The following is a 57,280-nucleotide window of genomic DNA, read 5'->3' as shown; positions in this document are numbered from 1 at the left end:
GCCCTCGGCGACGATCCAGTCCGCCAGCTCCGCGATGAGATCGATGCCCTTCTGCCATGTCAGGCGGCTGACCACGCAGAAGATCGGCCCGTCATCGTCGTCAAGGCCGAAGCGTTCGACGAGGGCCTGGCGGTTCACCGCCCGGTGCCGGAGCGTCGACCTCGTATAGGGCCGGGCGATATGCCGGTCGTTCGCCGGATCCCAGATCGTGGTGTCGATACCGTTGACGATGCCGACGAGGTCGGCAGCGCGGTCGTTGACCAGCCCGTCGAGCCCCATTCCGTAATCCGGCGTCGTGATTTCGCGGGCGTAGGTCGGGCTGACGGTGGTGACGGCCCAGGCCGTGCGCAGCCCGCCCTTGAGAAAGCCGACATCGCCGTAATATTCGAACCCTTCCATGCTGAAGGCTTCGGGCGGCAGGCCGAGTTGCGGCACGATGTCCGCCCCGAACTGGCCCTGGAAGGCGAGATTGTGGACCGTCACCAGGGAGGGGACGTGTTGCAGGCCGGTATAGCGCAGATAGACGGCCGTCATCGCCGCCTGCCAGTCATGGGCATGCACGATATCCGGCCGCCAGTCCGCAAGTCGGCCGCGGGCGATTTCTGCGCCGGCGCGCGATAGCGCGGCAAAGCGCCGCCAGTTGTCGGGATAATCCTTGCCGGTGGCGTCGGTATAGGGGCCGCCGGTCCGCTCGAAGAGTTCGGGAGCGTCGAGGACCAGAAGATCCAGGTCGGCGTAGCGTGCGGCCAGAAGGCGTGCCGGCGTGCCGAGGAGGTCGTCGAAGTCCGCCGCCACCCGGGCGTCGCCGAGCTTCTGCATCACGGCCGGATAACCGGGGACGAGGGTCCGCATCGGCATGTGGTGGCCCGCCAGCGCGAGGGGAAGCGCGCCGACGACATCGGCGAGCCCCCCGGTCTTGATCAGCGGAAAGATTTCCGATGCCACCGAAAGGATGTTCATGAGGACGTCTAGAGCTCCAGCTTGTCGATCATGGACTGGGTGATGAGGCAGATGCCGTTCTCGGAGCGGCGGAAACGCCGGGCATCGAGTTCGGGATCCTCGCCGACGATCAGCCCCTCGGGAATGCTCACGCCGCCATCGATGACGACGTTGCGCAGTTGCGCATGGCGTCCGATCATCACGTCGGGCAAAACCACGGCGCCCTCCAGACGGGCGTAGGAGTTGGCGCGCACGCCGGTGAACAGCAGGCTGCGATGAAGCGCCGAGCCGGAGATGATGCAGTCGCCGGAAACGAGCGAGGAGACGGCCGAGCCGCGCCGGTTCTCGTCGTCATGCACGAATTTCGCCGGCGGGCGGATCTCCGCAAAGGTCCAGATCGGCCAGGAACGGTCATAGAGGTCGAGTTCGGGCGTGACGTCGGTGAGGTCGATATTGGCCTGCCAGTAGGCGTCGATCGTGCCGACGTCGCGCCAATAGGCCACCCGCTCGAACTCCGAGCGCACGCAGGACGCGGTGAAGCGATGGGCGACGGCTTTGCCATGCTGCACGATGTAGGGGATGATATCCTTGCCGAAGTCCCGGCTGGACGCCGGATCGGCGGCGTCGCGGCGCAGCATCTCCATCAGGAATTTCGTGCGGAACACGTAGATGCCCATCGAGGCGAGCGCCATTGCGGGATTTCCGGGTATGCCGGGCGGATCGGCGGGCTTTTCCACGAACTCGATGATCTGGTCCTTTTCGTCGACATGCATCACACCGAAGCCGGTCGCGTCGATGCGCGGCACTTCCAGGCAGCCGATAGTGGCGTCCGCGCCGGAATCGACATGCTGCTGGAGCATCAGCTCATAGTCCATCTTGTAGATATGGTCTCCCGCCAGGATGACCATATATTCGACGCCGTAATCCTCGATGATGTCGATGTTCTGGAAGACCGCGTCGGCGGTGCCCTCGTACCATTGCGTTTCGGAGACGCGCTGGCTCGCCGGCAGGATGTCGAAGCTTTCGTTGCGTTCCGGGCGGAAGAAATTCCAGCCGCGTTGCAGGTGGCGGATCAGCGAATGCGCCTTGTACTGGGTTGCGACGCCGATGCGGCGGATGCCGGAATTCAGCGCATTGGACAGGGCGAAATCGATGATGCGCGCCTTTCCGCCGAAATAGACCGCCGGTTTCGCCCTCCGGTCGGTGAGTTCCTTGAGGCGGCTGCCGCGGCCTCCCGCCAGGACATAGGCCATCGCATCGCGTGCGAGGGGTTGGTTGCGCTTTTGCTCCATGACGTCCTCCCGACAGTCGATTTACGCGTCCAGTTCCAGCAGCAGCGTTGCCAGCGGCGGCAGGGTGATGGCGGCCGAAATCCTTCCCCCTTGCCCCGCCACGGCCCGAACGGCCCCGCCATTGCCCTTGCCGCTGCCTCCATAGATTTCCGCATCCGTGTTGAGGATTTCCCGCCACCGCCCCTCCGCCGGCAGCGGGATCCCGTAATTCTCGCGATAGACGGGCGTGAAATTCGTGATGACGGCGATCGGCTTTTCGCCCGGCGCCTTGCGCAGCCAGGCGAAGACGGAATTGTCGCGATCATCGGCGATCAGCCATTCGAAACCGTCGCTCTCGCAATCGCGGGCGTGCAGCGCCGGCTTGACGCGATAGGTGCCGTTGAGGTCGCGTATCAACCGGCGCATGCCTTCGTGCTGCGGATAGCCGAGCAGGTTCCAGTCGAGCGCGCGCGCCTCGCTCCATTCCTGCCATTGGGCGAACTCCTGACCCATGAACAGCAGTTTCTTGCCGGGATAGCCCCACATGAAGCCGTAATAGGCGCGCAGGTTGGCGAATTTCTGCCAGTCGTCCCCGGCCATCTTCGCGATGAGCGAGCCCTTGCCGTGCACAACCTCGTCGTGGGAAAGCGCCAGCACGAAGTTCTCCGTGAAGGCGTAAAGAAGGCCGAAGGTCATGTCGTTGTGATGGAATTTCCGATGTGCCGGGTCGCGTGACAGATATTGCAGCGTATCGTGCATGAAGCCCATGTTCCATTTGAAGCCGAAACCGAGGCCGCCGGCATGGACCGGGTGGGAGACCTTGGGCCAGGAGGTGGATTCCTCGGCGATCGTCAGAATGCCCGGATGGGCAGCATAGGCATGGGTGTTCAGCGACTGGAGGAAACGTACGGCCTCCAGGTTCTCGTTGCCGCCGTATTCGTTCGGCACCCACTCTCCGTCATTTCGCGAATAGTCGAGATAGAGCATCGAGGCGACGGCGTCGACGCGCAGGCCGTCGATATGGAATTTCTCGGCCCAGTAGAGGGCGTTGTTGAGGAGAAAGGTCAGGACCTCCAGCCGGCCGAAATTGTAGATGGCGGTGTTCCAGTCGGGGTGGAAGCCCTGTCGCGGGTCTTCATGCTCGTAGAGCGCGGTGCCGTCGAAGAAGCTAAGGCCGTGCTCGTCGGTCGGAAAATGCGCCGGCACCCAGTCGAGGATCACCCCGAGCCCGGCCTTGTGGCAGCCGTTGACGAACCGGGCGAAGCCCTCCGGCTCGCCGAAGCGGGCTGTCGGGGCGTAAAGGCCGGTCGTCTGGTAGCCCCAGGAAGGATCGTAGGGATATTCGGATATCGGCAGGAACTCGATATGGGTGAAGCCCATCTCGACGCAATAGGGGATCAGCCGGTCGGCAAGTTCGTCCCAGCTCAACAGGCCGCCGTCCTCGCGGCGTCGCCAGGAGGCGGCGTGCACCTCATAAATGGAGATGGGCTGGCGGCGGGCGTCGACGGAAGCCCAATGCGCCAGATGCGCCGCATCCTCCCAGTCCTGTTCGATCGGTCCTGCGGTTATGGAGGCGTTGTCGGGCCGCAGTTGTGAGCGGCGGGCAAAGGGATCGGCCTTGAGCGGCAGCAGCACACCCTCCGCGCCGACGATCTCGTATTTATAGGCCTGACCGGCCGTGACGCCCGGCAGGAAGATTTCCCAGATGCCCGTGTCGCCGCGCAGGCGCATCGGATGACGGCGGCCGTCCCACTGGTTGAAATCGCCGACGACCGAGACGCGCCGGGCGTTCGGCGCCCATACGGCGAAATGGAACCCGTCCACGCCTTCAAGGGAAATCGGATGCGCGCCCATCCGGTCGAACAGCCGCAGATGCGAGCCCTCGCGGATATAGTAATCGTCCATCGGGCCGAGCACCGGTCCGAAACTATAGGGATCGATCACGGTCCATTCGCCGCCGGCGTTGCGGGCGCGATAGCGGATCGGCTGCTGCTTGCGCACCGATACGGGGCCGGCGAAGACGCCTGCGGCGTCAAGCTGCGCAAGCGTGCCGATCTCCCGGCCGGAAAGGGTTTCCGCCACGACCGCCTCGGCGCCGGGAAGAAGGCAGCGCGCGACATACCCCCCCTCCGTCTCGTGCAGACCGAGCACGGAAAACGGATCGGGATGCCGGGCCTCCAGAATTGCGTCTATGTCCGTTCTCGCCAGATGCTCGGACGGCGGTTCCGTCGGGCTTGTCTTCGGCGATCCGGTCATCAGATCCTCCAGATTTCCGTGGCGTATTGACGGATGGTCCTGTCGGAGGAGAACCAGCCCATCCGGGCCGTGTTGTGGATCGTTTTCCGACGCCATTCGGCCTTGTTGTTCCACAGGGCGTCGATGTCCCGCTGTGCCCGGGCATAAGCGTCGAAATCGGCGGCGACCATGAACCAGTCGTGGTTGTAGATGCCGTCGATGAGGCCGGCGAAACGGTTCGGATCGTCGGGCGAGAAGACGCCGGAGGAGATCGCCGACAGGGCCTGCGAAAGTTCGCGCGAACCCTCGATGATGGCGCGCGGATTATGCCCCTCGGCGCGGATCCGTGCGACCTCTTCGGCGGTCAGGCCGAAAATCGCCATATTGTCCTCGCCCACCCAGTCGCGCATCTCGACATTCGCGCCGTCCAGCGTGCCGATGGTCAAGGCGCCGTTCAGCGCGAACTTCATGTTGCCGGTGCCGGAGGCCTCCATGCCGGCGGTCGAGATCTGTTCCGAGAGATCTGCGGCCGGCACCATGATCTCGGCAAGCGAAACGTTGTAATTCGGTATGAAGACGATTTTCAGCAGGCCGCGCACCGCCGGATCGTTGTTGATCACCCTGGCCACGTCGTTGGCGAGCTTGATGATCAGCTTGGCGTTGTGATAGCTCGGCGCCGCCTTGCCGGCGAAGAGTTTTACGCGAGGCACCCAGTCCTGCTCGGGATGCGAGCGGATCTGGTCGTAAAGCGCCACCGCCTCGATGATATTGAGCAGTTGCCGCTTGTATTCGTGAATGCGCTTGATCTGGATGTCGAAGATCGCGTCGGGGTCGATCCGGATACCCATGCGGCCGCTGACCAGATTGGAAAGACGTTCCTTGTTCTGCCGTTTGACGGCGGCGAAGCGGGCCTGGAAAGCCGCGTCGCCCGCAAAGGCGTCCAGCGCCTGCAAGGCCTCCAGATCGTCGGTGAAACCATCGCCGATGGAATCGCGGACGAGGTTGAAAAGTCCCGGGTTGCACTGCATCAGCCAGCGGCGCGGCGTGATGCCGTTGGTCTTGTTGTTGATGCGTTGCGGATAGAGCCTGTGCAGATCGGAGAAGACCGTTTCCTTCATCAGCTCCGTGTGCAGCGCCGAGACGCCGTTGACGGAATGGGAGCCGACGAAGGCGAGGTTGCCCATGCGCACGCGTCGCTCCCCGGTTTCCTCGATGAGCGAGATATTGCGGATCGCCTGGTCCTCGAATGTGTTCTCCTTGCGAGCTTCCAGCAGGATCTTCGCGTTGATCGCATAGACGATCTGCATGTGCCGCGGCAGCAGCCGCTCGAAGAGCGGCACGGGCCAGCTTTCCAGCGCCTCGGGCAGCAAGGTGTGATTGGTGTAGGAGAATGTCCGGCGCGACAGATCCCAGGCGGTGTCGAAGTCCAGCCCGTGCGCATCGGTCAGGAGCCGCACCAGTTCGGCGACGGACACGGCCGGATGCGTATCGTTCAGCTGGATGGCGACGGCGTCGGGCAGGGAGGAGAAGTCGGGATACTGTTGCAGATGCCGGCGCAGGATGTCCTGGAGCGACGCCGAAGAGAAGAAGAACTCCTGGCGCAGGCGTAATTCCTGTCCGGCGGGCGTCGCATCGGCGGGATAGAGCACGCGCGTCAGCGTTTCCGCCTTGTTGCTTTCGCGCAGCGCCCCGATGTGGTCTCCGGCGTTGAAGGCGTCGAGCAGGATCGGGTCGATCGGATTGGCGGCCCAAAGGCGCAGGGTGTTGACGCGCTCGGCGCGCCAGCCGACGACCGGCGTGTCATAGGCGGTGGCGATCACCCGTTCGGCCGGCTTCCAGACGAAGCGCTGCCGGTCGCCCTCCTGGGCGATGGTCTCGACGGCGCCGCCGAAGCCGATCTCATAGGAGCTTTCGCGCCGCTCGAATTCCCAGGGGTTGCCGTGGGCAAGCCAGGTTTCCGGCAATTCCACCTGCCAGCCGTCGGCCATCTGCTGGCGGAAGAGGCCGTGGACATAGCGGATGCCGTAGCCATAGGCCGGCACGTCGACGGTCGCCATGCTCTCGATGAAGCAGGCGGCGAGGCGGCCGAGGCCGCCATTGCCCAGTGCGGCATCCGGTTCGATCTCGGCGATCACGTCGAAATCCACGCCGAGCGAAGCGAGTGCCTCGCGCATATCGTCCATGATGCCGGTATTGGTCGTCGCGTCGCGCATCAGGCGGCCGATGAGGAATTCCAGCGAAAGGTAATAGACGCGCTTGGAGCCGCTTGCGTAGGTGCGGCGGGTGGAGTCCATCCACTTGTCGGTGATGCGGTCCCGCACCACCAGGATGGCCGCGGTCAGCCAGTCGTGCGGCTTGGCCACTTTCGGGTCCTTGCCGATGCGGTATTTGAGCCGTTCGAGGATTTCTGTGGCGAGTTGTTCGCGATCGGTTGAGCGCAGTGCCGGGGCCAGATCGTTGGTGGATGCCTGACGTGTCATTAGCGAACGTCGTCCCTCGTTTTTTTACTGGATCGCCTGCGCGAAACCCGGATTTAAATCAATTAATGCATCTATCCGGAGCGCTTGCAATATCCTTTCGACAAGCCGCCGGCCTGAGCGGGAGGGAGCGGAAGCGGTATCGGATACGGCAAGACCCGCCGGCGTCGCGTCGCGGCGGGTCTCGTCGGATACGCGGGAAGCGGTGGGCGGCCTGCGTGTCAGTGCGTGAGGCGGGAAACGACGGCCGACGTGCGTTCGCCGATCGTCTTGAAGGCGTCGATCAGATCGTCCATCTTCTCGGCGGAGAAATAGTTCTCCGGCGACGTCACACAGTCCTGAAGCAGCCGCTGGCCGCGGCTCGGCGCCATGAAGGCGACGCCGAATATTTCCATGCCGGCGGCTTTCGCGGTGGCGCAAACCTTTTTCGTCTTGGTGTCGTCGCTGGTGTCGTTATTGTCGCCGTCGGTCATCAGGACGATATATTTCGTCGGGACCTGGCCGTTCTTCTTCTTGTGCTCGTTGTTTTCCGTGTCGGCGGACAGCTTGTTATAAGCCTCGTTCATCGCGCCGGTGGAACTGGTGCCGCCGCCGGCCGACAGGTTGTTCACCTGCCGCAGGGGGTCGGTGGTCCCCCAGGTGAGCTGATAGGCGGTCGACATCGAGCTGTTGTAGGAGACCGTGCCGAGGCGTACGAACTGGGTGTTCGGGTCGGCGATGTTCAGTTGCGTGAACAGATTGGCCGATGCCAGCTTCAGGGCTTCGATCTTCTTGATATAGCAGGGGCTGATCGCCTTCTTGCCGATCTGGCGGCCGCTGGTGTCATATTGGATGCAACTGCTGGCGGACCGGTTTCTCTCGTTCGTGTTGGCGAGCATCGAGCCGGACTTGTCGAGCACCAGATACATGGAAAGGGCGTTTTTCGATTCCGTCGCGCTTTCGGCGGAACTCGTGGCGTTCAGCGTTGTCGATTCCTGCCCCAGCAACCGGGTGAAGGCATTGAACTGGACGGTCCGCTCCATGGAGATGCGGATCTGGAAGGACTTGCCGGTTCCCACCGTCGCGATCTCCTGGATATCGATGACCGGTTGGGTGGAATTCAGGTCGTTCTCATCCTTTTCCTTGCCGTCGGCGGCCGGCGCGATGCTGCCGCCCATCTGCGTCCTCAGGAAGCTCAGGGCCACCAGTTTCGCCTCGGCCGCGGTGAAGCCGTCGTTGGCCATGGCTGATGCGGCTGCAAGCGCTGCCGAATCGGTCGCGTCCTGCAGCTCCGCTTTCGTCATCACCATGTTGGAAAGATCGATCGCGACGCCGCCGGCGGCCAGCATGACCGGAAAGACGATGGCCGTCATCATCGCGAAATTGCCGCCACGGTCGCCAAGGAAACGGGCAGCCGGCTTGCGCCCCTGTGTCTTCGTCATGAGAGTTCACCCACCATCGAGATCGTTGCGGGTGACGCTAGCAGGGAAATGTTATCGGTCGGTTTGGATGCGTCGTATAATTTTCGTAAAATCCGACCGACCCCGCAATTCCGGGGTTCCGGCCTGTTCCCGAACGGGATTCCGGGAAACGGAACCGGGCGCGCGCGACCGTCGCGCCCGGCTCGTCTGCGCTCTTACTCCGGCAGGATGCGCACGGCGCCCTTGTCGGCGCTGGAAGCGAAGGCGGCATAAGCCTTGAGCGCGGTCGTCACATTGCGCTTGCGGGGGGCTGCGGGCTTCCAGCCGAGCTTGTCCTGCTCGGCGCGGCGGGCCGCCAGTTCCTCGTCGGAAACGGCAAGATTGATGGTGCGGTTCGGAATATCGATTTCGATCAGGTCGCCCTGACGGACGAGGCCGATCGCGCCGCCCTGGGCGGCTTCCGGCGAGGCATGGCCGATCGACAGGCCGGAGGTGCCGCCCGAAAAGCGCCCGTCGGTGATGAGCGCGCAGGCGGCCCCGAGACCCTTCGATTTCAGGTAGCTCGTCGGATAAAGCATTTCCTGCATGCCGGGGCCGCCCTTCGGGCCTTCGTAGCGGATGACGACGACGTCGCCGGCCTTCACCTCGTTGCCGAGGATGCCCTTCACGGCGGCGTCCTGGCTTTCGAAGACGACGGCGGGTCCGGAGAATTTCAGGATCGATTCATCGACGCCGGCCGTCTTCACGATGCAGCCGTCGAGCGCGATATTGCCGGACAGCACGGCAAGGCCGCCGTCCTTGGAGAAGGGATGCTCGACGGAGCGGATGATGCCGGTCTCGCCGTCGGTATCCAGCTCGTGCCAGCGGGATTCCTGGCTGAAGGCGACCTGGGTCGGGATACCGCCCGGCGCGGCCTTGAAGAAGGTGCGCACCGTCTCGCTGTGGGTGCGGGTGATGTCCCAGCGGTCGATGGCGTCGCCCAGCGTCTCGGCATGCACGGTCGGGCTGTCGCGGTGGATGAGGCCGCCGCGATCGAGTTCGCCGAGAATGCGCATGATGCCGCCGGCGCGATGGACGTCTTCCATATGCACGTCGGCCTTGGCCGGCGCGACCTTCGAGAGGCACGGCACCTTGCGTGACAGCCTGTCGATATCCTCCAGCGTGAAGTCGATGCCGCCTTCATGGGCGGCGGCCAGGATATGCAGCACCGTGTTCGTCGAGCCGCCCATGGCGATGTCGAGCGACATGGCGTTTTCGAAAGCCTGTTTGTTGGCTACCGAGCGCGGCAGGACGCTGTCGTCGTCCTGCTCGTAGTAGCGGCGGGCGATATCGACGATGAGATGGCCGGCCTCGACGAAGAGACGCTTGCGGTCGAGATGGGTGGCGAGCGTCGAACCGTTGCCCGGAAGCGACAGGCCGAGGGCTTCGGTCAGGCAGTTCATCGAGTTGGCGGTGAACATGCCGGAGCAGGAGCCGCAGGTCGGACAGGCGGAGCGTTCGATGGCCTGAACGTCCTCGTCGGACATCGTGTCGTCGGCGGCCGCGACCATGGCGTCGACGAGGTCGAGGGCCTGCGTCTTGCCGTTGAGAACGACTTTTCCGGCCTCCATCGGGCCGCCGGAGACGAAGACGGCCGGGATATTGAGACGCATTGCCGCGTTCAGCATGCCGGGGGTGATCTTGTCGCAGTTGGAGATGCAGACCATGGCGTCGGCGCAATGGGCATTGACCATATATTCGACGCTGTCGGCGATGATCTCGCGCGAGGGCAGCGAATAGAGCATGCCGTCATGGCCCATGGCGATGCCGTCGTCGACGGCGATCGTGTTGAATTCCTTGGCGACGCCGCCGGCTTTCTCGATCTCGCGCGCGACGAGCTGGCCGAGGTCCTTCAGATGGACATGGCCGGGCACGAACTGCGTGAAGGAATTGACCACCGCGATGATCGGCTTGCCGAAATCCGAGTCCTTCATGCCTGTCGCCCGCCAGAGGCCTCGGGCGCCGGCCATGTTGCGGCCGTGGGTGGTGGTTCGGGAGCGATATGCGGGCATCGTCGGGATTCCTTGAACGTCAACACGGCTCGCCGGATGGTGCCTGGCGGCGGATTGCGAGCCTTCCGGGAGGCTTCCCTAGCCCAAAAAGTCCGCCGCGTCACGAAGGAATGGCGGTTTTAGATGATTTCGGAGGTAATCTCCTTGACATCGCGAGGGCGTAAACATGACCGTTGTCGGCAGAATGCATTTATGAGAGGGCCATCCGATGACCGGACGGGTACAGGACAGGACGGCGGAAGGCTCCGGAAGCGGCGAGGCGGAGCCCGGCACCGGCCCGCTTTATCTGCGCGTGCGCGACCGGCTGGCGCAGGCGATCGCCGAGGGAAGGCTGCCCCGGGGAGCCTTGCTGCTGGAAGGGCCGGTCGCTCGCCTGTTCTCCTCCACCCGCACCCCGGTCCGTCAGGCTTTCGCGCTTCTGGAGGAGGCGCGGCTCATTCGCCGCTTCGACGGCCGCGGCTACGTCGTGGGGCAGGGACGCGGCGCGCCGAAACGGCTTTCGCTTACGCCCGGCATGCTCGGCTTCGACGATGACGGGCAGGGCCTGCGCAAGGCGCCGGGCTGGGAGGCGATCTATGAAAGCCTCGAACGGGAGATGGTTCACATATCCGTCTTCGGCCGTCATCGCGTCAACGAGGTGGAGCTTTCGCGCGACCGTGGCGTCGGCCGGCAGGTGGCGCGCGACGCGCTGACCCGGCTGGAGGGGCTCGGCATCGTCGAGAAGGACGAGCGGATGCGCTGGACGCTGGTGCCGCTCGACGAAAAGCGCATGCACGACCTGCACGACATCCGCATCGCGCTGGAGCCGATGGCGCTGGTCCGCGCGGCCCCGTTCCTTCCGCCTGCCGAGCGCAGGGCGATGACGGAGCGGCTGGAGCAGGCGCTGGCGGTCTATCCGGACCTTTCCATCGAGGTGATGGACGGTCTTGAAACGGATCTGCACATCACCTGCCTCGGCTATTGCCCGAACCCGGAACTGCTGATCGCGCTACGCCGCGCCCGCTTCATGCTGAACGTGAGCAAGCATGTGATCGGCGTCTCGCATCGCATGCCGGCCGACGAACCGTTCATCGCCGAGCATCTGGCGGTCTTCCGCGCGCTTGATGCGGGCGACAGCGCCCGGGCCGCCGCGACGCTGCGTCATCATATCGCCGTATCGCTACCCAAGGTCATCGGGCGTGTCGCGGAACTGCGGGCGGCGCACCGGCCGGACATGCCGGTCTATGCCACGCCCGTCGCGTGATGAGGAGGTCGCCATGACGGTCAGGTGATCGCGCCGACCTGCCAGGGCACGAACTCGTTGTCGCCGTAGTCGTAGCCTTCGCTTGCCGTCTTGCGGCCGGAGGCGGTCTCGATGACGAATTCGAAGATCCGGCGCCCCGCCTCCTCGATGGTTTCCGTCCCATCGATGATGGTGCCGCAGTTGATGTCCATGTCTTCCCGGATATGCTCGTACATCGGCGTGTTGGTGGCGATCTTGATGCACGGGGCCGGCTTGTAGCCGGACACCGAGCCGCGTCCGGTGGTGAAGGCGACGAGATTGCAGCCGCCGGCGATCTGGCCGGTCACCGCCGCGGGATCGTAGCCGGGCGTATCCATGAAGACGAAGCCGGTCTCCTTCACCTCCTCCGCATATTCGTAGACGGCGTTGAGCGGCATCGAGCCGCCCTTGGCGACGGCGCCGAGCGACTTTTCGAGGATGGTGGTCAGTCCGCCGGCCTTGTTGCCATGGGATGGATTGTTGTTCAGCTCGGCGTCGTTCCTTGCCGTATAATCGCGCCACCAGTCGATGCGCGACAGCAGCTTTTCCGCGACATCGGGCCGGACGGCGCGGCGGGTGAGCAGATGCTCCGCGCCGTAGATTTCCGGCGTTTCGGAAAGAACCGTCGTCGCCCCTTCCTTCACCAGCATGTCAGAGGCGACGCCGAGCGCCGGATTGGCCGAAATGCCGGAATAGCCGTCCGATCCGCCGCATTCGAGCGCCAGCCTAATGCCCGAAAGCGGCTGCGGTGTGCGCCGGATGCGTCCCACTTCCGGCAGCATTTCGTCGATCACCGCGCAGGCCGCCTCGATGGTCTTGCGGGTGCCGCCCTGGTTCTGGATCATCATGGTGCGGAAGGTCCTGCCTTCCTCCAGCCCCGCTTCCTCGACCAGCGGGCCGTATTGGAAGCTCTCGCAGCCGAGGCCGATCATCAGGATGCCGCCGAAATTCGGGTTGCGGGCATAGCCCTTGAAGGTGCGGGTCAGGATTTGCCCGGCTTCCGACTTCATGTTGATCGCGCAGCCGCCGCCGTAGGTCAGCGCCACCACGCCGTCGATATTGTCGTGGCCGTTCTCGCGGAACGTGCGGGCGTAATGCTCCGCCACATAGCGCGAGACGGTGGCGGAACAGTTCACGGTGGACAGGATGCCGATGAAGTTGCGGGTCCCGATGCGACCGTTGCCGCGGTCATAGCCGTCGAAAGTATGCCGCTCCGCCTCCGGCACCATCGCGGGCGGCGCGGCGTCGACGCAGAATTCGTGTTGCAGCGCCACTTCGAGAATGGCGAGATTGTGCAGATGGACATGCTCGCCGGGGTGGATCGCCCGCGTCGCATAGCCGATGATCTGGCCGTATTTCAGAACGGGCTCGCCCTCGGCGATGGGAGCGATCGCCACCTTGTGGCCGCGCGGAATGCGTTCGAAGGCGGCGACATTGCCGACAAGCGGGCGGCCGGCATCGACATTGGCGGGCACGACCCCGACATTGTCCCGGGCGTTCAGAACGAGGATGGCGGGGATCTCGGCGGACATGGCGTTTCCTGTGCGGGGTTTATCGCCGCATTAATGCACTTTGTCGGCAAAAGTCAATGTAGGGCCGGATCATGCGTAGGGGTCAGATGTGGCCTCCTATCCTTTGCGCGCCTTGGCGATCGCCGCCCGCAGGCCCTTTTCGTCCAGCACGCCGGGATAGAGCGTGGAGCCGATGACGAAGGACGGCGTTCCGGAGAAATTGAAGGCGAGCGCCTGATTGTAGTTGCGGTCGAGAAGGCCGGATATGCGATCGTTGTGCTTGTTGACCGCCGCGGCGATCTCCGTCATCGAGAGACCGGCGCCGGCAAGGCTGCTTTCGATCTCCTCATGCGTCAGCCGGCCCTTCGTCTTCATCAGCGCTTCCATGGCCGTTTCGTATTTGCCGATCTGCGCGGCGCCCAGAACCGCCTGCGCCGCGAAGATCGAGGTGTCGCCGAAGATCGGCCAGTCCTTGAGAACCAGCCGGACATTGCCATCGGCCTCTACCGCCTTGCGGATCGCCGGATGGGCTTTCTTGCAATAGGGGCATTGATAATCGAAGAATTCGACGACCGTGACGTCTCCTTTCGGATTGCCCAGCACGGGAGCGTCCTTATCGAAGAACACCTCCTTCTGCGTCAGTTGACCCTCGGCTCTGGCGGGCAGCCGGAGACCGGCGGTGGCGGCGAGCGTGAGCGCGGTTGTCAGCATGGTGCGGCGTGTCAGCATCAGGGTTCTCCTTGCGTCGTCCGCTCGGGGCGGCTTTCCTGCGGGTGTGGAAATCGGTCGATGGCTTGCGACAGCGCTTCCTTGGAAATCTCGCCGAGATGCGAGGTCGAAAGCGAGCCGTCGGGATTGATGAAAAGGGTCGCCGGCAGGCCGGGGGCGGCATAGTGGCGGGAAAGGTCGGCGAAGGGATCGCGCAGGACGGTCGGGATTTCCAGCCCGGACTGGCGAAGATAGGCGTCGATCGCCTCCAGGCTTTCCCCCTGATTGGCGAAAAGGAAGTCGACCTGCGGGTTTTCCTGCGCGAGTTCCACCATCATCGGCATTTCACGGCGGCAGGGCGGGCACCAGCTCGCCCAGAGATTGAGGACGGCGGGACGGCCGTTCCTGTCGGCGATGGCGACGGTCCGTTCGCTTCCCATCGTGGCGAAGGATTGCGCGGGCGCCGGTGGCGCGGCGCCGCCGCCCGTCAGCGTGGCTGTCGCCGTCCAGGCGAAAAGGCCGGCCGCCAGCGATGCCGCCGACCAGGGCAGGACCACGGGCGAGCGACGGAAAATCCAGAGGCTCGCCGCGACCACGCCGATCGCGCCGCCGATCGGGGAGAACCCGCCCTGCCAGAAGGCGATGATCCGTGCGGGAGCGTCGGCGAAACTGTCGATATGCCGAAGGACATGCACCGCCCGGGCCATCGCGATACCGGCGAGCAGGGCCGTCATCGACCAGGAACCGAGGCGACGGTCCACGCGCGCCGACAGGACGGATGCGGCGATCATGAACACGAGGATGCCGACGATCGCGGCGAAACGGTCGGATGCGAATGCAAAAGGCCCGATGGCGACGGCGTTCATCACGAGCCAGCCATCGCGGCTTTCGCGGCCCCGGAAAGGGTCGCGGCGCGGATGTCTCCGACCAGGCGCGTGCCGGCCGGCTCCTGCCTGCGCCCGTCGAGAAACAGCACGGTCGGCGGTCCCATCACGGCGAGGCGTTCGATCAGCTGCCGTTTGCCGGCGTCGATGGCGGTCAGGTCGATCTTCGCAAGCCGCATGCCCTGAAGCGTCGTCGTCACGTCAGGATCGGTGAAGACCGATCGCTCGATGGTCCGGCAGGTGACGCACCAGTCGGCGGTCACGTAGAGCATGGTCGTCTCGTCGGGTTCTGCGGCGCTAAGGTAGTCGGCAAGGGCGTCCATCGACTGTATATCCGGAAAATCCGCCTTGTCGATCGCCGCCGCACCGGATGAAGCCGTCATCGTGCCGCGCAGCGGCGAAAGGGGCTCCAGCGGGTCGGTTGCACCGAGGCTGAAGCCGATCATCAGCAGGACGCCCCACACAAGCGACACGAATGCGGCTGACCGGGTGAGGAAGGCAGCCCGGCCCGGTGTTTCCCGGCGCTCGAAAACGCCGGCGAAAATGCCGAAGCCGATGGCGAGCAGCGCCCAGAAAAGCACCGCGTAGCGCTCCGGAAGCAGCGGCGCGGCAAGCCAGAGCGCGGTGGCGAGGAAAAGGAACCCGAAGACCTGGCGCACCTTCTCCATCCACGCGCCGGCGCGTGGCAGCGCCGTTGCGCCGAGGCTTGCCATGACGATGAGCGGAATGCCCTTGCCGAGGCCGAGAGCAAAGAGCGTCATCGCCCCGACCGCCACGTCGCCCGTGCGGGCGATATAGAGCAGCGCGCCGGCAAGGGGCGCCGTCACGCAGGGTCCGATGATGAGGGCGGAGGAAAAGCCGAGCAGCAAAGCGCCGCCGAGAGACCCGCCCCGGCGTGAGGCCGGTGCGAGGATACGGCCGGCCGCTGCCGGCAGGCGGATCTCGAACAGGCCGAAATTCGACAATGCGAGCAGGACGAAAAGACCGGCCATGACGGCCAGGGTCCATTGCGATTGCAGGACGAGTTGCAGGTTCTGCCCGGTCCAGGCGGCGGCCACGCCGAAAAGTCCGAACGCCGTGGCGAGCGCCAGCACATAGGCCGCGGCAAGCATGAAGCCGCGCCGTGCGGTCAGGCTTTCGCCCTCCCTCGCCAGCATGGCCGCGACCACCGGATACATCGGGAAGACGCAAGGGGTGAAGGCGAGAAGCAGGCCGAAGCCGAGAAAGCCGGCAAGCGTCAGCAGCAGGCCGCCATTTGCAAGCAGCCTGTCGACTTCCGTCTGTACGTCTTCAATGGACAGAGCCGGCGCGCTTTCCGCAGCCGCCATCGTCCAGCCGCCGGCAACGTCTGCGGCTGCCTGTGCGGGACCCTGTGGTTGCGGCATCTGGAAACCGGAGCCCGCCTCGTCGTCGATGAGCGTGAGCGCGGCCGTGTCGAGATGTCTGGTGACCGGCGGATAGCACAGGCCGCCGTCCTGACAACCCTGATAGGTCAGTTCCACGACCGGCGGGGCGTTTTCGATGGAGGCGGAAGCGGAGGCATAATAAACCTCGGTCTGACCGAATCCGGGATCGTCCTTCATCGTTCCGGCCGGGGTTTCAAGCGGCAGGGAGGCACCATCCGGGCTTCTGGCGGAAAGATAATCGCGATAGAGATAATAGCCGGGCGCGATCCGCCACCGCACGACGACGCGGTCTTGCGCATCGCGCTGAAGGGACGGCATGAAGGCCTCCTCCATCGGCAGCGGCCTTTCCATCGCGTGGAGCGGCAGGACCGCCGTCATGAGAAAGGCGAAAAGCATCGCCAGGAGGTGGGTCCACCGCATGCCGGGTTTCCTTGTTTCCTGTTTCATGGCGCGGAAATCGGGCCTGCACCTTAAGGCAGCCTTAAGGCGTCCGGCCCATTGGAACCGGGACAAGCACTTACGGAGACGCCATCATGCGAATTCTGGTGGTCGAGGATGACGACATTCTGCGCGACGGCCTGAAGGTCGGGCTCGGCCTTGCGGGTTTCTCGATCGATACGGTTTCCACGGTCGCCGATGCATCGGAGGCGCTCGCTGTCGACCGGTTCGACGCCGTCGTTCTCGACCGGATGCTGCCGGATGGTTCGGGGCTCGATGTCCTGAAGACCATGCGGCGTGCGGAAAACCGCACGCCCGTCCTTCTGCTGACGGCCAAGGACGATGTGTCCGACCGGATCGACGGGCTGGATGCCGGCGCGGACGATTACCTCGGAAAGCCGTTCGACCTAGACGAAGTCGCAGCCCGGCTGCGCGCCATCACGCGCCGCGCGGCGGGACGCGCCAGCGCGCAGTTGCGTTTCGGCGACGTCAGTCTCGATCCGGCCAGCATGACCGTCGAGAAGCAGGGCTGCACGATCGGCCTGTCGCGGCGCGAGTTCTCCATCTTGCAGGCCCTGATGGAAAATCCCTCCGCCATCCATTCCAAGCAAGCCCTGGAGCAGCGCCTCTACGGCTGGCAGGAAGATGTCGAAAGCAATACGATCGAGGTCCATGTGCACAAGCTTCGCGCCAAACTCGGCGCGGGTGCGATAGAAACGGTCCGGGGCGTGGGCTACCGTCTGGGGAGGCCGTGATGCGCTCGATGCGGCTGCGTCTCTTCCTGATCCTTCTCGCCACCACCGGCGCGGTGTGGCTGTTTGCGGTTTCCTGGACCTATCTGAGAACCCAGCATCAGGTGGAGCGCGTTCTCGATGCGCGCCTTACCGAGGCCGCGCGCATGGTCAGTTCGCTGATCGGCGATCATCACATCGACGTGGCCGCAGCGGTCGACGCCTCCAGAACCAGCGATGCGGCGGCGGCGTTCACCGTGCCCGAGGGCGATTACAACCGGCATCTTTCCTGCCAGATATGGTCGTTGCAGGGGCAGCTTGTCAGCCGTTCGGAAAGCGCGCCCGCCACGTTGCTCGCCGGGCATCAGGAGGGGTTTTCCAATACCGAGGTCGATGGCGAGCGCTGGCGCGTCTATGCCGTCGTCAATCCGGCGCTCGGCGTGCGGGTGCTGGTCGGCGATAGCCTGGAGATGCGCGAGCGGCTGATCGGCGACGTGATCAAGGGTCAGTTGCTGCCCGCCATTGCGATATTGCCGCTTCTCGCGGCATTTATCTGGCTCAGCGTCGGCAGGGGGCTGGCGCCGCTCGATGTGCTTGCCGTCACGCTTTCGCGCCGCTCGGCCGATGAGCTTCATTCTGTCGAGGACGAGCGCGCGCCGCGTGAAGTGCGGCCGCTGCTCGCCTCTCTCAATTCGCTTTTCCGGCGTGTGCGCGAGGCAAGGGACCGGGAAAAGACCTTCGTCGCCTATGCCGCGCATGAACTGAAGACCCCGCTTGCCGGCCTCAAGGCGCAGGCTCAGATCGCCTTGCGGAGCGACAGCGACGCGGTGCGGGACCGGGCGCTGTCCCAGATATCGACCAGTGTCGACAGGACGGGACGATTGGTCCGCCAGCTCATAGACATGGCGACCGTCGACTCTGTCGAGACGGTGCGTGCCGCCGAACCTGTCGACTTGCGCGAAATGGTGGCCGAAATTACGGGTGAACTGGAAGCGGCACGCCAGTCACGGGAAATCGAGATCCTGGCGCGAATTCCCGACACGCTGACGAATTGCGCCTTCGACAGGAACCTGATGCGTCTCGCGTTGCGCAATATCCTGGAGAACGCCGTTCAATATGCCCCGCGGAATTCGCAGGTCGAACTTTCCGCCGCCGAACGGGCCGGCGTCCTGTCGATCGATATCACCGATCGCGGGGCCGGCTTCGACGGTGCGGAGGAGACAAGGATACTCGAGCGGTTCTACCGGGGGAGCACGGCGGGCGGTCAGGGAAGCGGTCTTGGCCTTTCCATCGTTCGAATGGCTCTCGCCCGGCTCGGCGGCGAACTCGCGTTCCGGAAAAAGGACGATGGTTTCTGTGTTTCCCTCGCCCTTCCGGTCGCCGTGCGATAGTGCGCTGTCCGTCTGTGCGCCTTACTTGCGATCAGGGGATGCGATAAGGAGTGTCCTCGCCCGTCCTTGACGAGATAAAGGGCGCGCCCAGCGGGTGCGAAGGGAAGAACGAGGTCTCCGGCAGATCAGGAGTGGTCTTCGGTCTTTCGCGCGATGTCGAGCGGCTGCACGATCATTCTGCCTGCGGCCTCCCCGATATGGGCCTCGATGTTGTAGACGTCGCGCAGGGTGCTTTCTGTCAGAACGGTTGCCGGCGCGCCCTCGGCGAAGGCGCGGCCATCGCGAAGCAGCAGGAGACGATCGCACCAGCGGGCGGCAAGGGTGAGGTCGTGCATCGAGGCGATGACGATCCGGCCTTCCCCGGCCAGTTCCCGGAACAGGCGCATGAGTGCGATCTGGTGCTGCGGATCGAGGCCGGCGAGCGGCTCGTCGGCGAGAAGCACGGGCGTCTCCTGTGCGAGCGCCCGGGCGATGAGCACGCGCGCCCGCTCTCCGCCGGAAAGCCCGGTGACGGCGCGGGTGCGATGGGGCAGGAGATCCATCCGGGCGAGAACCGCTTCCACGGCGGCGTGATCTGCGCCGGTCATCATCGGGAAACGGCCCTGATGCGGCAGGCGGCCGAGCGCCACCACCGCCTCGACGCTCATCGACCAGGCGGTTTCCCGCTCCTGCGGCAGATAGGAAAGGTAGCGCGCGCGCTCGAAGGGACGGAGCGCGGTGAGATCGACAGTGTCGAGATGAATGGCGCCCTCTGCCGGAATGAGGCCGAGGCAGGCCCGCAGGAGCGTCGATTTTCCCGCGCCGTTCGGCCCGGCGAGGCCTAGAAACGTGCCGCTTCCCACCGCAAGCGAAACGTTTTTCAGCACCGGCCTGCCGGAAAGGCGCGCCGATATGCCGTCGATCGAGAGGCGGCTCATAGCGCTGTCCTCCTGTACGACCAGACAAGCCACAGGAAGAACGGCGCGCCGACGATGGCGGTCACGACGCCCAGCTTCAGGTCCCGCTCAGGCGCGACGACGCGAACCAGAATATCGGCGGCCAGCAGAAGCGATGCGCCGCCGAGCGCGCTGGCCGGAAGGAGTCTCGAAGGTTGGGCGCCCACGAAGGGCCGCAGCACATGCGGCACGACGAGGCCGATGAAGCCGATCGCGCCGGTGACGGCGGTGGCCGCGCCCACGGACAGGGCCGTGCCGAGAATGACGAGACGCTGCGCGTGGCGCATGTCGATGCCCATGCTGGCGGCGGCGTCCGGTCCGAGCGAAAGCGCGTCGAGCGCGCGGCCGAGCCGGAACAGCATGAACCAGCCGATGAGCGTGAAGGGCAATATCAGCCAGACATGGGTCATCGAGCGATCGGTCAGCGAGCCGAGCATCCAGAACACGATTTCCGTCGCGGCGAAGGGATTGGGAGACAGGTTCAGCACCAGCGATGTCATCGCCGCGGCGAAGCTGGAGATGGCGACCCCGGTCAGGATGACCGCCAGCGGCCGTCCGTCGGGACCGGCCATCGCCCGCAGGACGATGACGGCGAGCATCGCGCCGACGAGGGCGAGCAGCGGCAGGGCAAGAGCGAAGAGGGCGGAAAGCCCGGTGTAGATGGCGATGACCGCGCCGAGCGAGGCCGATGCGCTGATGCCGATCAGCCCCGGTTCGGCCAGCGGATTGCGCAGGAATCCCTGGAGCGCGCCTCCCGAAAGGCCGAGCGTTGCGCCCACGACAAGGCCGAGGAGTGCGCGGGGCAGCCGGATTTCCTGCATCACCAGCACCTGCAATTCCTTCCCGCCGCCCAGAAGCGCCCGCAGGCTTTCGCCGGTCCCCATGCCGGCCGGCCCGATGACGAGCGAAAAATGGAACAGCAGAAGGGTTACGCAGCAAAGCAGGACGACTGTCGCGCGGAAGCGGGAGGCGGTCATTGCAGCGTCGTCCCGTCGGCCGGATGCGTCCTGTCCTGCAACGCCCTGTTCTGCAACACCCGCGCAGCCTCGACGGTGAACGGCCCGCCGCAGACCGTCAGCCGGTCTTCGAGCGGCGCCGCCGCGACTTTGGAAAGCAGCGCCCGATAGGCGGGATGGTCGAAATTCTGCCCGGCAAGTGCGGGCTTTTCCTGGCGCGGCCGTACCCCGGCAAGGAGCTCGGGGCGGGAAAGGATCAGCAGTTCCAGCGGCAGGCGCGCCGTTCCCGCAAGCCCAAGCCCATCGGCGATGTTCACGAGGCCGGCAAGGTCCACCACCTCGGAGACCAGCGTACCCGCACCCGAGGTATAGCTGTTGGCGAAATAGAGCGCGGTTCGCAAGGGGAGGGGCTTTTGCCCTTTGAGCGCGGCGATCTCCCCGTCCATGGCGGCGACCAGTTCGCTTGCCCGTTGCGGGTTTGCGAGCACGTCGCCCATTCGCCGTATATTGGCGCGAACGTCGTTAAAGGATGTTTCCGGCTGGAATTCTTCCACCCGGAAACCGAGCCGGCGCAGGAGCGAGACCGTGGTTCGCGTCGTATAGGCGCCGGTCAGGATCAGGTCCGGCTTCATCAGGAAGATCTCTTCGGCCAATGCGTGATTGGGCACATAGGCCGCCGCTTCGCGCACCATTGCGGAGGATTCGGGATCGCTGGCGAGATAGGAGACCGAATGGAGCTGGCCCGGTCTGGCCACCAGCATGGCCAGCTGATCGGTGCAGACGTTCATCGACACCACGCGGCGGGGGGTGACGTCGGCCGGGCGCGCTGTCGCCGGCCACAGGAAGAGGCCGGCGAGGATCGCCACATACCAACGTCTACCGATCATCAGAAGGTCGCTTTCACGCCGGCGAAGGCCGCAAGGCCCGGTGCATTATAGCCATAGACCTCCTGATAGTCGCGATCGAACAGATTGTCGATCCGACCGAAGATCTCGACGGTTTCGTTGAGCTTGTAGCTACCGCCGATATTGACCACCGTATAGCCCGCAAGCGGCACGCGCGGCGGCAGCAGCGTCGCGAAGACCGCGTCTTCCATCTTGCCGTTGAAGATCGCCTCGGCGAAGACGCGCGCCCGGCCCTCGTCGAAGACATAGGCGGCGTTGACCGACCCGGCGTGCCGGGGGCGGCGAACCTCCGCCTGACGCGGCCCGCCGGCCGTGCTTTGCTCGCTCGCATCGGTATAGGTATAGGCGGCGGTGGCGGTGAAGCCGTTGAAGAAATCGACCGTCGCCGCCACCTCGACACCCTGCCGCTTGCTGGTTCCATCGAGATTGACGGCCGTGGTGTTGAAATTCGCGTCGGAGACCGTGGCGATCTCGCTCTTCAGGTTCTGATTGAAATAGGTGACGTCGACGATAAGCTCGCCGTCGAAGAAGCGCTGCTCCACGCCGATATCCCAGCCACGGCTTTCCTCCGGCCGCAGGTTCGGATTGCCGATGAAGGCGCCGGGGAAGTAGCCGAACTGCTCGTAGAAGGTCGGATTGGTGACGGCCGTGCCGATAGAGGCATGAAGCCGTGTGTGCGCGCCCGGTATCTGCCAGGCGCCGCTGACGGTCCAGGTCGCGGCATTGGCGAAGGCGTCGTTCCAGTCCTGCCGCAGGCCGCCGTTCAGGTAGAACTGGTCGAGGAATTCGCCGCGATATTCGCCAACCAGCGAATGCGCCCGGCGGCTGAAGGTTTCGTTCAGGTGCGAGGGCGAGAATGTCTCGCGCTGCCATTCGTAGCCGGCGGTCAGTTGATGCACCTGGTTTTCGAGATCGTCGAAGCGATAGGATGCCTGATAGGTCGCGTTGTAGCGATTGCCGTCGTCCCAGGAATCGCCGAACAGGCCGGAATGGTTAAACCGGTGGATGTCGTTGGCGGAGATCCGGGCCTTCTGGGTTAGCGCGCCGTCGAGAGCGGTATTCGTCAGGCCCAACGAGCCGAACAGTTCGCGCGTCTTGATATAGTCGGCCGCATCGAAGGCCATGGCGGTGTCGAAGTCCTGCGGGTCCGTGTCGCCACGGCGGTTCACATAGCGCAGCGTGCCGTCGATCGTCGTGTCAGGCGAAATGTCGACGGTGAACTTGCCGTTCAGCGTCGCGTTGCGGTCGCCATCGTCTTCCCTGCCGATATTGGCGATGTTGAAGCCGCTGGAGCGCCGGAAGGTGCCGGATAGCGCATAATCGTAAGTCTCGCCGCCGCCCCGGGTGGACAATGCGCCCAGCCATGTGCCGTCGGTGCCGGTTTCCGTCCGGGCGGTGGAGGTGGCGCTGTCGCGCTCGCCCCGTTTCGTGACGATGTTGATGACGCCGGCCATGGCGTTGGCGCCCCAGAAGGTGCTTTGCGGGCCGCGCAGGATCTCGATGCGCTCGATATCGTCGGCGATCAGGCTGGAGAAGTCGAATTCGCCGGTGCCGTTGTCGTTGACCTCGACGCCGTCGATCACCACGAGCACATGATTGCCCTCCGCGCCGCGGACGCGCACCTGGCTTAGCCCGCCATAGGATCCCATGCGCGATACGGCAAAGCCGGGAACGAGCCGAAGCGCGTCCGCCACGTAGCGGATATGGTTCTTCTCGATCTGTTCCCCGGTGATGACGGTGACGGCGCGGCCGGATTTCCTGAGATCGACGGAGGTGAGCCCGTCGGTGATCACGATGGCGTCGAGATCTGTCGGTTCGGCGGCCGCCGGCCGGTCCTGCGCCAGCGCGGGCGAACAGATTGCGATGGTGAGCAGCGATGCGCCTGCCAGATGGATTCTCATGTTTCTCCCCCGAACGGCAGGACGATCCTGCTCGCTTTCCACCGCGGGCGAAGGAGGTTTCGGGGAAAATCGCGGGTTCCCATCGACCGTCCGCCGGTGCGGTGACATTTTGCACAATGTCACCGCTACGGACGGCCGCGCCCGGATACGCCCCGTATCCTGGCAAGGGTGACCGGCACAGGCAGGTCTCCTGGCTTCCGCGTCATCGCTCTCCTCGCCTTCCCGCGCGGGCGCAGTGGCTTTCTGAGGCAGGCTCGGCGGTTACAGTTGCGGGGGCAGCCACGGTATCGATCCCCGATGGGTGATCTTCACCGTGTTCCCTTTTCATCCGTCGCTTTGACGGAACCTGTTCCGTGGACAAATCCTAAGGGCCGATTGGAGAGCGGGTCAAGCGACCGGAGCCGGAGCCCACAACAAATGCCTCGACAGCGGGCGGCGCGCCGCGTAGGCGGTGACGCGGCGGCCTTGGCGCACGCCGGCGAGAAAGGGCAGGATGATCGAATGACCGCGTTTTCCGTCCATTGCAGGCGTCCGTTCCTGGTGGCTGCGTTCGCCGCGCCGCAAACCATGCTGAGCTGGTCGCTGACGCGGCCGGGTTTTACGCGGTCGAAGGCCGTTGCCTGGCTGGAGGTACGGGACGCGGACCTGCCGCTCGGCGTCGATCCCCTCGACCTGCTGGAGACGCGCATGGCCGCCGCCGGCCACGGCGAAGCCGTTCATCTCATGACGTCACGCGATGTGACGCGCTTCGAAACGGCCCGGTCGGCCGCCGGCGGCGTGGAGGCGTCGTGCCTTGCGACGGTCGGGCTCTCGAATGCCGGGCGGATCGGGGAACCGTTCACGCGAGGCGGCCGGACGGGAACGATCAACCTTCTCGCGCATGTCGACCGGCCGCTTTGCGAGGCCGCGATGATCGAGGCGCTGTCGATCGCGACGGAGGCCCGCACCGCGGCGGTCATGGAGCTTGGCCTTTTGCGCAACGGTCTTCCCGTCACTGGAACCGGCACCGATTGCGTGGTGGTCGCCGCCCCGGAAGGGGCTGGCCAGGAACGTTTCGCCGGGCTGCACACCGACATAGGCCTTGCGCTCGGCCGATCCGTCTACGATGCCGTCAGGGCGGGGGGCCTGGCCTGGATCGCCGAGCACGGCCGTCCGGCAGCCGGAGAGATGACCGGTTTTTCCACCGTCCGCGCAGACAGTTCCCGCCGGGGCGAGCCACCGCGATCAACGGACCTCCCGTCAGCCGAATGAGGCGACAGGCGTGCCGAAGACGGATTCGTCCGGTATGACACCGAGGCCGGGACCACGCGGAAGCTCGATATGGCCGCCCTCGATCGCCACGCCGTTTTCCGGATCGTAGTGACCTTCGATATAGGGTTGGGCCAGCCAGACCCCCTCGTTGAGGCGAGGCTGGATGGTCGCGCCGATATGGGTGCAGGCGGCCGCGATGACGTCGCCGCCCCAGGCGTCGTCGCAGGTGTGCGGCATGGAGCGGGCCTCGCAGATGTCGCGGAAGGCGGCCATCTGCTGGAGGCCGCCGATGCGGGTCACTTTCATGCCGAAGCCGTCGCATAATCCTTCTCCGACGGCGCGAAGCACCGTCGAGAGATCGACGCCGCTTTCATCGAGATAGACGCCATGATGCAACTGGCGGCGGATCGCTTTGATTTCCTCCAGCGTGTTGCACGGCTGTTCGAGGATGAAGGGGATATCGAGACATTCGCGGCTGAGGCGCAGGGTGTCGCGCGTCGTCAGCGAACGGTTGCCGTCGACCGCAAGCCGCATCCTGCCGCCGATCCGCTCCCAGACCTTGCGGACGACGGCGATATCGATTTCGACCGGCCGGTTGCCGACCTTGACCTGCATGCGCGGATAGCCCTCTGCGGCCCGCTCCGCCGCGATCCGGGCGATCTCGTCCGGTTCGCCGACCCCGGAAGCGTAATAGGAGGGGACGCGTTCGGTGACGACGCCACCGAGCAGATCGGCCACCCGCGCGCCATAGTGCTTGCCCATGATGTCGTATGCGGCGATGTCGATGGCGGCCTTGGCATAGGGGTGACCGTTCAGGAGGCCGTCCATGGTGCGGCGCAACACGACCGGCTGTAGCGGATTTGCGCCGATCAGGCCGGCGGCCATTTCCTCCAGGGCGGCGCGCGCGCCGCCGGCATGCTGCGGCTGATAGGTCGGGCCGACCGGGCAGGTCTCGCCCCAGCCGAAAAGCCCGTTATCCGCGACGATCTTGATCAGCGTGCTGTCGAGCGAGGACACCGTGCTGCTGGCGATCCTGTAGGGGCCATCCACGACCGGCAGGATATGCGAATAAATGTGGATTTCCTTGATTTTCATGGCGATCTCAAAAAAGCGGCCATCCCATGGAAGGCGCGAGGGCGGAAAGGCTCAATGCTCGGTGTTCAGCTCGTCGACAGCGGGAATCTCGCGCTTGCGCTTCGCCATGTAGTCCCGCAGGGCCTCGTCGATACCCTCGTCGAGTTTCGGTTCCTGATAATCGTCGAGGAGCTTGCGGGCATATTGCAGGGCCCGGGCCGTGATTTCCTGCGAGCCGTCGACCTGCCATTGCTCGATGGAATTGTTGTCGAACAGCTTCGGCATGAAGAAAGCGCGTTCGAAATTCGCCTGCGTATGCGGGTGGCCGAGATAGTGGCCGCCGGGTCCGACGTCGCGCACGGCGGCAAGCGCCTCGTCGAAATCGTCCCAGCGCACGCCTTCGGCCATCCGGTAGCCCATGGCGCACATTTCGGCATCGACGACGAATTTCGCCACGGAGCAATGCATGCCCGCCTCGTTCCATCCTGCCGAATGCCAGATATAGTTGGCTCCCGCATGCAGCACGGCGTTCATCGTCATGGCGCTCTCGTAGCCGGCCTGCGCGTCGAAGGTCTTGGCGCCGCCGAGCAGGTTGGAGGTGCGCCACGGAACGCCGTAATGGCGCGCCATCTGGCCGATCATGAAGTTCATCAGGCTGATCTCGGGCGTTCCGGCCATCGGCGCGCCCGACCTCATGGAAACGGTGGAGAGATAATGGCCGTAGATGGCCGGGCAGCCCTTGCGGATGACCTGGGTATAGGCGAGCGCCGAAAGCGCCTCGGCATTGAGCTGGGCGACGGCGGGGGCCACCGAGGCGGGCGTATTGGCGCCGCCGAGCACGAAGGGCGAGCAGAGCACCGGCTGATTGCGCTTGCAGAAGGCGCGCATGGCCGAAAGCATCGTCTCGTCCCAGACCAGCGGCGAGTTGCCGTTGCAATTGCCGGTGACGACGGGCGTCGTTTCCATCGTCTCCGCGCCGAACAGGATTTCGCACATGTCCATGACGTCCTCGGCGTTCTTGCCGGAGGTGGTCATGCCCATGAAGGTCTTGTCGGAATATTTCATCGAGGAATAGGTGATCGCCAGATGCCGGTGGCTGACCACCATGTCCATCGGCTCGACGATGTGATGGGCCGATGAATGCAGCGCCGGCGACATATGCGCCAGCTTGTGGAACATGTTGAGGTCGGCAATCGTCGGCCAGCGGCGCACGTCGTCGAGGTCACGGATGAAGGGCGCGCCCGTCATCGGCACGAAGATCGAGTGCTTGCCGCCTAAGGGCAAGCTTCGCTGCGGATTGCGGGCAAGGTAGGTCCAGCCGGCGGGGATCGTCGAGATCAACTCGCGCACGAGGTTCCGGTCGAGATGCACGCGCTCGCCGCGAACGTCCGCGCCCGCCCTTTTCCAGTCCTCCAGCGCGATGGGATCACGAAAGACGACGCCGACCTCTTCCAGGATCGACATGGATGCATCGTCGATCCGCGCGACATGCTCGGCGTCCATCAGTTCCGTCACCGGCAGGCCGCGGTGAAGGGCCGGCAGCATCGCGAGGTCGGGGGCCGAGCGGAGGCTTCGCCGCGCATCGCGCCCGCCGTGCCGGCTTTGTCGGACTGCCACTTCGTTCATGGGATCTCCTCCTCGTCATTCTTTTGCCAATGTGGGCTGCCGGTGGGAAACCGGCAGCCGGAATTCCGAACTGATCCCGCCGGAAAGCGACCCGTCCGCGGCCGCGCTATTCCCGGCGCGCGCGCCATTCGCGCCACTTCAGGTAGGCGGTCGCGCCAATCTCGGCAAAAGGCGGCGACGGCAGTCTCGCGGGCTCGTCTTCCGCAAGGAAATGGGCTGAAATTTCGGAAAGATTCCCGGTCAGAAGATCGGCGGCCCCGATGCCTGTCAGCGTGCTGCGCACGGTGCCGAGCCCGTTGTCGCAACAGGCCGAAAACAGGCCCGGCTCGAGTTCGCGCATCACGGCGACGCCATTGCGGCTGAGGCAGAGATGCCCGACCCAGCTGTATTCCGTCGGTGTGTCGGCGATCGACGGGAACCGGTCGGCAAATTTTTTGCGATGGATGCGCGCCATGCTCGCGACGGTGGCTTCGGACGGGTTCATTTCGGGCAGGTAGCTGGCGCAGCTTCGCGTGATGATCCGGTTGCCGCCCTGGGCGGCGTCGATACGGCGCATGGTCGTGCCCATCGGGTCCGAGGGCGTGATGCCCCAGCGGGGCCGGCCGCCGAGCTTCGCCAGCGCGTTCCGGTCGAGATCCACCGTCATCGAGGCGTAGAGGAAGATATGCATCAGCCTGCCGCGCTTGAAGCCGAAGCTTTCGAGGTGTCCGTTGTTCGCCAGGATCACTTTGGCGGCCGTGACGTGACCGTGCTGCGTCGTCAGCCGCCAGTCCCGGCCCGCGCCGGCGATCTGCGTCACGGCCGTGTTTTCGAAGATATGAACGCCCGCCCGGCGCAGGCCCGCGCCGACGCCACGGATATAACCGGCGGGCTGGAGCATGACCGCCCCCGGCGTATAGAGGCCGGAACGATAGTACCGGCTGCCCGTCACCTCGAGCATCGCCCTTTCGTCCAGCATTTCGTTGGCTTCGCCAAGTTGCTCGAGATGGATCGCATAGCTGCGGTTGAGGGCGTGCGCGGCCGCGCTTGCTGCGCCGTTGATCTTGCCGGCCGGATCGAACCAGGCCGGATCGATGCCGTATTCCTCGACGGCCGCCCGGGCGAAGGCGATGGCCTGCCGGTTGAGCGCGATGGTCTTGCGGTCCGCGGCCAGTCCCTTGCCGGCATAGTCTTCCGACGACAGATCGTGCGGAAGATCGATCATGAAGCCGGAATTCCGCCCGGATGCGCCTTCGGCCAGCCGGCCAGCTTCAAGAACGGCGACGCGGATGGCGGGGTCGATTTCATGCAGGCGTCGGGCAGCGGAAAGGCCGGCAAATCCGCCGCCGACGATGGCGACGTCGACGGTGATGTTCTCCTCCAGCCGGACGGGCGGGGGTTGATCGGGAAGAATTGCGCTCCAGGCTGCCGGTCCGCGATGGACCGGCAGCCTTTCAGCCTTGATATTGATCAAGACACGGCCTCGTCCACGTCGTCGGTGAGGTCGATCCAGATCGTCTTGATCCGCGTATATTGGTCGTGGGCGTGGATACCGTTGTCGCGCCCGCCGAAGCCGGAAGACTTGTAACCGCCGAAGGGGGTGGCGATGTCGCCCTCGCCGAAGCAGTTGACGGTGACCGTGCCGGCGCGGATGGCGCGCGCGCCGCGGATCGCCCGCTTTGCGTTGGCCGTATAGATCGAGGCGGCAAGACCGTATTCGGTGTCGTTGGCGAGCGCGATCGCTTCCTCGTAGCTGTCGACGGTGAGCACCGTCAGGATCGGCCCGAAGATCTCCTCCCGCACGGCCCTGGCTTCGCGGTCGGCGACGTCGATGATGGTCGGCTCCACGAAGCCGTCCCCGGCCTTGCCGCCGAGGACCACCTTCTGGCCCTTCTCGAGATAGGACGCGACCTTGTCGAAATGCGCCTTCGAGACGAGCGCGCCGACGCGGTTTTCCGGGTTCAGCGGATCGCCCATCGGCCATTCCCGGGCATGCGCCACCATGCGCCGCAAAAGCTCGTCCTTGATGCCGCGCTGGACGATCAGCCGCGAGGAGGCCGAGCAGTTTTCGCCCATGTTCCAGAAGGCGCCGTTGACGATATGCGCCGCGACGCGGTCGATATTCTCCGCGTCGTCGAGAACCACGGCGGGATTCTTGCCGCCCATCTCCAGGGTGATTTCCTTGAGATTGGAATCGGCCGAATAGCGCGGAAAGCGCCGGCCGGTCTCGGTGGAGCCGGTGAACGACACCATGTCCACATCCATGTGCTTGCCGAGCGGCTCGCCGACCTCCTCCCCCCCACCGGGCAGAACGTTGAACACGCCGGCCGGAACGCCGGCCTCCATGGCGAGTTCCGCGACACGCAGCGCCGTCAGCGTCGTTTCCTTCGCCGGCTTGACGATGACCGAATTGCCGGCCGCAAGTGCCGGTCCGATCTTCCAGGCGAGCATCAGCAGCGGAAAGTTCCACGGCAGCACGAGGCCGACGACGCCGACCGGCTCGCGCAGGATCATGGCGATGTGATTGTCCGAGGCGGGCGAGACCTGATCGTAGATCTTGTCGATGAGTTCGGCATGCCATTTCAGGCAATGGATGGTCTCGGGGACGTCGACGGTCTCGCAGTCGTAGATCGTCTTGCCGCTATCGAGGCTTTCGAGGACGGCAAGCTCGCGGGCGTTGCGCTTCATCAGTTTGGCCAGGCGGATGAGGATTTCCTTGCGCTCGCCGGGATGCAGCCGCGACCAGCGGCCGTCCTCGAAGGCGTCGCGCGCCTTGCCGACGGCAAAATCGACATCTTCCGGGCCGCAGGATGCGACCTCGGCAAGGACGGCGCCGATGGCCGGATTGGTCGTCTGGAAGGTCTTGCCCGAGATCGCCGGCCGGAAGGAGCCGTCGATAAAGGCTTGTGTCGGGAATTCGAGGCCGGCGGCAATCGCCTTGTATTCGTCGTGTGTCAGAAGGTCGCCCATGTCATGCCTCCGCTTCGATTTCCGCGATCGTGCGCTTCAGCACGCGCACCACCTGTTCCAGTTGCCGCATGTCGTCCTTGTTGAGGGGTTTCAGCGGCGGACGCGGCGGGCCGGCGACGAGGCCGGCCATTTCGCAGCCGTATTTGATGCACTGGATGAATTTTCCGCCCTGTTCGAGCACGCGCATCAGCGGCATCAGCGCCGACATGATGCGTCGGCCCTTGGTGAAGTCGCCTTCGAGAACGCAGGCCTTGTAAAGAGCGATATGCTCTTTCGGCAGGAAGTTGGAACCGCCGCAGACCCAGCTTTGCGCGCCCCAGGCGAAGAACTCCAGCGCCTGGTCGTCCATGCCGCAGGACGTCTGGATATGCGGATAGTCGCGCGCAAGAAGATGAAGGCGGTTGATGTCCCCGGAGCTTTCCTTGATGGCGCGGAAATTCCGGCTGCGGCCGACCCGGTCGAGGAATTCCTCGCCCATGTCGATCCCCATGCGGCCGGGATAGTTGTAAAGCATGATCGGCAAGTCCGCCGCGCGGTCGATGGCAAGCGCGTTCAGTGCATTTTCCCGCTCGGTCGGGACCGAATAGGGCGGCGAGCCGACGAGAATGCCGGTGGCGCCGATCTTCGCCGCCGTTTCGGCCATGGCGATGGAATCCTCAAGGCGGATGGCGACGGTGCCGACGATGAGCGGCACGCGGTCGCCGATCACCTCCCTGGCGAATTTCGCCATCTCGATGCGCTCATCCATGGACTGGGCATAATATTCGCCTGTCGAGCCGCCGTTGATGAGGCCGTGGACACCCGCGTCGATCAGGTATTCGATCATCCGCGCGAAGGCGTCGCGGTCGATCGATCCGTCATCGTGATGGGGGGTTATGACGGGCGTGTAGATGCCGTCAAAATGCATGGGAACCTCCTAGCCTATGTTGTCCGGAATGCGCCCCAATGGCGCGAAAATGCTGCCCGGCGCCACGAAGCTCTCGATCTGCACGCGGGAAAGTTCCCAATGGGCAATGGCGAGATCGGCGCAGCCATCCGCGTCTCCCGCCTCGATGAGCGCGATGAACTCGTCATGCTGGTCGGCCGCAATGGCCCGTTGATCGGCCATTTCCGCATTTCGGGGGCTGTAGAAGATCATGCCGATCCGGGTGTGATCGATCAGCAGGCGCCGAAGGCTCGGCATCAGGAACTCGTTGTCCGCCATTTCGCCCATGACCGAGTGGAAGCGCTCGTTGGTCAGCGCCCTCTGCTCGCCGTCTCCATCCCGGATGGCGGCGCGGAAGAGGAGCTGCGTATCCTTGAGGCGCATGATCTGGGCGCGGGTCGCGTTGCGGGCGGCAAGGCGTCCGATGGCGGCATAGACCATCGGTGCGACGATGAAGAAGTTGCGCAGCGTCTTGTGGGTCATCGGGGCGACCTGGGTGCCGCGGTTCTCGTGCAGCACTACGTAGCCTTCTCCGGCGAGCTGTCGGAGGACTTCCCGCAGCGGCGGGCGTGAAATCCCGTATTCCTCGGCCAGGTCCACTTCATCGAGATAGACGCCTGGCTCCAGCGCCTCCGTCAATATCCGCCGCTTCAGATCCTCCAAGCAATTTAATTTATTGCGTTTTGCGTCACCGCTCATCTTGCTTCCTCGCGACCGATTGACCGTAACCGGTTATTATTATCTTTGTAGCGCAATAGAAGACATATTGTCTACAATGAAGATCTATGCTCTAAAAAGAGAAAAGACAATAGGCGGAGAGGGGGAGGAATGGCCGATCAATCACATGACGCAGTGATCCGCTGTGAGGGAATCTGGAAAGTTTTCGGAGGCAAGCCGCAGGAGGCCATAAGCGCCATCCAGACCGGCGGCCTGACGAAAGAAGACATCCGCGACAGGCTCGATTGCGTTGTGGGCGTGCGTGACGCCACCTTCTCGGTGGGGCGTGGCGAAATTTTCTGCATCATGGGGCTGTCCGGGTCCGGCAAGTCGACCCTGATCCGGCATATCAACCGCCTCATCGAGCCGACACAGGGCGCCGTCTACATCGAGGGGCGCAACGTCAATGAAATGGGGGCGAAGGAACTTCGGGCCGTAAGGGCGGAAAAGATGGGCATGGTCTTCCAGAACATGGCCCTGATGCCGCACCGCAACGTACGCGACAACGTCGCATTCGCGCTCGAGGTGCGCGGAGTGCCGGAAGGCAGGCGACGGGAGGTGGCGCGCCGGGCGATCGAGGCCGTCGAACTGAGCGGCTGGGACCATAAATATCCCGATGAGCTTTCCGGCGGCATGCAGCAGCGCGTCGGCCTTGCCCGCGCGATCGCCGCCGATCCGACGATCCTGCTGATGGACGAGCCGTTTTCCGCGCTCGACCCGCTGATCCGCCGGCAGTTGCAAGGCACCTTCATGGAACTTTCCGCCGAACTTCAAAAGACCACCGTCTTCATCACGCATGACCTCGAGGAGGCGATCCGCATCGGTGACCGCATCGCCATCATGAAAGACGGCGTGCTCGTCCAGATCGGCACGCCCGAACAGATCGTCACCGAACCGGCGGATGACTATGTCGCCGAATTCGTGGGCGGCATCTCCAAGCTGGATCTGGTGACGGCGGCGCGCATCATGCAGCCGCTCGGCCGGTATGAGCAAAACCATGGCGCGGCCGATACCGCCTCCTGGCTGGCCGCCGCACCCTCCGACAAGCTGAATGCCCTCGTGGATCTGGCGGTTGCGACCGATCATCCGATCCTGGTCGTTGCCGATGGCGCTCCCGTGGGCGTGGTGACCAAAAGCGCGCTCTTGCGCGGTATTCAGGGCCGCGACGAGTCGTGCCAGCGACAGGCGGAGGTCGCGTGATGGCGGATCGTTTCGATTGGCTCAATCCCTTCGCTTCCATCAATCTCGGTATCGGCGAATGGGCCGACGGCATCAAGGGCTGGGCGATAGCGAACCGCGCCATGATCCAGCCGCTGAAGACTTTCTTCGAGAGCGTGATCGTGCGGATCGAGAATGTGCTTCAGGCGGTGCCGCCGATGGTCATGCTCCTCATTCTGGTGCTCATCGCCTGGCAGGCGGCCGGTCGGCGCGTGGCGCTTCTGGTGTTCTGCTGCCTGATGGTGCTTGGTCTTCTCGATCCGGCGGCCTGGGCGCTGGCGATGACGACGCTCGCCATCGTGATCTCGGCCGTGGTTCTCTGCGTGCTGATCGGTCTGCCGCTCGGTATCATCGCCGGCAAGAGCGACCATTTCGAGCGGGCGATCCGTCCCGTCCTCGACACGATGCAGACCATCCCGGCCTTCGTCTATCTGGTGCCGGTGGTGATGATGATCGGCATCGGCAATGTTTCCGGCGTCATCGTCACCATCGTCTTCGCCCTGCCGCCGCTGGTGCGCCTGACCTCGCTCGGCATCCGGACCGTCAACGCCAATGTGGTGGAAGCGGCGCGCGCCTTCGGCGCCACGCCCTTGCAGATTCTTTTCAAGGTCGAGTTGCCGCTTGCAACGCCCACGATCCTCGCCGGTCTCAACCAGACGATCATGCTGTCGCTTTCCATGGTGGTCATAGCGTCGATGATTTCCGTTCGCGGCCTCGGCAACGAAGTCCTGCGCGCCATGGGCCGTCTCGACGCCGGCAAGGCCATCGTCGGCGGCCTCGGCATCGTGATGCTGGCCATCGTGCTGGACCGGATCACGCAGGGCCTCGGCCGGTCGGGCCGTGATCGCGGACATCGCCACTGGTGGCAGACCGGTCCGGTGGGCCTGATCGCCAACCTCTTCCAGACCTCAGCCGATAAAGAACCAAAACCCAGAGGAGAACGCTTATGAAAATTCTTTCCGTGACGGCCGCACTTGCGATGTCGCTGTCTGCAAGCCCCCTTTTCGCCAACGACCGGCCGGGAGAAGGCGTTACCGTGCGCCCGGTCGTGCAGCCGGTTCTGGAGGAATATTTCCAGGCGCGCATCATCGACCGCGCGCTGACGGAACTGGGCTATACCGTCGCGCAGCCGCAGGAGGTCATCGCCCAGACCGCGCATCTCGCCGTCGGCACCGGCGACGCCGACTATTTCACCAACAGCTGGGACCAGTTGCACAATACCTTCTTCAATGAGGCCGGCGGCCCCGATGTCATGACCAAGGTCGGCACCCTTGTCGAGGGCGCGCTTCAGGGCTACCTCGTCGACAAGGCGAGCTATGACGCCGGCGTCAAGAACCTCGGCGATTTCAAGGATCCGGAAGTCGCCCGGAAATTCGACGCGGACGGGGACGGCAAGGCGGATCTCGCCGGCTGTGTGCCCGGCTGGGGCTGCGAGCGGGTGATCGAGCATGCGCTGACCGAATATGGCCTGCGCGACACCATCACCCATAACCAGGGCGAATATAACGCCATCATCGCCGATACGATCGCCCGGGTGGCGAACGGCGAGCCGGTGCTCTATTTTACCTGGACGCCCTATTGGGTTTCCGGCGCGCTTGTCCCCGGCAAGGATGTGGAATGGCTGGATGTGCCCTACACGTCGCTGCCCGACGGCGCCACCGGCAATACCGAGTTCGGGGGCAAGAACCTCGGCTTTGCGGTCGACAACCTGCGGATCATCGCCCGCAACGATTTCCTCGAGGCCAACCCGGCCGCGGCGAAGCTGTTCGAAGTCGCGAAAGTCAGCATCAACGACATTTCCGCGGAGAACAAGCAGATTGCCGATGGCGAGAAGAACTCCGACGATATCGACCGGCATGTCGATGCGTGGATCAAGGCCCATCAGGCTGAATACGACGGCTGGCTGGCGGCGGCCCGCGACGCGGCGAAATGATGTCGGGCAGGGGCGCCCGCGGGCGCCCCGTAGCCTGCCGGGTGTTCATCATGAATGACGTATCCGATGTCGTTTTTCTCCTGGTCGAGGATTTTTCGCATCTGGCTTTCGCCTGCGCGCTGGAGCCGTTGCGGATCGCCAATTTCGTCGCCGACCGCGAACTCTATCGTTGGCGCCTGGCTTCGGCCGACGGACGGTCAGCCATCTGTTCCAACAGGGCGGTGACGCTTGTGGATCAGGACCTGACGCCGCTGGAACGCGGTGAGGCGCTGTTCCTCATTTCGGGGATCAATGTGCAACATCACGTCACCCCCCGGCTTCTCTCCTATCTGCGGACCGAGCGGGTGCGGGGCGTCCCGATCGGCGCCATCTGCTCGGGCGCCTATGTTCTGGCCGAGGCCGGGCTGCTCGACGGACGGCGGGCGGCGGTGCATTGGCAGTATCATGATCTCTTCAAGGAGCGGTTTCCCTTCGTCAACCTGACGAAATCCGTTTTCGTCGCCGACGAGAAATTCGTCACCGCTTCCGGCGGGGCGGCCGCCGCGGACCTGATGCTGCACAGGATCGCGCGTGATCATGGGCGCGATCTCGCCGCTGCGGTGGCGGACCAGATGGTCTATTCCGGGGCTCGCGAGGCAAGCGCGACACAAAGGGTTTCGGCTCGCGCGAAATACGGCATCCGCAACAATCGTCTCGCACAGGCGATCGGGCTGATCGAGGAGAGCCTTGAAACACCGTTCTCCAGCTATGAGCTTTCGAAACGGCTCGGTATTTCGACGCGCCAGCTGGAACGGCTCTTCAGCAGGTATCTGAACACCACTCCGAAACGCTACATTCTGGAAGCGCGTCTTCATCGGGCGCGAAACCTGATCATGCAGTCCGAGCAGGCGATCACCGAGATTGCCATGGCCTGCGGCTTCACGTCGACATCGCATTTCTCGCGGGTCTACCGCGATCATTTCGGCAAGTCGCCGGTCAACCAGCGATCCGTCCTCAACTGACCATCCGGAAGGAAACAATGGAGAGATTTCGTGGAAAGGCGGCGCTGGTTACGGGCGCTGCGGGTGGGATCGGGGCGGCGATCGTGCGCCAGTTCCGTGCGGAAGGGGCGATCGTCGCCGTCGCGGATCGCGATGTTTCGGGCGTGGAGGCCGACGCACATCTGCCCGGCGACCTGCTCGACCCCGCCTATGCGGACGCGCTGCCGACGGCCGCTTTCGACGCGCTCGGCGCGCTCGATATCGTTATCAACAATGCCGGCGTCATCACCCGCGGGCCGGTGACGGCCACGGCGGATTCGGATTGGGCCTTGTCGCTCGGCGTCAATGTCGAGGCGCCCTTCCGCATCTGCCGCAGCGCCATCCCCATCATGGCCGCGGCAGGCGGCGGCGCCATCGTCAATGTCTCGTCCTGCTGGGGTGTCAGGCCGGGGCCGAACCATGCGGTCTATTGCATGACCAAGGCGGCGATCGCCTCGCTGACCCAGTGCATGGGCATGGACCATGCCCATGAAAACATCCGGGTGAACGCCGTTTGTCCCAACGAGGTGAATTCCCCCATGCTGCGTACGGGCTTTGCCAGGCGAGGTTTCGATCCCGATACGGCCATTGCCGAACTCGGCAAGACCGTGCCGCTCGGACGGATCGCGGAGCCTGAGGATATTGCCGACGTCGTCGCGTTCCTGGCCTCGGATGCCGCGCGCTACATGTGCGGTTCGCTGGTCGAGGTGAATGGAGGAAAGCCGGTAGGATGAACCGATTTGACGGAACGGTCGCCCTCGTGACGGGGGGACGCAGCGGCATTGGTCAGGCGATCGCGCGAAGACTTCGCGACGAAGGCGCGCGTGTCTTCACGGCGCAGCGGGGACCGGAGCCCGAATTTGAAGGCATCGCCGCCGATTTCACCGACCCCGCAAGCGCGGCGGTGGTGGTCGAGAGCGTGGTCGACCGCGCCGGACGGCTGGACGTCCTCGTCAACAATGCGGGCGTCATGCAGGAAGCCCTTGTCGAGGACATGTCGCTGGCCGATTGGGAGCGCATGCTCGTCGTGAACCTCACATCTCCCTTCATGCTGATCAAGGCGGCGCTGCCGCATCTGCGGAAGGCCGGTGGCGCGATCGTCAATGTCGGCTCGATCGAGGCGCTCGGCTCCAATCCGCAGCACGCGGCCTATTGCGCCTCCAAGGCCGGCCTGCATGGGTTGACGCGGGCGGTCGCGATCGATCACGGCGCCGAGGGGGTGCGCTGCAATGCGGTGGCTCCCGGGTGGATCGACACCGATCTCAATCTCGATTTCATCGAGAGCATGCCCGATCCGGAGGGGTTTCGCCGGACGATCGGCAAGATCCATCCGGTGGGACGAACAGGAAAGCCGGAAGAAGTGGCAAGTCTCGTCGCCTGGCTGGCATCGGAAGAAGCGGCTTTCGTCACGGGCCAGGTTTGGACGGTTGACGGCGGGCGGATGGCGAGACTCAGTCTGCCATAGAGCATTTCCAGCAAAAGCGTGAAACGGTTTTGCATCCAGAAATGCGGCCAAAACAATAAGATAGAGCGGATCTACCGATTGTGTGGAAACCGGAACCGCTTGCCGCAGCATCGGGGGAATGTGCGAAGAGCCTCAGGGCCGGGAAACGACGTCCTGCGTCAGGATCGCCTGGATCATTCCGCCGGCCTGTAGGATCGCCACTTCCCGGTCGGTCTCCACGGCGGCCTTTCCGACAAGAGACTGCGGGTCTCCATCGCTGCGCCGGTGGATCAGGCGGAGATCGCATCGCGGGGAAACCGCGGACGCATCGATTTCGATCATGCTCTGCGGGTCGATGGCGAGGGACGTGCGGCGATCGATCACGATGGGTAAGACGCCCATGCCGATGAGATTGGTGCGGTGAATGCGCTCGAAGCTCCGGGCGATGACCGCGCGTACGCCGAGCAGCGCCACGCCCTTGGCGGCCCAGTCGCGCGAGGAGCCGGCGCCGTAGCGTTCGCCGGCGACGATGACGACGGAGCGGCCTTCTTTCCGGTAGCGTTCGGCGATTTCCCAGAGCGGCCCTTCCTCCATCGTCGGCGCATGGATGGCGCGGGAGGCCGGCAGACCATCGACCAGAAGGTTATGGACGGTGCGATTGTCGAAGAGGCCGCGCACCATGGCTTCCCAATTGCCGCGCCGGGCGGCATAGACGTTGAGATCGTTTGCCGGGTCGCCGCGCGACACGAGATGGCGGCCGGCGTAGCTGGATGCGCCGATCTGGCCGGCCGGCGAAATATGGTCCGTGGTGATGTCGTCGCCGAGAACGAGCAGCGGATGGGCGGCATAGACGCCGAGCCGGCTTGCCGGATGCGCCGAGGCAAAAGGCGGGCGGCGGATGTAGGTGGACGCGGAATCCCACGGAAAGCGCGGCGAGGTCGGCGCATCGAGCGCTTGCCAGGCCTTGTTCGCCGTCGCCTGTGAAAAGGCCTCGGTGAAATCGGCGGGCTCGGAAAAGTCTTGCACGACGGTATCGATTTCCTCGGCGCAAGGGAGGAGGTCGCCAAGACGGATCGCCTTTCCCGTCGGTCCGCGTGCGATTTCCGCGTTCATCGGATCGGCGACGAAACGGCCGATCAGCGATAACGCGACGACGAGCGGCGGCGCGGCGAGGAAGCCGAATTGCAGGCCGGGGTGGATACGGCCGGGAAAATTCCGGTTGCCGGAAAGCAGGGCTGCGGCCGCCGTTCCCCCGGCGATCGCCGCGGCCATGTCGGCCTGTAGCGGCCCCGAATTGCCGATACAGGTGGTGCAGCCGTGTCCCACGATGCCGAAGCCCAGCGCTTCCAGATCGGCAAGCAGGCCGCTTCGCGCGAGGAAACGCTCGGCGGAAGGAGAGCCGGGGGCGAGCGAGGTCTTTACCCAGGCCGGCGGGCGAAGGCCGAGGCGTCGCGCCTGCCGCGCGACCAGCCCGGCGGCCGCCAGAAGCCGCTGATCGGAGGTGTTTGTGCAACTCGTGACGGCGGCGATGGCGATTGCGCCGTCCGGTATGGTCTTTTTGGGTGCAAAAGACCTGCCGCATGCCGCTTCCAGCACGTCGGCGGCAGCCGCCACGGGCAGTTTGTCCTGCGGCCGGCGGGGGCCGGCGAGCAGGGGCTGGACGAGCGAAAGATCGAGATCGACAACGCGGCTGTAGCGCGGCTCCGCCAGCGGGCTGAACCACAGGCCGAAGGCCCTGGCCGCCGTTTCCACGAAGCGGCAATGTCCGGCGCTGCGTCCGGTCCGCCGCAGATAGTCGATGGTTTGCCCGTCGATGGGAAAGAAGCCGGTGGAAGCTCCATATTCGGGCGCCATATTGGCGACCACGGCACGGTCGCCGCCGGTGAGGGTCGAGACGCCTTCACCGAAAAACTCGACGAACTCACCGGATATGCCGTGTTTTCTGAGCAGGTGCGTGACCTCCAGCGCAAGGTCCGTCGAAAGCACGCCCGGCCCGAGCCGCCCGGCCAGCCGCACGCCGACGACGTCGGGCAGGCGGATCGTCACCGGCATGCCGAAGAACACGCTTTCGGCTTCCAGACCCCCGACGCCCCAGGCCAGCACCCCGATGCCGTTGATCATGGTGGTGTGGCTGTCCGTGCCGATCAGCGTATCGGGCGCCGCCCAGCGCGCGCCATCCTGCTCCACGATCTCGATCACCGTCGCAAGCTGTTCGAGGTTCAGCGTATGCATGATGCCGGTGCCGGGCGGATGGACGCGCACGCCCGGTAGCGCGGCCGTCGCCCACTTCATGAGGCGGTAGCGCTCGCTGTTGCGCTCCATCTCGCGGCGCATATTGTGTTCGAGGGCGTCGCTGCGGCCATACCGGTCGACCGCCACGCTGTGATCGACCGAAACGTCGACGGGCAGGACGGGCGCCAGCCTGGCGGGATCGCCGCCGGCCTCCGCGATGGCGTCGCGCATGGCGGCGATGTCCACCAGCGCCGGAACGCAGGTCGTATCGTGCATGAGGATGCGCGACGGATGGAAATCCACCTCCGCTTCGCTGCTGCCGTGGGTGAGCCAGTCCCGCAGCGCCGCGGTAACGGCGGCAAGGCGGGCGGGATCGCGGCGGGCAACGTTTTCAAGCAGGATGCGAAGAACGAGAGGCAGGCGTTCGACGTCTTCAAAGGCCGCGTGCAGGTCGATCGCTTTGACAGACCCCGTGGGGGTATCGATCCATAAAGCCATTTGCCATCTTCCAAACTGATTTTTTGTATCTAAAAATCCAATAATTATGGAAAGTCAATGGAATTTCGCTGTTTCATTGGCTTTTAATCAGTTAGGCATGCAAAAAATCCCGTTCCTTGTTTATTTTGTCGCGGTCGTGGACTAACGTCCGCGGATCGTCTCGGAACACCGGATATGCCCATGCGCTCGAGCCAGCTTGCCCAGTCCATCGCCAATGAGATCACGCTTCTCGTCACATCCGGCGAGCTTTCGCGCGGCGACCATCTGAAGACCCAGCAATTGGCTGACCGCTTCGGCGTCTCCCGTTCGCCGGTGCGTGAGGCCATGAGCATGCTGGCGAGCCAGGGCGTGCTGGAGCAGAAGGAGAACCGCGGTTTCTTCGTCATGGAGGCGGCCGGCGGCATCATCGAGCAGGTGCGGGAAGATGTAGGGCCGTTCGAGGTCGCCAATGATTACCAGCGGCTGGCCGAAGATTGGTTGACGGATCGCATTCCCGCCGAGGTCACCGAGCAGATGCTGCGCGAGCGCTACGAGATCACCAAATCGCAGCTCAACGACATTCTCATGCGGGCGACCCGCGAAGGCTGGGCGGAGCGCAAGCAGGGTTACGGCTGGCGTTTCCTGCCGGTCGCCAAGACGCCGGAGGCTTTCGAGCAGATCTACCGCTTCCGTATGCTGATCGAGCCGGCCGCCATGCTGGAGCCCGAGTTCCGGCTGGACCGGAAGATCATCGACGAACAGCGCCGCATCCAGATGCGCATGCTGGACATCGATATCGAGCGCTTGCCGGCCGAACGCCTGCTGCACAATGGCGCGCTCTTCCATGAAGAACTGATCAAGATGGCGAATAATCCGTTCTTTCATATCTCGCTCGTCCGGGTGAACCGCATGCGACGCCTGCTCGAATATCGCTCGCGCGTCGACCGCAGCCGTACGGTGCGCCAGTGCCGGGAACATCTTGAAATCCTCGATCTTCTCGACCGCGGCGAGATTGTCGAGGCGTCCTATGCGATGCGCCGTCACCTCGGCGGCGCGCTTTCCAAGAAATCGCCCGTCGCCTGGTCCTGGTCGCACCAGGCGCATGAAAAAGACAATCTCAAAAAATAGTTATTGCATTTTGAGATTATAAAAGCCAATAATCTGCCCGTGACATTGCGGCGATATCGCTCGTCGCCTCGTGGGAGATTATCTGATGAAAATATTCGTGACGCCGTGTGACGGGATCGGCCCGGAAATCACCGCGGCAACCATGGAGGTCCTGAAGGCCGCGGATGCGGCTTTCGGTCTGGGCCTGGAGTATCATTTCGAGGACACCGGCTTCACGAGCCTCGAAAAGTTCGGCACGACGCTGCGCGACGAAACCATCGAGCGGGCCCGCACGTTCGACGGCATCATCCTCGGCCCGCAATCGCATATGGATTATCCTGCCCGCGACAAGGGCGGCGTGAACGTTTCCGCGGGCTTCCGCGTCAAACTCGATCTCTATGCCAATGTCCGTCCGGCGCGCTCGCGCCCCTTCCTCAACGACGCCAAGACGATGGATCTCGTCATCATGCGCGAGGCGACGGAAGGCTTTTATCCGGACCGCAACATGTATGCCGGCACCGGCGAGTTCATGCCGACCCCGGATGTCGCGCTTTCCGTACGCAAGATCACCGCTTCCGCGTGCGAGCGCATCGCCCGCCAGGCCTTCCTGCTCGCCATGAAGCGGAACAGGAAGGTGACGGCCGTCCATAAGGCCAATAATTTCATTCTGACGGACGGTCTGTTCCTGCAAGAGGTGCGCAAGGTCGCAGCCGAGTTTCCGGAGGTCACGCTCAACGAATTCATCATCGATGCGATGGCCGCCCATCTGGTGCGCGATCCCTCCCGCTTCGACGTGATCGTCGCGACGAATTTCTACTCGGACATCCTCTCGGATCTGGCGAGCGAGCTTTCCGGCAGCCTCGGCCTTGCCGGGTCGATCAATGCCAATGCCGAAACCGGTCTCGTCTGCGCTCAGGCGCAGCATGGGTCGGCGCCCGATATCCAGAACCGCAACATCGCCAATCCGACGTCGCTCATCCTGTCGGTGGCGATGATGCTGAGCTGGCTGGGCGAGCAGCGCGGCCTGCCGACATTCGAGGCGGCCGGCGCGGAGATCGAACGGGCCGTCGACGAGGTTCTCGCCAATCCGGCGACCCGAACGCGCGACCTTGGTGGAGACACCGGTACGGATGCGTTCGGCTCGCTGGTGGCTGAGGCGGTTCGCAGCGGCGACGGCGTGAAGAGGCACGCCAGCGCCTGAGGCAGAGTTTGCACTTTTGTTATTTAAAAGCCAAAGTGCATGTATGGAGGCGCGGGGGCGTCGGTCGCCCTCGTGAAATTGCCCGGAGGAGCTTTGGAGCACGGGCGTATTTTGGGAGACGAGATAATGAGCAGACATGTTTCTGGCCGTTCGGCGGCATTCGCCGTCACGAGCGCGTTCCTGGCGACGCTTGCGGGACCGGTTTTCGCGCAGGAGGCGCCGGCCGGCTATCCGGCAGACTACGCGGCGCTGATCGAGGCCGCCAAGCAGGAAGGCACCGTTTCGATCTACACGTCGACGGACGCCGCGCAGTCGCAGAGGCTACAGGACGCATTCGTTGCGAAATACGGTATCAAGATCGCCTATAACGATCTCGGCACCAATGGCGCCTACAATCAGGTCATCTCGGAAGCCGCGGCCAGCCAGACGACGGCGGACGTGGTCTGGAGTTCGGCCATGGACCTGCAAATGACGCTGGTCCAGGACGGTTATGCGGCGGAATATGCCTCGCCGGAAGCCGGCAATCTGCCGGACTGGGCGGACTACAAGAACATGCTTTATGCAACGACCGTCGAACCGATCGGCGTGATCTACAACACCAAGGCCCTTTCGGAAGACCAGCTGCCGAAGACCTATGCCGACATGATCGCCTTCCTGAAGGACAACAAGGCGGAGCTACAGGGCAAGGTCGCGACCTTCGATCCCGAAAAGAGCGGTTCAGGCTTCCTGCACCATTCCAACGACGCGCGCGAGCGCAGTGACTTCTGGGATCTGGCGAAAGCCATGGGCGAGAATAACGCCAAGATCTACTCCAGTTCCGGCGGCATGAAGGAGACGGTGGTCTCGGGCGAGAACGTCATCGCCATCAACATCATCGGTTCCTACGCTCTCGACTGGGTCAAGGAGAGCCCGAACCTCGGCGTTCACTTTTCGACCGACTACACGCCGGCCTTCTCGCGTCTCGCGCTGATCACCAAGGACGCGCCGCATCCGAACGCCGCGAAGCTCTTCGTCGATTTCATGCTTTCGGCCGAAGGCCAGTCGCATCTGGCCGAAGGCGGCCTGCCGTCGGTTCGCGGCGATGTCACGGCCGGTCTCAACATCGAGACGCTGAACGAGCGCGTCGGCGGCGGCCTGAAGCCGATCGCCGTCGATGAAGGCGTGCTCGAATATATGGAACAGATGAAGCGCGTCGAGTTCCTCAACGAATGGAAGGCCGCTCTCGGCCGTTGATGCCCCGCCGGTCGCGGCGCTTTCGAAGCGCCGCGATCCCGCCACCGTTTGCGAGAGGCAAGGAATGTCTACCCACACCCACGCACCGGCCGCAGTCGCCCTGACGAAAGCCACGGCCGAAAAGAAATATCCGGCCAGGATGCCACGCCACGGCAATGCAGGCGCCTATCGGATCATCGTGATCGGCCTGCTCGCCATCGCCGTTCTCGCGCCGGTCGGCCTGATCATCTACCAGAGTTTCCTGACGGCGGCCTTCTTCAGTCCGCGCGCGCAGTTCGGCTTCGATGCCTACCGCTACGTCTTCACCGACAGGACGTTCTACCAGGCGCTCGGCACGACCACGATTTTCGCTTTCGGCATGGTGGCGATCGCCGTCCCGCTGGGCGGTCTGCTCGCCTTCCTCATCACACGCACGGACATCAAGGGCCGGCGCCTGCTCGAAGTCCTCGTGCTCGTGCCGATGTTCATCTCGTCGATCGTGCTTGCTTTCGGTTACACGGTTTCCGTCGGCCCGACCGGTTTCGTCTCGCTTTTCGTCCGCGACCTGATCGGCATCGTGCCGTGGAACATCTACAGCCTGCCCGGGATGATCCTGATCGCCGGCCTCAGCCATGTCCCGCACGTCTACCTCTATGTTTCCGCCGCGATGCGCAACCTGCCGTCGGATCTGGAAGAGGCCGCGCGCACGACCGGCGCCTCGATCTGGCAGGTCTCGCGCGACGTCACGCTGCCGATGGTTCTGCCGGCCCTCATCTTCGCCGCCGCCCTCAACCTCCTGCTCGGCTTCGAGACCTTCGGCATTCCGCTCGTGCTTGGCGATCCGAACGGCATCATGGTGCTCACCACCTATATCTACAAGCTGACGACGCTGTTCGGAACGCCGACCTACCAGCTGATGGCCGTCGTCGCGGTCGTTCTCGTGCTGATCACGCTGCCGCTCGTCTGGATGCAGCGCCGCCTCCTGCGCAACGCACGCAAATATGCAGCACTCGGCGGCAAGGGCTCGCGCGTCGCAACGCTCAAGCTCGGCGGCAGCGGCCAGCTCATCGCGCTGTCGATCATCGGCTTCTGGCTCTTCGTGTCGGTCGTCCTGCCGATCGGCGGCATCACCGTCCGCGCCTTCGTCGACGCCTGGGGTGAAGGCGTCAATCTCCTCGATCAGCTGACCCTGATGAACTTCAGCCGGATGTTCGAGGTGCCGAGCCTTTACAACGGCATCGTCAACACGATCATCCTTTCCGTCGTGGGCGGTGCGGTGGCGGTGGCGATCTATCTCGCCGTCGGCCTTGCCGGCCACCGCAACTGGGGCCTGTCGAACACGGTGCTGGACTATATCATCCTCTTGCCGCGCGCCCTTCCGGGCCTCGTCGTCGGCCTCGCCTTCTTCTGGGTCTTCCTGTTCGTGCCGCTGCTGACGCCGCTCCGGCCGACGCTGGTGAGCCTGTTCGTCGCCTATCTCGTCGTCGGCCTTTCCTACGGTCTGCGTCTTCTTCAGGGCACGCTCATCCAGGTCGCCCCGGAGCTGGAGGAGTCGGCGCGCACGACCGGCGCCACGATCGGCCGCACCTGGAAGGATATCGTGATCCCGATCGTCCGGCCGGGCCTCGCCGGAGCCTGGGCGCTGATCATGATCATCTTCCTGCGCGAATATGCGACGGGCGTTTATCTCATGGGCGCGGGCACCGAGGTGATCGGCTCGCTGATGGTCTCGCTCCTGCAAACCGGGGCCATGAACACGATCGCCGCCCTTTCCCTCATCAGCATCGTCTTGACCGGCGCAGGCCTCGCCCTCGCCCTCCGTTTGGGAGCAAAAATCCATGACTGAACTCGTCGTCGACAATGTCCAGAAATGGCTGGGCGGACTTCAGATCCTGAAAGGCGCGTCCTTCACCGCGCAGCGCGGCTCTATCGTCGCCCTGCTCGGTGCATCGGGCAGCGGCAAGACCACGCTCCTGCGCTGTGTCGCCGGCCTCGAACAGCCGGAAATCGGCCAGATCGTCATCGGCGGCAAGACCGCGCTCGACAGCGACAAGAAGATCGCGCTGCCGCCGGAGCAACGCAATATCGGGCTCGTCTTCCAGTCCTATGCGCTCTGGCCGCACCGCACGGTCAAGGAAAATGTCGGCTATGGTCTCAAGCTGCGCGGCGTCGCGCAGGCGGATATCGAAAAGCGGGTGCAGGCGATCCTCGACCGCATGGGTCTCGGCCATCTCGCAGACCGGTTTCCCTCGCAGCTTTCGGGCGGCCAGCAGCAGCGCGTCGCGATCTGCCGGGCGCTGGTCTACGAGCCGCGCGTCCTGCTGCTCGACGAACCGCTCTCCAATCTCGACGCCAAGCTGCGCGAGGAAGCCCGCTACTGGATCCGCAAACTGATCCTCGAGCTCGAAATCTGCGCCATCCTCGTGACGCACGACCAGAGCGAGGCGCTTGCCGTCGCCGATAATATTCTCCTGTTGCAGGATGGGCGGATCGTCCAGCAGGGCGGGCCGCAGGAGATCTATTCCAACCCGAACAGCTTCTATTCGGCAGACTTCCTCGGCGCCAACAATGTCGTCACGGCGAAAGTCAGATCGATCGACGGGACAAGCGCCGTCATCGGCGGCGACGACTGGAGCCTCGACGGCACGGTGCGCGAAGCCGCCGGCCTGAGCGTATCGGAGACCGCGCGTGCGGTGATCCGGGTCGAAAGGATCAGCGTCAGCGACCGGCCGGAAGAAGGCGGCATCGAGATGAGCCTCGACGACAGCGTCTATCTCGGCGATCGCTGGGAATACCGCCTGCGGCGCGGCGATTTCGTGGCCAAGGCGCATGGGGCCGAACAACTGAGGACGGGCACCGTCTGGGCGCGGATCCCGCCGGAAAGCGTCTGGGTGTTTTCGGCTGGCCGGTAACGAGCGCCCGCCCCTGACGGCCGCCGTTCCTCCCGGTGGCCGTCATCATGCAAAGGAAGTGATATGTCGAAACAGCCCCGGATAACCCTCATCCATGCGACGCCGATCGCCATGGAGCCGATCGGTCTGGCGTTTTCGGCCGGCTGGCCCGATGTGGACCTCGTCAACCTGCTGGAAGACAGCCTGTCTCCCGACCGGGCGAAGCAGGACGAGATCACCGATGCGCTGACGGCCCGGATCGGCGCCCTGACGCAGTACGCCTGCCGGATCGGCAGCGATGCGGTGCTCTTCACCTGCTCGGCCTTCGGGCGGGCGATCGAGCATGCGGCGGCGACGGTTGAAATTCCCGTTTTGAAGCCGAACGAGGCAATGTTCGAGGCCGCTATCGGCAAGGGCGGCAGAACCGCCATGCTCTATACCTTCCCGCCGGCGCGCGAGGGCATGGAGGCGGAGTTCCGGGAAGAGGCGGCGAGGATCGATCCGGCCGCCACGCTGGAAAGCGTTCTCGTGGAAGGCGCGATCGAGGCTGTCCGGGCCGGCGATGCCGAAACCCACAATCGGCTGGTTGCGGAAGCGGCCGCGAGGCTGCGCGGCTTCGACAGTATCGTGCTTGCGCATTTCTCCACGGCGCGCGCCGTTCCGGCTGTTCGCGCGGTGACGGATATTCCCGTCCTGTCCAGTCCGGACGCCGCCGTCGACAAATTGAAGCGCCTTCTCGGCGCGATCTGAATCCTGGGGAGTATTCATCCATGCTGCTCGGCGTCATTGCAGACGATTTTACCGGGGCGAGCGATATCGCCAACACGCTCGCCAGGGGCCTGCCCGGCCAGGGTGGTCTTCGAACCGTGCAATATCTCGGAATTCCCGACGACACGGCCGACGCTGCGGTGGAGGCCGGTGTCATCGCGCTGAAGAGCCGCTCCATCGAAGCGGCCGAGGCCATCGAACAGTCGCTTGCGGCCCTGCACTGGCTGCTCGATCAGGGCTGCACGCAGATCGTCTTCAAATATTGCTCGACCTTCGATTCCACGCGGGACGGCAATATCGGTCCGGTCGCCGAGGCGCTTGCCGATGCTCTCGGCGTCCGGGGCGTGGTCGCCTGCCCGGCCTTTCCCGGTGCGGGGCGCACGGTCTATCAGGGCCATCTTTTCGTGAAGGACAAGCTCCTCAACGAATCCGGCCTGCAAAACCATCCGCTCAATCCGATGACGGATGCCGATATCCGCCGCTGGCTGCGGTTCCAGACGAAGAGCGATGTCGGGCATGTCGATATCGCCGCCGTCCGGCAGGGGGCTGCGGCCGTCACGGCGGCGTTGCGCCAAAGCGGTGCGGAGAACCGTACCCTGGTCATTGTCGACGCCGTCACGGACGACGATCTCGTCGTCATCGGCCGCGCCGCGGCATTCGACCGCCTCGTCACTGGCGGCTCCGGCATCGCGATCGGCCTTGCCGCAAACTTCATAGAGCGCGGCCTTGCCATCGGAACGGGCGGGGGCGCAAGAGGGACCGACGGGCCGGAGGCCATCCTTGCCGGAAGCTGCTCCGGCGCAACGCGCGAGCAGGTCGAGGTCCATCGCCGGAACCATCCAACGCTGGCCGTCGATGTCGCCGGGGTCATGGCCGGTTCGGTCACGAGTGCGGACCTGACGGCCTTCCTGATGGCAAATCGGGGCAGGGCGCCGCTCGTCTATTCTTCGGGTACACCGGAGGAAGTGGGAGCCATCCAGGCTCGGTTCGGCCGGGAGAAGGTCGCCACGATGCTCGACGACCTCTTCGCGGGCACGGCGCAGGAACTGGTTCGCGCGGGCGTCCGCCGGCTCGTCGTCGCCGGCGGTGAAACATCGGGAGCCGTTGTCTCGGCGCTCGACCTCGGTGCGCTGGCCATCGGGGAAGAGATCGATCCCGGCGTGCCGGTGCTCGTGTCCGGCGGAAAAGCGCCCGTGGCGCTGGCGCTCAAGTCCGGCAATTTCGGCGCGCCCGATTTCTTCGCCAGGGCGCTGGAAAGGCTGGCCGGACGATGACTGCGGAAAACAGGCTGCGCGAAGAGATCGTCCGTCTTTCGAAGTCGCTTTTCGATCGCGGCTTCTCGGTCGGCTCCGCCGGCAATATCAGTGCGGCGACCGAGGACGGCATCCTGATGACGCCGACCAATTCCTGCCTCGGCTTCCTCGATCCGGCGCGTCTTTCGAAGCTCGACCGCGACGGCCGTCACATTTCCGGCGACAAGCCTTCGAAGGAAGTGTTCCTGCACCGCGCCTTCTACGCGACGCGGCCGCAGACGGGTGCGGTGGTCCATCTTCACTCGACCTTCGCGACCGCCCTTTCCTGCCTTGCCGATATCGATCCTGAAGACTGCGTTCCCCCGCTGACGCCCTATGTCGTCATGCGCGTCGGGGCGGTGAGGTTGCTGCCTTACGTCAGGCCGGGCGATGAGACGATGGGGACGATGATCCGGGAACTCGGCGGCCGTCATGCCGCCGTGCTGCTCGCCAATCACGGCCCGGTCGTCAGCGGCCGGGATATCGCCTCGGCCGTCTATGCCGCCGAGGAACTGGAGGAGACGGCCAGGCTTCTGGTCCTGCTGCGCGACATGCCGAAGCGCATGCTTTCCGCAGAAAACGTCGCGGAACTGAAGGCCGTCTTCGGCGGCCGTTGAAGGAGAAATCATGAAAACCGCTGATCTTGTCGATGCCCATGGAAACGAGGTGGAGTTCTGCAATCTCCCCTTCCTGAAGCTTGGAAAGAAGGCTTCCTTTTCCGGCCCCATCGCGACTGTCAAATGCTTCGAGGACAATGCGCTGCTGAAAGCCGAATTGCAGAAGCCGGGCGAGGGCAGGGTCATGGTCGTCGACGGCGGCGCATCGAGCCGCGTCGCCCTTCTCGGCGACCAGATCGCGATGATCCTGCGCGACAACGGCTGGGCCGGCATTGTCATCAACGGGTCGGTACGTGACAGCGCCGAGATCAGTGCGATGGACGTCGCCGTTTTCTGCCTTTCGGTAACCCCGAAGAAGTCCGTGAAGGACGGGGCCGGCAAGGCGGGTCTGCCCGTCCAGTTCGGTGGCGTGACCTTCGTCCCGGGTGGCTATCTTTACGCCGATGCCGACGGCGTGCTGGTCAGCGGCCGTGACCTTCGTTGAGGCGGAGGGACGATACCAGGAGAAGACCATGATTGTTTCCGTCAATCCGGCCGATGGCCGGGAGCTTGCCACTTACGGCCTCCATGACGATGCCTATGTCGACCGCGCGCTGACGGCCGCAGCGGGAGCACAGGCCGGCTGGCGAAAAGCTCCGCTCGCCGAACGTTGCGGGCTCCTGAGCGCCATGGCGCGCGTTTTGCGGACCGGAAAGGCGCGCTATGCCGAAATGATCACCCGGGAGATGGGCAAGCCGATCGCCGAGGCCGAGGCGGAGATCGAGAAATGCGCCTATAATTGCGACTTCTACGCCGAGAATGCCGCGAAGTTCCTGGCGGATGAACCGGTTGCCTCCAACGCGGCGGAGAGCGCGGTCGCCTTCGATCCGCTCGGCGTCGTGCTGGCGATCATGCCGTGGAACTACCCCTTCTGGCAGTTCTTCCGCTTTGCAGCGCCTGCCCTTGCCGCGGGCAATGGTGCGATCCTGAAGCATGCCAACAACGTGCCCGGATGTGCGCTCGCCATCGAAGAGGTGATGAAGGAGGCGGGATGTCCGGACGGCCTTTTCGCCACCTTGCTCATCGAGCCTTCCAAAGTCGCCGGGATCATCGCCGATGAGCGCATCGCCGCCGTCACCCTGACCGGATCGACGGAGGTCGGCGCGATCGTTGCGGCGCAGGCGGGCAAGGCGTTGAAGAAGCAGGTTCTGGAACTTGGCGGTTCGGACCCCTTCATCGTGCTTGCCGACGCCGATATCGATGCGGCGGCGAAGGTGGCGGTCACGGCGCGCTTTATCAATGTCGGCCAGTCCTGCGTGAACGCCAAGCGTTTCATCGTCGAGGAAGCCGTTGCGGACCGTTTCGTGGACCTCTTCCTTCAGCACGTGTCGATGCTGAAAATCGGCGACCCGATGGAGCGGGATACGAATATCGGTCCGATGGCCCGCGAAAACCTCCTGTCCGCCCTGCATGGGCAGGTCGAGCGGACGCTGGTGGCCGGAGCAACATTGAAGGCCGGCGGTTCACCGCTCGGCGGCGACGGCTTCTACTATCCGCCGACCGTACTCGACAATGTCCGCCCCGATATGGCGGCCTTCTGCGAGGAAACGTTCGGCCCTGTCGCGGCGATCATCCGTGTGAAGGATGCGGAGGAAGCCGTGACCCTCGCCAACCAGACGGAATTCGGCCTCGGGGCGGCGCTCTGGACACGGGATATCGACCGCGCCCGCCGATTGGCGCGCGACATCGAGGCCGGCGCCGTCTTCATCAACGGCATGGTGGCTTCTGATCCACGCTATCCGTTCGGAGGCATCAAGCGCTCCGGCTACGGGCGTGAACTCGGCATCTACGGCATCCGTGAATTCGTGAACATCAAGACGGTCTGGATCGGTCCTGCGCAGGGAGTGAGCAAATGAGCGAAATGAAACCGGCCATCCTCCGGCCCCGGGAGTTGAAGACGAACGACCGCGGCAACGGCGCGCGCACCACACCGCTCGTCACGCGCAAATGTGGCTCGACCAGCATGATCAACGGCATCACCGCCTTCGATCCTGGCGCCGCCATCGGTCTTCACAAGCATAATTGTGAGGAAAGCGTGATGGTTCTCGACGGGCAGGCGATCGCCGAGATCGATGGCGAGCGCTATCCGCTTGGTCCGAACGACACCACCTGGATCCCGGCGAATGTGCCGCACCGCTTCATCAACGCCTCGGACACGGAGCCGATGCGGATATTCTGGGTCTATGCATCAATCGACGCCACGCGGACGATGATGGCCACCGGCGAGGAGCAAACGATCGATGCCGAGCACGGCTACAAGCCGGGGGCGTCAGCATGATCGGGGAGGTTGCGGAACCGACGATCGGGCCGGGACAGGAAGCGGATTTCGAGGCAGGGCGCGGGCTTGCCGGTTCTTGTTTCGCAAGCCCGCCGGTGGTGATGCATACCCATCCGGTGGTGCGCTATGAATGATGCATGGCGAGGCGGCTGAACGATGGCGCGCTTTGCCCTGACGCTCACGGTCGCCATTGCGGGCGGTTTCCTGATGTGGCTGCTGCATATGCCGCTTGCCTGGCTGCTTGGGGCGATGCTGGCGACGGCCCTCTGCGCTTTCGCGGGCGTTCCCGTCTCCCTGCCGCGACATGCCCGCCCGCCGATGACAGCGGTGATTGGCGCCATGCTCGGCACGTCCTTTTCTTCGGAGACATTGGGGCATGCGGCGACGTGGATCGTCTCCCTTCTCGCACTCGTCGCCTTTATTGCGATGACCGGCACCCTGGCTTTCTACTACTTTCGCCGCATCGCCGGGCTCGATCCCGTAACGGCTTATTTTTCCGCAATGCCGGGCGGCCTCATCGAGATGATCACGCTGGGGTCGGAGGAGGGCGGCGACGAACGCATGATCGCGCTCATTCATGCGGCGCGGATATTCCTCGTCGTTCTGACGCTGCCGTTCCTGATCGAGACGGTGACCGGCGTCAACATCGATCGCTCCGGCGTGACGGCCGCCGCTCCGGCGGCGATGATGCTGGATGACGTCCTGTGGTTCGCGGTTGCGGTTGTCGGTGGCGTTGCGCTTGGGGTCGCCTTCCGGCTGCCCGCCCGTTTTCTGCTCGGCCCGATGCTCTTCAGCGCGGGCCTGCATCTTGCAGGCATCTCGGATTTCGAACTGCCAGCGGCGGCCCTTGCCGGGGCGCAGGTGGTTATCGGTGCGACGATCGGCTGCCGTTTTGCCAATGCGTCCCCCCGGATCGTTGTGCGGGCGATGGTGCTGTCGGCTGGCGCGACCCTGTTGATGCTGCTGTCGACGCTTGCCTTTTCCCTTCTTTTGTCACTTGCCGGCGGCGACCGGTTTATCGCCTATGTCCTGGCCTTTTCGCCGGGAGGCGTGGCGGAAATGAGCCTTATCGCGCTCTCCCTCAAGGTAGAGGTTCCGTTCGTCGTCTTGCATCACGTCGTGCGGGTGCTGACGGTGGTGGCCGGTGCGTCCGCGCTGTTTCGCATGATCGGCAGAAGCAATCCTTGAAAATATACGGACCCGGCGTGCCGGCGCATGGCGAGGCGCTTGCCCGCCTGTCGTCATCACGTCTGGCGGCTCACGCCGGGCATGAAACGGGAAAACAGTTCACGCTGCGAGGAAATGCCGAGCTTGGCGTAGATGTTCCGGCGGTGGATGCGCACGGTTCCCGTGGATATTTCGAGCACCTGGCCCGTTGCCTCGGCTGAATAGCCCTTGAGGATGAAGGCGACGATCTCCCGCTCGCGCGGCGTCAGGCGGTCAAGCCCCTCTCCGGTCAGTTCGGGACGCCCGATGGCCTGTGCCATAAACGCCTTCGCCAGTTCGCTCCATTGCCGGCGCATCAGGGCGGTGACGACGGGCGCGATGGTCGTCAGGCGTTGAAATTCGGCACGGCTGAATGCCTTTTCTTCGCGCATCAGCGACAGCACGACATGGCATTCTCCCGGCATTTCGGCGAAATAGCCGATCTCCTCGGCGATCTCCGTTCGCTTGTAATATGTGCGGAAATACTCGCCCTGATAGAAGCGATCCGGCGCCAGCGTCTTCAGCCGGTAGAGGCCGGGAGGCACCGGACGCACGGCGCTCTGGCAGAACGGATCCAGGAGATAGGGACCCTCCTGATAGTCGGTGACAAATATCCGGCGCCGATGCTCGGGAAAAGTATCAAAGATATCAATCGGTTTTCTTTCTCCAGAGTACCCGAAGATCACGGTGAAGGAAAAAGGAACGGCCGCTTGCAGCCAGGCCGTGAGCGCCGGGCAGAAGCCCGGTTTGCCGATCAGATCGATGGTGGCGGCCAATTGCGGCGCATGAAGGAGACTCTGCCGTGAAACCGATATCATGACGCCATCTATGCCTTTTGTGATATATACAGTCAGAAAAGAGTTTTCTAACTTTTCCTGCAAGTCAAGCAATAGTAGTCCAAGTCGAGCATGGTGAACCAGACAACTGCCGAATTGCGGAACGTGACCAAGCGCTTCGGGGCGATAACCGCTGCGCAGGGCCTGAATCTGGCAATCTTCCCGGGGGAATTCCTTTCCTTCCTCGGTCCTTCGGGCTGTGGCAAGACCACGGCGTTGCGCATGCTCGCCGGCTTCGAGCAGGCGAGCGAAGGCGACATCCTGATCGATGGCGAGGTCGTCAACGGCGTTCCGCCCTATCAGCGCCCGGTGAATATGGTGTTCCAGCAATATGCGCTGTTTCCGCATATGGATGTGGCGCGCAATGTCGCCTACGGGCTGAACCAGCGCCGGCCGCGACTCGCCCGGGCGGATATCGACGCCAAGGTGGCGCAGGCCCTCGACATGGTGCGCCTGTCGGGTTTCGCCGGGCGGCGGATCTGGGAAATGTCGGGCGGCCAGCAGCAGCGCGTCGCGCTGGCGCGGGCTATCGTCAACGAACCGAAGATCCTGCTTCTCGACGAGCCGATGGCGGCGCTCGACAAGAAGCTGCGCCACGATATGCAGATCGAACTGAAATCGCTCCAGCGTGAGCTGGGCATAACCTTCGTCCTCGTCACCCACGATCAGGAGGAGGCGCTGTCGATGTCGGATCGCGTCTGCATCATGCATCGGGGACGGATTGCCCAGATCGGCACGCCGGAAGAACTCTACGACCAGCCGCAGAGCCGCTATGTCGCGGATTTCATCGGCCGGTCCAACTTCCTGCCGGCGCGCGCCCTTGGCCACGATGGCGGGCAGCTTCTGGCCGAAGGGCCGGGCGGCCTGCGTTTCGTCGCCCGCGCCGGCGGGCGGGCCGCAGGCGACGGGGCGGTGACGCTGTCGCTGCGTCCCGAAGAGGTGCGCGTCGCGCGGGAGGATGCGGCGGGAGAGGGGCATGAGATGCGGGTGACGCATCGTATCTTCCTCGGCGAGCACGTCGAATATCATTTACGCTCCGCCGCGCTCGATCACCTGGTGGCGGTGGTGCCCCGTTCGGAGGACATCGCCGGCGGCATGCCGGGCGTCGGGGCGGCCGTCCGTGTCGCGTGGCGCGATGGCGCTGCGCTCGCACTGGCGGAAGACTGAGTTTTTGTACGGCCGGGCTGTCCGGCATTCGTTCGACTACATCGACACTTGGGAGGTTATCGATGACTGACAATAGCGGACATATCTCGGCGAAGGAATTTCTCGAGCGGCTGGAGAGCTATCGCAAGGGGTCCATTTCGCGACGTCATTTTCTCGGCGTCACGGGCCTCGGGCTTGCCACTTCGGTTCTGGCCGGAGCCATGCCCGGCCTTGCGTCGCGCGCCCGGGCGCAGGGCAATATCGGCGACCGCGTGGTGATCGCCACCTGGCCCAACTATCACGACCCTGCCGATTTCGAGGCCTTCAAGGCCGCCACCGGCTGCGCCGTCGACATGAATGTCTTCGGATCGAACGAGGAGATGCTGGCCAAGCTCCAGGCGGGCGGCACCGGCTGGGACGTGGTCGTGGCGACCAACTACACGATCACCACCTATGTGGGCGAGGGGATCATCGAGGAGATCGACCTGTCGCGGCTGCCGAACTATGACAAGTCGGCCACCGACCCGCGTTTTGCCGGCCCGGGCATCGTCGACGGCAAGACCTATGCTATCCCGCGTAACGTCGGCACCACCGGCTTCTGCATCAACACGGCCGATTTCGACGGCACGACGCCGACGAGCTGGAAGGAATTCTGGGATCTGACGAAGGGCGATCTTTCGGGCCGCTCCATCGTGCATGACTACCAGCTCACCGCTATCGGCAATGCGCTGAAATACTTCGGCTATTCGTTCAATTCGGTTGACCCGAAGGAGCTGGACGACGCCGAGAAGCTGCTGATCGAAGCCAAGCCGCATCTCTTCGCCATTACCTCGGACTACCAGCCCTCGATGCGCTCGGGTGACGCGACCATGTCGATGTGCTGGGCAGGCGATGCGACCCAGCTTCACCGCGATATGCCCGAGATCGCCTATATCCTGGGCAAGGAAGGCGGCGAGATCTGGTCGGACTTCTTCACCATTCCGGCCTCGGCGCCGCACAAAGACGCCGCCTACGCGCTGATCGACTTCCTGCTCGAGCCGAATATGGCCGCGAAGGAAGCCCTGTACCACGGCTACGCCACCGGCGACAGCCGCGTGGATGCGCTGCTGCCGGCCGAGATGCGCGAAAGCGAGATCCTCTATCCGGCGGCCGACCTGCTCAATGCGCTGGAATTCGGCGCTGCGGTCACCATGACCAATCCGCAGCGTGCTGAAATCCTCGCGCGCTTCAAGTCGGCGTAAGGAGGCCGGACGTGCGACCATCCCTGCGCACCACCCTGTTCCTGGCCCCGGCCACGGCTTGGCTCCTGTGCATGCTGGTGTTGCCGCTTGTGGTGGTCGTCGTCTTCAGCTTCGGCGAAAGGGGAGGCGCGGGCGGTTATGTCCCGGCCTTCACTTTCGAGAATTACGCCAATCTCGGCGCGCGCTGGGCAGCGTTTCGCAATACGCTGACGCTCGCGCCGTTCGGCACGCTGCTCTGCCTGCTGATCGCCTATCCGCTGGCCTATTACCTTGCCCAGAAGGCGTCGCCGCGCTGGCGCACCCTCCTGCTGATCCTGGTGATCGTGCCATTCTGGACCTCGATCCTGATCCGCTCCTATGCGTGGATCCAGATTCTCGGCGGCAACGGCCTGCCCCGGCTCATCGGCGAGTTCGGTTTCGGTCGGCCGCGCTTCATCAACACGCCGTTCGCGGTCATGGTGGGTATTGTTTACGGCTATCTTCCGCTGATGGTTTTCCCGATTTATGTCGCGTTGGAAAAACTCGACCGGCGGCTTCTCGAAGCGTCGAGCGATCTCGGCAGTCCGCCCTGGCGCACTTTCCTTCAGGTCACGCTGCCGCTGTCGCTTGCCGGCGTGGCGACGGGCTCCATGCTGGTCTTTATCCTGCTGATGGGGGAATTCCTGATTCCGCAGCTTCTGGGCGGCGGCAAGGTCTTCTTCATCGGCAATGCGCTGGTCGACCTGTTCCTGCAATCGCGCAACTGGCCTTTCGGGGCGGCCTTGGCGGCGACCCTGGTCCTGGTGATGCTGGTCACGGTGACGCTCTATCTGCGCAGCCTGCGCCGGCTTTCCGGCGGCCGCGACGATGTCGCCTTGATGTGATGTAAGGAACGTCGATGCGCCTCTATGCTCTTGCGGTCTATCTGTTCCTCTATATCCCGATCGGGGTGATCGCGCTCTTTTCCTTCAATGCCGGACGCCATGCGGCGCAGTTCAGCGGCTTCTCGCTGCAATGGTACGGCAAGACGCTTGCCAATCCCTTCGTCGTCGGCGCCTTCAAGACCAGCTTTACCGTCGCGATCAGCTCGGCGCTGCTCGCCACCCTGTTCGGAACACTTGCAGCCGTTGCTCTTCAAGGCGTGCGCGGACGGCTCCGCCTGCTCTACGACGCGCTGGTCTATGTGGCGCTGATGGTGCCGG

General features: G+C 64.3%; 49 protein-coding genes and 1 riboswitch (2 of these 50 only partly in view). Of the genes, 27 read left to right on the top strand and 22 right to left on the bottom strand.

All coding sequences use genetic code 11. From position 1 onward, the window contains the following. The 6 genes from glgA to ilvD form a co-directional block, all read right to left on the bottom strand. A protein-coding gene (gene glgA / locus KYK29_RS09460) for a glycogen synthase GlgA (RefSeq protein ID WP_254690634.1) crosses the window boundary here: on the bottom strand, positions 1–960 show its 5' portion. 480 nt of this gene lie to the left of the window's left edge; the window shows 960 of its 1,440 coding nt (coding positions 1–960); the start codon lies at positions 958–960; the stop codon falls past the left edge of the window. An 8-nt stretch (positions 961–968) separates the two neighbouring features. Next, on the bottom strand, positions 969–2,231 hold the full coding sequence (gene glgC / locus KYK29_RS09455) for a glucose-1-phosphate adenylyltransferase (RefSeq protein WP_254690633.1): 1,263 nt from the start codon (positions 2,229–2,231) through the stop codon (positions 969–971). 21 nt (positions 2,232–2,252) lie between these two features. Then, positions 2,253–4,466: a 1,4-alpha-glucan branching protein GlgB gene (glgB, locus tag KYK29_RS09450; protein ID WP_254690632.1), complete on the bottom strand. Its 2,214-nt coding sequence runs from the start codon at positions 4,464–4,466 to the stop codon at positions 2,253–2,255. Beyond that, positions 4,466–6,925 carry a glycogen/starch/alpha-glucan phosphorylase gene (locus tag KYK29_RS09445; protein WP_254690631.1) on the bottom strand — a complete coding sequence of 820 codons (2,460 nt, stop codon included), beginning with the start codon at positions 6,923–6,925 and terminating at the stop codon, positions 4,466–4,468. The genes glgB and KYK29_RS09445 overlap by 1 nt, the downstream gene beginning before the upstream one ends. A 218-nt stretch (positions 6,926–7,143) precedes the next feature. Then, entirely contained in the window at positions 7,144–8,343 is a 1,200-nt protein-coding gene (locus KYK29_RS09440) for a vWA domain-containing protein (protein WP_254690630.1), read from the bottom strand. A gap of 194 nt (positions 8,344–8,537) precedes the next feature. Beyond that, positions 8,538–10,373: a dihydroxy-acid dehydratase gene (gene ilvD, locus KYK29_RS09435; protein ID WP_254690629.1), complete on the bottom strand. Its 1,836-nt coding sequence runs from the start codon at positions 10,371–10,373 to the stop codon at positions 8,538–8,540. Positions 10,374–10,581: 208 nt separating this feature from the next. Here ilvD and KYK29_RS09430 point away from each other — a divergent pair, with 208 nt between their 5' ends. Next, positions 10,582–11,616, top strand: a complete 1,035-nt coding sequence (locus KYK29_RS09430; RefSeq protein ID WP_254690628.1) for a GntR family transcriptional regulator — start codon at positions 10,582–10,584, stop codon at positions 11,614–11,616. A 20-nt stretch (positions 11,617–11,636) separates the two neighbouring features. Here the strand turns inward: KYK29_RS09430 and KYK29_RS09425 are convergent, their stop codons facing one another. The 4 genes from KYK29_RS09425 to dsbD form a co-directional block, all read right to left on the bottom strand. Continuing rightward, positions 11,637–13,166: a UxaA family hydrolase gene (locus KYK29_RS09425; protein ID WP_254690627.1), complete on the bottom strand. Its 1,530-nt coding sequence runs from the start codon at positions 13,164–13,166 to the stop codon at positions 11,637–11,639. Positions 13,167–13,262: 96 nt separating this feature from the next. Beyond that, the gene (locus KYK29_RS09420) at positions 13,263–13,874 is read right to left on the bottom strand and encodes a DsbA family protein (RefSeq protein WP_254690626.1); all 612 of its coding nucleotides are present in this window, start codon (positions 13,872–13,874) and stop codon (positions 13,263–13,265) included. Beyond that, the gene (locus KYK29_RS09415) at positions 13,874–14,719 is read right to left on the bottom strand and encodes a TlpA disulfide reductase family protein (protein ID WP_254690625.1); all 846 of its coding nucleotides are present in this window, start codon (positions 14,717–14,719) and stop codon (positions 13,874–13,876) included. The genes KYK29_RS09420 and KYK29_RS09415 overlap by 1 nt, the downstream gene beginning before the upstream one ends. After that, the gene (gene dsbD, locus KYK29_RS09410; RefSeq protein WP_254690624.1) at positions 14,719–16,563 is read right to left on the bottom strand and encodes a protein-disulfide reductase DsbD; all 1,845 of its coding nucleotides are present in this window, start codon (positions 16,561–16,563) and stop codon (positions 14,719–14,721) included. Before dsbD ends, KYK29_RS09415 begins: the two co-directional genes overlap by 1 nt. Positions 16,564–16,676: 113 nt before the next feature. Here dsbD and KYK29_RS09405 point away from each other — a divergent pair, with 113 nt between their 5' ends. Both KYK29_RS09405 and KYK29_RS09400 read left to right on the top strand, forming a co-directional pair. Beyond that, entirely contained in the window at positions 16,677–17,336 is a 660-nt protein-coding gene (locus KYK29_RS09405; protein WP_254690623.1) for a response regulator transcription factor, read from the top strand. Further along, positions 17,336–18,703 carry an ATP-binding protein gene (locus tag KYK29_RS09400; protein WP_254690622.1) on the top strand — a complete coding sequence of 456 codons (1,368 nt, stop codon included), beginning with the start codon at positions 17,336–17,338 and terminating at the stop codon, positions 18,701–18,703. Before KYK29_RS09405 ends, KYK29_RS09400 begins: the two co-directional genes overlap by 1 nt. A 125-nt stretch (positions 18,704–18,828) precedes the next feature. Here KYK29_RS09400 and KYK29_RS09395 read toward each other — a convergent pair whose 3' ends face one another. Genes KYK29_RS09395 through KYK29_RS09380 form a run of 4 tightly spaced genes read right to left on the bottom strand, consistent with a single transcriptional unit; the run spans position 18,829 to position 23,400 of the window. After that, the gene (locus tag KYK29_RS09395) at positions 18,829–19,620 is read right to left on the bottom strand and encodes an ABC transporter ATP-binding protein (RefSeq protein ID WP_254690621.1); all 792 of its coding nucleotides are present in this window, start codon (positions 19,618–19,620) and stop codon (positions 18,829–18,831) included. Beyond that, positions 19,617–20,615, bottom strand: a complete 999-nt coding sequence (locus KYK29_RS09390) for a FecCD family ABC transporter permease (protein ID WP_254690620.1) — start codon at positions 20,613–20,615, stop codon at positions 19,617–19,619. Before KYK29_RS09390 ends, KYK29_RS09395 begins: the two co-directional genes overlap by 4 nt. After that, on the bottom strand, positions 20,612–21,481 hold the full coding sequence (locus KYK29_RS09385) for an ABC transporter substrate-binding protein (protein WP_254690619.1): 870 nt from the start codon (positions 21,479–21,481) through the stop codon (positions 20,612–20,614). Before KYK29_RS09385 ends, KYK29_RS09390 begins: the two co-directional genes overlap by 4 nt. Then, positions 21,481–23,400: a TonB-dependent receptor plug domain-containing protein gene (locus KYK29_RS09380; protein ID WP_254690618.1), complete on the bottom strand. Its 1,920-nt coding sequence runs from the start codon at positions 23,398–23,400 to the stop codon at positions 21,481–21,483. Before KYK29_RS09380 ends, KYK29_RS09385 begins: the two co-directional genes overlap by 1 nt. 163 nt (positions 23,401–23,563) lie before the next feature. Beyond that, positions 23,564–23,765: riboswitch (cobalamin riboswitch) on the bottom strand. 136 nt (positions 23,766–23,901) lie between these two features. Between KYK29_RS09380 and KYK29_RS09375 the strand changes: the two genes are divergently transcribed. Continuing rightward, positions 23,902–24,651, top strand: coding sequence for an adenosylcobinamide amidohydrolase (locus KYK29_RS09375; RefSeq protein ID WP_254690617.1), 750 nt, complete (start codon positions 23,902–23,904; stop codon positions 24,649–24,651). On the opposite strand, the gene KYK29_RS09370 is transcribed toward KYK29_RS09375, so the two are convergent. The 6 genes from KYK29_RS09370 to KYK29_RS09345 form a co-directional block, all read right to left on the bottom strand. Then, on the bottom strand, positions 24,640–25,746 hold the full coding sequence (locus KYK29_RS09370) for a mandelate racemase/muconate lactonizing enzyme family protein (protein ID WP_254690616.1): 1,107 nt from the start codon (positions 25,744–25,746) through the stop codon (positions 24,640–24,642). The genes KYK29_RS09375 and KYK29_RS09370 overlap by 12 nt on opposite strands. A gap of 51 nt (positions 25,747–25,797) precedes the next feature. After that, positions 25,798–27,351, bottom strand: coding sequence for a trimethylamine methyltransferase family protein (locus tag KYK29_RS09365; protein WP_254690615.1), 1,554 nt, complete (start codon positions 27,349–27,351; stop codon positions 25,798–25,800). A gap of 106 nt (positions 27,352–27,457) precedes the next feature. After that, positions 27,458–28,804: an NAD(P)/FAD-dependent oxidoreductase gene (locus tag KYK29_RS09360; protein WP_254690614.1), complete on the bottom strand. Its 1,347-nt coding sequence runs from the start codon at positions 28,802–28,804 to the stop codon at positions 27,458–27,460. After that, the gene (locus tag KYK29_RS09355) at positions 28,801–30,300 is read right to left on the bottom strand and encodes an aldehyde dehydrogenase (RefSeq protein ID WP_254690613.1); all 1,500 of its coding nucleotides are present in this window, start codon (positions 30,298–30,300) and stop codon (positions 28,801–28,803) included. Before KYK29_RS09355 ends, KYK29_RS09360 begins: the two co-directional genes overlap by 4 nt. Position 30,301: 1 nt before the next feature. Continuing rightward, a complete protein-coding gene (locus KYK29_RS09350; protein WP_254690612.1) occupies positions 30,302–31,207 on the bottom strand; it encodes a dihydrodipicolinate synthase family protein in 906 nt (301 codons plus the stop codon). A gap of 9 nt (positions 31,208–31,216) precedes the next feature. After that, positions 31,217–31,924, bottom strand: coding sequence for a GntR family transcriptional regulator (locus KYK29_RS09345; protein WP_254690611.1), 708 nt, complete (start codon positions 31,922–31,924; stop codon positions 31,217–31,219). 129 nt (positions 31,925–32,053) lie between these two features. Here KYK29_RS09345 and KYK29_RS09340 point away from each other — a divergent pair, with 129 nt between their 5' ends. The 6 genes from KYK29_RS09340 to KYK29_RS09315 are packed head-to-tail and all read left to right on the top strand — an operon-like array spanning position 32,054 to position 37,577. Continuing rightward, positions 32,054–33,142: a quaternary amine ABC transporter ATP-binding protein gene (locus KYK29_RS09340; RefSeq protein WP_254690610.1), complete on the top strand. Its 1,089-nt coding sequence runs from the start codon at positions 32,054–32,056 to the stop codon at positions 33,140–33,142. Next, a complete protein-coding gene (locus KYK29_RS09335; RefSeq protein WP_254690609.1) occupies positions 33,142–34,110 on the top strand; it encodes an ABC transporter permease in 969 nt (322 codons plus the stop codon). Before KYK29_RS09340 ends, KYK29_RS09335 begins: the two co-directional genes overlap by 1 nt. After that, complete coding sequence (proX, locus tag KYK29_RS09330) at positions 34,107–35,093, top strand: glycine betaine/L-proline ABC transporter substrate-binding protein ProX (protein WP_254690608.1); 987 nt, start codon at positions 34,107–34,109, stop codon at positions 35,091–35,093. The genes KYK29_RS09335 and proX overlap by 4 nt, the downstream gene beginning before the upstream one ends. A gap of 50 nt (positions 35,094–35,143) precedes the next feature. Next, positions 35,144–36,094, top strand: coding sequence for a GlxA family transcriptional regulator (locus tag KYK29_RS09325; protein WP_254690607.1), 951 nt, complete (start codon positions 35,144–35,146; stop codon positions 36,092–36,094). 17 nt (positions 36,095–36,111) lie between these two features. Continuing rightward, positions 36,112–36,846: an SDR family NAD(P)-dependent oxidoreductase gene (locus KYK29_RS09320; protein ID WP_254690606.1), complete on the top strand. Its 735-nt coding sequence runs from the start codon at positions 36,112–36,114 to the stop codon at positions 36,844–36,846. Further along, positions 36,843–37,577, top strand: a complete 735-nt coding sequence (locus KYK29_RS09315) for an SDR family NAD(P)-dependent oxidoreductase (RefSeq protein WP_254690605.1) — start codon at positions 36,843–36,845, stop codon at positions 37,575–37,577. The genes KYK29_RS09320 and KYK29_RS09315 overlap by 4 nt, the downstream gene beginning before the upstream one ends. A gap of 132 nt (positions 37,578–37,709) precedes the next feature. Here KYK29_RS09315 and acnA read toward each other — a convergent pair whose 3' ends face one another. After that, on the bottom strand, positions 37,710–40,286 hold the full coding sequence (gene acnA, locus KYK29_RS09310) for an aconitate hydratase AcnA (RefSeq protein ID WP_254690604.1): 2,577 nt from the start codon (positions 40,284–40,286) through the stop codon (positions 37,710–37,712). Positions 40,287–40,466: 180 nt separating this feature from the next. On the opposite strand from acnA, the gene KYK29_RS09305 reads away from it, so the two are divergent. From KYK29_RS09305 to KYK29_RS09245, 13 genes are all read left to right on the top strand, one after another. Further along, on the top strand, positions 40,467–41,393 hold the full coding sequence (locus KYK29_RS09305; RefSeq protein WP_254690603.1) for a GntR family transcriptional regulator: 927 nt from the start codon (positions 40,467–40,469) through the stop codon (positions 41,391–41,393). An 85-nt stretch (positions 41,394–41,478) separates the two neighbouring features. Then, positions 41,479–42,573, top strand: a complete 1,095-nt coding sequence (locus KYK29_RS09300) for an isocitrate/isopropylmalate dehydrogenase family protein (protein ID WP_254690602.1) — start codon at positions 41,479–41,481, stop codon at positions 42,571–42,573. 126 nt (positions 42,574–42,699) lie between these two features. Further along, the gene (locus KYK29_RS09295) at positions 42,700–43,806 is read left to right on the top strand and encodes an ABC transporter substrate-binding protein (RefSeq protein WP_254690601.1); all 1,107 of its coding nucleotides are present in this window, start codon (positions 42,700–42,702) and stop codon (positions 43,804–43,806) included. A 64-nt stretch (positions 43,807–43,870) separates the two neighbouring features. Continuing rightward, the gene (locus KYK29_RS09290) at positions 43,871–45,631 is read left to right on the top strand and encodes an ABC transporter permease (RefSeq protein ID WP_254690600.1); all 1,761 of its coding nucleotides are present in this window, start codon (positions 43,871–43,873) and stop codon (positions 45,629–45,631) included. After that, on the top strand, positions 45,624–46,697 hold the full coding sequence (locus tag KYK29_RS09285; RefSeq protein ID WP_254690599.1) for an ABC transporter ATP-binding protein: 1,074 nt from the start codon (positions 45,624–45,626) through the stop codon (positions 46,695–46,697). The genes KYK29_RS09290 and KYK29_RS09285 overlap by 8 nt, the downstream gene beginning before the upstream one ends. A 63-nt stretch (positions 46,698–46,760) precedes the next feature. After that, positions 46,761–47,426: an aspartate/glutamate racemase family protein gene (locus KYK29_RS09280; RefSeq protein WP_254690598.1), complete on the top strand. Its 666-nt coding sequence runs from the start codon at positions 46,761–46,763 to the stop codon at positions 47,424–47,426. A gap of 20 nt (positions 47,427–47,446) precedes the next feature. Next, entirely contained in the window at positions 47,447–48,718 is a 1,272-nt protein-coding gene (gene otnK / locus KYK29_RS09275; RefSeq protein WP_254690597.1) for a 3-oxo-tetronate kinase, read from the top strand. Next, entirely contained in the window at positions 48,715–49,353 is a 639-nt protein-coding gene (gene otnC / locus KYK29_RS09270; protein WP_254690596.1) for a 3-oxo-tetronate 4-phosphate decarboxylase, read from the top strand. Before otnK ends, otnC begins: the two co-directional genes overlap by 4 nt. A 10-nt stretch (positions 49,354–49,363) precedes the next feature. Beyond that, on the top strand, positions 49,364–49,837 hold the full coding sequence (gene rraA, locus KYK29_RS09265; RefSeq protein ID WP_254690595.1) for a ribonuclease E activity regulator RraA: 474 nt from the start codon (positions 49,364–49,366) through the stop codon (positions 49,835–49,837). Positions 49,838–49,865: 28 nt separating this feature from the next. After that, a complete protein-coding gene (locus KYK29_RS09260) occupies positions 49,866–51,248 on the top strand; it encodes an NAD-dependent succinate-semialdehyde dehydrogenase (protein WP_254690594.1) in 1,383 nt (460 codons plus the stop codon). Further along, positions 51,245–51,670 carry a cupin domain-containing protein gene (locus KYK29_RS09255; protein ID WP_254690593.1) on the top strand — a complete coding sequence of 142 codons (426 nt, stop codon included), beginning with the start codon at positions 51,245–51,247 and terminating at the stop codon, positions 51,668–51,670. Before KYK29_RS09260 ends, KYK29_RS09255 begins: the two co-directional genes overlap by 4 nt. Then, entirely contained in the window at positions 51,667–51,804 is a 138-nt protein-coding gene (locus KYK29_RS09250) for a hypothetical protein (protein ID WP_254690592.1), read from the top strand. The genes KYK29_RS09255 and KYK29_RS09250 overlap by 4 nt, the downstream gene beginning before the upstream one ends. Before the next feature lie 22 nt (positions 51,805–51,826). Beyond that, positions 51,827–52,858, top strand: coding sequence for an AbrB family transcriptional regulator (locus KYK29_RS09245; RefSeq protein WP_254690591.1), 1,032 nt, complete (start codon positions 51,827–51,829; stop codon positions 52,856–52,858). Between the two features lie 56 nt (positions 52,859–52,914). On the opposite strand, the gene KYK29_RS09240 is transcribed toward KYK29_RS09245, so the two are convergent. Then, positions 52,915–53,157 carry a helix-turn-helix domain-containing protein gene (locus KYK29_RS09240; protein ID WP_254690874.1) on the bottom strand — a complete coding sequence of 81 codons (243 nt, stop codon included), beginning with the start codon at positions 53,155–53,157 and terminating at the stop codon, positions 52,915–52,917. 627 nt (positions 53,158–53,784) lie between these two features. On the opposite strand from KYK29_RS09240, the gene KYK29_RS09235 reads away from it, so the two are divergent. The 4 genes from KYK29_RS09235 to KYK29_RS09220 all read left to right on the top strand — a co-directional run. After that, on the top strand, positions 53,785–54,879 hold the full coding sequence (locus tag KYK29_RS09235; protein ID WP_254690590.1) for an ABC transporter ATP-binding protein: 1,095 nt from the start codon (positions 53,785–53,787) through the stop codon (positions 54,877–54,879). A 62-nt stretch (positions 54,880–54,941) separates the two neighbouring features. Next, positions 54,942–56,099: an ABC transporter substrate-binding protein gene (locus KYK29_RS09230; protein ID WP_254690589.1), complete on the top strand. Its 1,158-nt coding sequence runs from the start codon at positions 54,942–54,944 to the stop codon at positions 56,097–56,099. Between the two features lie 11 nt (positions 56,100–56,110). Further along, entirely contained in the window at positions 56,111–56,962 is an 852-nt protein-coding gene (locus KYK29_RS09225; protein WP_437437238.1) for an ABC transporter permease, read from the top strand. 14 nt (positions 56,963–56,976) lie between these two features. Further along, a protein-coding gene (locus KYK29_RS09220; RefSeq protein WP_254690588.1) for an ABC transporter permease crosses the window boundary here: on the top strand, positions 56,977–57,280 show its start. The gene runs 503 nt beyond the window's last position; 304 of the gene's 807 nt are visible here — the first part of the coding sequence; it begins with the start codon at positions 56,977–56,979; its stop codon lies off the right edge, out of view.

Source organism: Shinella daejeonensis, assembly GCF_024281235.1.
In the GTDB taxonomy this organism is placed as follows: domain Bacteria; phylum Pseudomonadota; class Alphaproteobacteria; order Rhizobiales; family Rhizobiaceae; genus Shinella; species Shinella daejeonensis.
Note: the sequence above shows the minus strand (reverse complement) of the source record. Positions and strands in the feature narration are given on the sequence as shown.

Excerpts from the sequence above, each read along its gene's own strand:
- KYK29_RS09390 (WP_254690620.1), bottom strand. The coding sequence starts at position 20,615 with ATGACCGCCTCCCGCTTCCGCGCGACAGTCGTCCTGCTTTGCTGCGTA.
- KYK29_RS09240 (WP_254690874.1), bottom strand. The coding sequence starts at position 53,157 with ATGGCACAGGCCATCGGGCGTCCCGAACTGACCGGAGAGGGGCTTGAC.
- KYK29_RS09250 (WP_254690592.1), top strand. The coding sequence starts at position 51,667 with ATGATCGGGGAGGTTGCGGAACCGACGATCGGGCCGGGACAGGAAGCG.
- KYK29_RS09285 (WP_254690599.1), top strand. The coding sequence starts at position 45,624 with ATGACTGAACTCGTCGTCGACAATGTCCAGAAATGGCTGGGCGGACTT.
- KYK29_RS09325 (WP_254690607.1), top strand. The coding sequence starts at position 35,144 with ATGAATGACGTATCCGATGTCGTTTTTCTCCTGGTCGAGGATTTTTCG.
- KYK29_RS09365 (WP_254690615.1), bottom strand. The coding sequence starts at position 27,351 with ATGAACGAAGTGGCAGTCCGACAAAGCCGGCACGGCGGGCGCGATGCG.
- KYK29_RS09415 (WP_254690625.1), bottom strand. The coding sequence starts at position 14,719 with ATGAACGCCGTCGCCATCGGGCCTTTTGCATTCGCATCCGACCGTTTC.
- KYK29_RS09345 (WP_254690611.1), bottom strand. The coding sequence starts at position 31,924 with ATGAGCGGTGACGCAAAACGCAATAAATTAAATTGCTTGGAGGATCTG.
- KYK29_RS09425 (WP_254690627.1), bottom strand. The coding sequence starts at position 13,166 with ATGTCCGCCGAGATCCCCGCCATCCTCGTTCTGAACGCCCGGGACAAT.
- KYK29_RS09295 (WP_254690601.1), top strand. The coding sequence starts at position 42,700 with ATGAGCAGACATGTTTCTGGCCGTTCGGCGGCATTCGCCGTCACGAGC.
- KYK29_RS09315 (WP_254690605.1), top strand. The coding sequence starts at position 36,843 with ATGAACCGATTTGACGGAACGGTCGCCCTCGTGACGGGGGGACGCAGC.
- KYK29_RS09290 (WP_254690600.1), top strand. The coding sequence starts at position 43,871 with ATGTCTACCCACACCCACGCACCGGCCGCAGTCGCCCTGACGAAAGCC.
- KYK29_RS09420 (WP_254690626.1), bottom strand. The coding sequence starts at position 13,874 with ATGCTGACACGCCGCACCATGCTGACAACCGCGCTCACGCTCGCCGCC.
- KYK29_RS09430 (WP_254690628.1), top strand. The coding sequence starts at position 10,582 with ATGACCGGACGGGTACAGGACAGGACGGCGGAAGGCTCCGGAAGCGGC.
- KYK29_RS09375 (WP_254690617.1), top strand. The coding sequence starts at position 23,902 with ATGACCGCGTTTTCCGTCCATTGCAGGCGTCCGTTCCTGGTGGCTGCG.
- otnK (WP_254690597.1), top strand. The coding sequence starts at position 47,447 with ATGCTGCTCGGCGTCATTGCAGACGATTTTACCGGGGCGAGCGATATC.
- otnC (WP_254690596.1), top strand. The coding sequence starts at position 48,715 with ATGACTGCGGAAAACAGGCTGCGCGAAGAGATCGTCCGTCTTTCGAAG.
- KYK29_RS09400 (WP_254690622.1), top strand. The coding sequence starts at position 17,336 with ATGCGCTCGATGCGGCTGCGTCTCTTCCTGATCCTTCTCGCCACCACC.
- proX (WP_254690608.1), top strand. The coding sequence starts at position 34,107 with ATGAAAATTCTTTCCGTGACGGCCGCACTTGCGATGTCGCTGTCTGCA.
- KYK29_RS09350 (WP_254690612.1), bottom strand. The coding sequence starts at position 31,207 with ATGCATTTTGACGGCATCTACACGCCCGTCATAACCCCCCATCACGAT.
- KYK29_RS09355 (WP_254690613.1), bottom strand. The coding sequence starts at position 30,300 with ATGGGCGACCTTCTGACACACGACGAATACAAGGCGATTGCCGCCGGC.
- KYK29_RS09245 (WP_254690591.1), top strand. The coding sequence starts at position 51,827 with ATGGCGCGCTTTGCCCTGACGCTCACGGTCGCCATTGCGGGCGGTTTC.
- acnA (WP_254690604.1), bottom strand. The coding sequence starts at position 40,286 with ATGGCTTTATGGATCGATACCCCCACGGGGTCTGTCAAAGCGATCGAC.
- KYK29_RS09230 (WP_254690589.1), top strand. The coding sequence starts at position 54,942 with ATGACTGACAATAGCGGACATATCTCGGCGAAGGAATTTCTCGAGCGG.
- KYK29_RS09305 (WP_254690603.1), top strand. The coding sequence starts at position 40,467 with ATGCGCTCGAGCCAGCTTGCCCAGTCCATCGCCAATGAGATCACGCTT.
- KYK29_RS09405 (WP_254690623.1), top strand. The coding sequence starts at position 16,677 with ATGCGAATTCTGGTGGTCGAGGATGACGACATTCTGCGCGACGGCCTG.
- KYK29_RS09445 (WP_254690631.1), bottom strand. The coding sequence starts at position 6,925 with ATGACACGTCAGGCATCCACCAACGATCTGGCCCCGGCACTGCGCTCA.
- KYK29_RS09380 (WP_254690618.1), bottom strand. The coding sequence starts at position 23,400 with ATGAGAATCCATCTGGCAGGCGCATCGCTGCTCACCATCGCAATCTGT.
- dsbD (WP_254690624.1), bottom strand. The coding sequence starts at position 16,563 with ATGCGGTGGACCCACCTCCTGGCGATGCTTTTCGCCTTTCTCATGACG.
- KYK29_RS09320 (WP_254690606.1), top strand. The coding sequence starts at position 36,112 with ATGGAGAGATTTCGTGGAAAGGCGGCGCTGGTTACGGGCGCTGCGGGT.
- KYK29_RS09395 (WP_254690621.1), bottom strand. The coding sequence starts at position 19,620 with ATGAGCCGCCTCTCGATCGACGGCATATCGGCGCGCCTTTCCGGCAGG.
- glgC (WP_254690633.1), bottom strand. The coding sequence starts at position 2,231 with ATGGAGCAAAAGCGCAACCAACCCCTCGCACGCGATGCGATGGCCTAT.
- KYK29_RS09335 (WP_254690609.1), top strand. The coding sequence starts at position 33,142 with ATGGCGGATCGTTTCGATTGGCTCAATCCCTTCGCTTCCATCAATCTC.
- glgB (WP_254690632.1), bottom strand. The coding sequence starts at position 4,466 with ATGACCGGATCGCCGAAGACAAGCCCGACGGAACCGCCGTCCGAGCAT.
- KYK29_RS09300 (WP_254690602.1), top strand. The coding sequence starts at position 41,479 with ATGAAAATATTCGTGACGCCGTGTGACGGGATCGGCCCGGAAATCACC.
- KYK29_RS09440 (WP_254690630.1), bottom strand. The coding sequence starts at position 8,343 with ATGACGAAGACACAGGGGCGCAAGCCGGCTGCCCGTTTCCTTGGCGAC.
- KYK29_RS09235 (WP_254690590.1), top strand. The coding sequence starts at position 53,785 with ATGGTGAACCAGACAACTGCCGAATTGCGGAACGTGACCAAGCGCTTC.
- rraA (WP_254690595.1), top strand. The coding sequence starts at position 49,364 with ATGAAAACCGCTGATCTTGTCGATGCCCATGGAAACGAGGTGGAGTTC.
- KYK29_RS09385 (WP_254690619.1), bottom strand. The coding sequence starts at position 21,481 with ATGATCGGTAGACGTTGGTATGTGGCGATCCTCGCCGGCCTCTTCCTG.
- ilvD (WP_254690629.1), bottom strand. The coding sequence starts at position 10,373 with ATGCCCGCATATCGCTCCCGAACCACCACCCACGGCCGCAACATGGCC.
- KYK29_RS09280 (WP_254690598.1), top strand. The coding sequence starts at position 46,761 with ATGTCGAAACAGCCCCGGATAACCCTCATCCATGCGACGCCGATCGCC.
- KYK29_RS09340 (WP_254690610.1), top strand. The coding sequence starts at position 32,054 with ATGGCCGATCAATCACATGACGCAGTGATCCGCTGTGAGGGAATCTGG.
- KYK29_RS09255 (WP_254690593.1), top strand. The coding sequence starts at position 51,245 with ATGAGCGAAATGAAACCGGCCATCCTCCGGCCCCGGGAGTTGAAGACG.
- KYK29_RS09260 (WP_254690594.1), top strand. The coding sequence starts at position 49,866 with ATGATTGTTTCCGTCAATCCGGCCGATGGCCGGGAGCTTGCCACTTAC.
- KYK29_RS09370 (WP_254690616.1), bottom strand. The coding sequence starts at position 25,746 with ATGAAAATCAAGGAAATCCACATTTATTCGCATATCCTGCCGGTCGTG.